Origin of the sequence: Flavobacterium sp. (assembly GCF_031409475.1) — a bacterium.
GTDB lineage: Bacteria > Bacteroidota > Bacteroidia > Flavobacteriales > Flavobacteriaceae > Flavobacterium.
In genome coordinates, this window is the sequence record NZ_JANNXH010000057.1 from 1 (window position 1) to 57,671 (window position 57,671).

At 33.4% G+C, this 57,671-nt stretch carries 37 protein-coding genes and 1 pseudogene (1 of these 38 running past the window's edge); 21 read left to right on the forward strand and 17 right to left on the reverse strand.

The features are described 5' to 3' along the window. The 4 genes and pseudogenes from RMO53_RS10150 to RMO53_RS10165 form a co-directional block, all read right to left on the reverse strand. Nucleotides 1–1,454, reverse strand: a pseudogene (locus tag RMO53_RS10150) (aminopeptidase); the annotation flags it as partial. A 112-nt stretch (nucleotides 1,455–1,566) separates the two neighbouring features. Beyond that, complete coding sequence (locus RMO53_RS10155) at nucleotides 1,567–2,295, reverse strand: TIGR00730 family Rossman fold protein (protein ID WP_310380230.1); 729 nt, start codon at nucleotides 2,293–2,295, stop codon at nucleotides 1,567–1,569. Between the two features lie 68 nt (nucleotides 2,296–2,363). Further along, the gene (gene uvrA / locus RMO53_RS10160; RefSeq protein WP_310380232.1) at nucleotides 2,364–5,195 is read right to left on the reverse strand and encodes an excinuclease ABC subunit UvrA; all 2,832 of its coding nucleotides are present in this window, start codon (nucleotides 5,193–5,195) and stop codon (nucleotides 2,364–2,366) included. Nucleotides 5,196–5,322: 127 nt separating this feature from the next. After that, complete coding sequence (locus RMO53_RS10165) at nucleotides 5,323–6,276, reverse strand: Fic family protein (protein WP_310380233.1); 954 nt, start codon at nucleotides 6,274–6,276, stop codon at nucleotides 5,323–5,325. 267 nt (nucleotides 6,277–6,543) lie between these two features. On the opposite strand from RMO53_RS10165, the gene RMO53_RS10170 reads away from it, so the two are divergent. After that, on the forward strand, nucleotides 6,544–6,837 hold the full coding sequence (locus RMO53_RS10170; RefSeq protein WP_310380235.1) for a hypothetical protein: 294 nt from the start codon (nucleotides 6,544–6,546) through the stop codon (nucleotides 6,835–6,837). Between the two features lie 232 nt (nucleotides 6,838–7,069). On the opposite strand, the gene RMO53_RS10175 is transcribed toward RMO53_RS10170, so the two are convergent. After that, on the reverse strand, nucleotides 7,070–7,462 hold the full coding sequence (locus RMO53_RS10175) for a rhodanese-like domain-containing protein (RefSeq protein WP_310380237.1): 393 nt from the start codon (nucleotides 7,460–7,462) through the stop codon (nucleotides 7,070–7,072). Between the two features lie 145 nt (nucleotides 7,463–7,607). Between RMO53_RS10175 and RMO53_RS10180 the strand changes: the two genes are divergently transcribed. From RMO53_RS10180 to RMO53_RS10190, 3 genes are all read left to right on the forward strand, one after another. Beyond that, a complete protein-coding gene (locus tag RMO53_RS10180; RefSeq protein WP_310380240.1) occupies nucleotides 7,608–8,507 on the forward strand; it encodes a LysR family transcriptional regulator in 900 nt (299 codons plus the stop codon). Then, nucleotides 8,495–8,944, forward strand: a complete 450-nt coding sequence (locus tag RMO53_RS10185) for a GNAT family N-acetyltransferase (protein ID WP_310380242.1) — start codon at nucleotides 8,495–8,497, stop codon at nucleotides 8,942–8,944. The genes RMO53_RS10180 and RMO53_RS10185 overlap by 13 nt, the downstream gene beginning before the upstream one ends. A 174-nt stretch (nucleotides 8,945–9,118) precedes the next feature. Beyond that, complete coding sequence (locus RMO53_RS10190) at nucleotides 9,119–9,487, forward strand: glyoxalase (RefSeq protein WP_310380244.1); 369 nt, start codon at nucleotides 9,119–9,121, stop codon at nucleotides 9,485–9,487. A 217-nt stretch (nucleotides 9,488–9,704) separates the two neighbouring features. Here RMO53_RS10190 and RMO53_RS10195 read toward each other — a convergent pair whose 3' ends face one another. Further along, nucleotides 9,705–10,241: a hypothetical protein gene (locus RMO53_RS10195; protein WP_310380246.1), complete on the reverse strand. Its 537-nt coding sequence runs from the start codon at nucleotides 10,239–10,241 to the stop codon at nucleotides 9,705–9,707. 153 nt (nucleotides 10,242–10,394) lie between these two features. Between RMO53_RS10195 and RMO53_RS10200 the strand changes: the two genes are divergently transcribed. Then, nucleotides 10,395–11,672, forward strand: coding sequence for a Xaa-Pro peptidase family protein (locus tag RMO53_RS10200; protein WP_310380248.1), 1,278 nt, complete (start codon nucleotides 10,395–10,397; stop codon nucleotides 11,670–11,672). Nucleotides 11,673–11,913: 241 nt separating this feature from the next. Here the strand turns inward: RMO53_RS10200 and RMO53_RS10205 are convergent, their stop codons facing one another. The 4 genes from RMO53_RS10205 to RMO53_RS10220 form a co-directional block, all read right to left on the reverse strand. Next, nucleotides 11,914–14,994 carry a VPS10 domain-containing protein gene (locus RMO53_RS10205; RefSeq protein WP_310380250.1) on the reverse strand — a complete coding sequence of 1,027 codons (3,081 nt, stop codon included), beginning with the start codon at nucleotides 14,992–14,994 and terminating at the stop codon, nucleotides 11,914–11,916. Between the two features lie 57 nt (nucleotides 14,995–15,051). Further along, nucleotides 15,052–15,786, reverse strand: coding sequence for an outer membrane lipoprotein-sorting protein (locus tag RMO53_RS10210; protein ID WP_310380252.1), 735 nt, complete (start codon nucleotides 15,784–15,786; stop codon nucleotides 15,052–15,054). A gap of 76 nt (nucleotides 15,787–15,862) precedes the next feature. Beyond that, entirely contained in the window at nucleotides 15,863–18,706 is a 2,844-nt protein-coding gene (gene uvrA, locus RMO53_RS10215; protein WP_310380254.1) for an excinuclease ABC subunit UvrA, read from the reverse strand. 162 nt (nucleotides 18,707–18,868) lie between these two features. Further along, nucleotides 18,869–23,632: a glycosyl hydrolase gene (locus tag RMO53_RS10220; protein WP_310380256.1), complete on the reverse strand. Its 4,764-nt coding sequence runs from the start codon at nucleotides 23,630–23,632 to the stop codon at nucleotides 18,869–18,871. A 357-nt stretch (nucleotides 23,633–23,989) separates the two neighbouring features. Between RMO53_RS10220 and RMO53_RS10225 the strand changes: the two genes are divergently transcribed. From RMO53_RS10225 to RMO53_RS10280, 12 genes are all read left to right on the forward strand, one after another. Beyond that, nucleotides 23,990–26,794 carry a triple tyrosine motif-containing protein gene (locus RMO53_RS10225; RefSeq protein WP_310380258.1) on the forward strand — a complete coding sequence of 935 codons (2,805 nt, stop codon included), beginning with the start codon at nucleotides 23,990–23,992 and terminating at the stop codon, nucleotides 26,792–26,794. A gap of 288 nt (nucleotides 26,795–27,082) precedes the next feature. Further along, the gene (locus tag RMO53_RS10230) at nucleotides 27,083–30,199 is read left to right on the forward strand and encodes a glycosidase (protein WP_310380260.1); all 3,117 of its coding nucleotides are present in this window, start codon (nucleotides 27,083–27,085) and stop codon (nucleotides 30,197–30,199) included. Nucleotides 30,200–30,218: 19 nt separating this feature from the next. Then, nucleotides 30,219–31,625, forward strand: coding sequence for a glycosyl hydrolase family 16 (locus tag RMO53_RS10235; protein WP_310380262.1), 1,407 nt, complete (start codon nucleotides 30,219–30,221; stop codon nucleotides 31,623–31,625). A gap of 88 nt (nucleotides 31,626–31,713) precedes the next feature. Then, on the forward strand, nucleotides 31,714–32,541 hold the full coding sequence (locus tag RMO53_RS10240) for a glycoside hydrolase family 16 protein (protein ID WP_310380264.1): 828 nt from the start codon (nucleotides 31,714–31,716) through the stop codon (nucleotides 32,539–32,541). 230 nt (nucleotides 32,542–32,771) lie between these two features. Further along, a complete protein-coding gene (locus RMO53_RS10245; protein WP_310380266.1) occupies nucleotides 32,772–33,977 on the forward strand; it encodes a glycosyl hydrolase family 17 protein in 1,206 nt (401 codons plus the stop codon). A 139-nt stretch (nucleotides 33,978–34,116) separates the two neighbouring features. Continuing rightward, nucleotides 34,117–36,468: an MFS transporter gene (locus RMO53_RS10250; protein ID WP_310380268.1), complete on the forward strand. Its 2,352-nt coding sequence runs from the start codon at nucleotides 34,117–34,119 to the stop codon at nucleotides 36,466–36,468. Nucleotides 36,469–36,480: 12 nt separating this feature from the next. Beyond that, nucleotides 36,481–37,404, forward strand: coding sequence for a glycosyl hydrolase family 17 protein (locus tag RMO53_RS10255; RefSeq protein ID WP_310380270.1), 924 nt, complete (start codon nucleotides 36,481–36,483; stop codon nucleotides 37,402–37,404). Beyond that, nucleotides 37,404–38,336 (forward strand): glycosyl hydrolase family 17 protein, encoded by a 933-nt coding sequence (locus tag RMO53_RS10260; RefSeq protein WP_310380272.1) that lies wholly within the window; start codon nucleotides 37,404–37,406, stop codon nucleotides 38,334–38,336. The genes RMO53_RS10255 and RMO53_RS10260 overlap by 1 nt, the downstream gene beginning before the upstream one ends. A gap of 78 nt (nucleotides 38,337–38,414) precedes the next feature. Further along, on the forward strand, nucleotides 38,415–40,115 hold the full coding sequence (locus tag RMO53_RS10265) for a family 16 glycosylhydrolase (RefSeq protein ID WP_310380276.1): 1,701 nt from the start codon (nucleotides 38,415–38,417) through the stop codon (nucleotides 40,113–40,115). Between the two features lie 64 nt (nucleotides 40,116–40,179). After that, complete coding sequence (locus tag RMO53_RS10270) at nucleotides 40,180–41,742, forward strand: sugar porter family MFS transporter (protein ID WP_310380278.1); 1,563 nt, start codon at nucleotides 40,180–40,182, stop codon at nucleotides 41,740–41,742. 64 nt (nucleotides 41,743–41,806) lie between these two features. Continuing rightward, nucleotides 41,807–45,262, forward strand: a complete 3,456-nt coding sequence (locus RMO53_RS10275; protein ID WP_310380280.1) for a hypothetical protein — start codon at nucleotides 41,807–41,809, stop codon at nucleotides 45,260–45,262. A 299-nt stretch (nucleotides 45,263–45,561) separates the two neighbouring features. Next, entirely contained in the window at nucleotides 45,562–46,146 is a 585-nt protein-coding gene (locus RMO53_RS10280; protein ID WP_310380281.1) for a sigma-70 family RNA polymerase sigma factor, read from the forward strand. A gap of 216 nt (nucleotides 46,147–46,362) precedes the next feature. Here RMO53_RS10280 and nth read toward each other — a convergent pair whose 3' ends face one another. After that, the gene (nth, locus tag RMO53_RS10285; RefSeq protein WP_310380283.1) at nucleotides 46,363–47,022 is read right to left on the reverse strand and encodes an endonuclease III; all 660 of its coding nucleotides are present in this window, start codon (nucleotides 47,020–47,022) and stop codon (nucleotides 46,363–46,365) included. Between the two features lie 144 nt (nucleotides 47,023–47,166). Between nth and bcp the strand changes: the two genes are divergently transcribed. Further along, nucleotides 47,167–47,619 (forward strand): thioredoxin-dependent thiol peroxidase, encoded by a 453-nt coding sequence (gene bcp, locus RMO53_RS10290; RefSeq protein WP_310380286.1) that lies wholly within the window; start codon nucleotides 47,167–47,169, stop codon nucleotides 47,617–47,619. Nucleotides 47,620–47,682: 63 nt separating this feature from the next. Here the strand turns inward: bcp and RMO53_RS10295 are convergent, their stop codons facing one another. After that, nucleotides 47,683–49,143, reverse strand: coding sequence for a TonB-dependent receptor (locus tag RMO53_RS10295; protein ID WP_310380288.1), 1,461 nt, complete (start codon nucleotides 49,141–49,143; stop codon nucleotides 47,683–47,685). Between the two features lie 97 nt (nucleotides 49,144–49,240). Here RMO53_RS10295 and RMO53_RS10300 point away from each other — a divergent pair, with 97 nt between their 5' ends. Together RMO53_RS10300 and RMO53_RS10305 are read left to right on the forward strand one after the other, a co-directional pair. Beyond that, nucleotides 49,241–50,005, forward strand: coding sequence for an MBL fold metallo-hydrolase (locus RMO53_RS10300; RefSeq protein WP_310380290.1), 765 nt, complete (start codon nucleotides 49,241–49,243; stop codon nucleotides 50,003–50,005). 12 nt (nucleotides 50,006–50,017) lie between these two features. Next, nucleotides 50,018–50,518, forward strand: coding sequence for a hypothetical protein (locus RMO53_RS10305; RefSeq protein ID WP_310380291.1), 501 nt, complete (start codon nucleotides 50,018–50,020; stop codon nucleotides 50,516–50,518). A gap of 14 nt (nucleotides 50,519–50,532) precedes the next feature. On the opposite strand, the gene RMO53_RS10310 is transcribed toward RMO53_RS10305, so the two are convergent. From RMO53_RS10310 to RMO53_RS10325, 4 genes are all read right to left on the reverse strand, one after another. After that, nucleotides 50,533–51,180: an alpha/beta hydrolase-fold protein gene (locus RMO53_RS10310; RefSeq protein WP_310380294.1), complete on the reverse strand. Its 648-nt coding sequence runs from the start codon at nucleotides 51,178–51,180 to the stop codon at nucleotides 50,533–50,535. 307 nt (nucleotides 51,181–51,487) lie between these two features. Further along, on the reverse strand, nucleotides 51,488–51,817 hold the full coding sequence (locus RMO53_RS10315; RefSeq protein WP_310380296.1) for a hypothetical protein: 330 nt from the start codon (nucleotides 51,815–51,817) through the stop codon (nucleotides 51,488–51,490). Between the two features lie 110 nt (nucleotides 51,818–51,927). Continuing rightward, a complete protein-coding gene (locus RMO53_RS10320) occupies nucleotides 51,928–53,181 on the reverse strand; it encodes a dihydroorotase (protein ID WP_310380298.1) in 1,254 nt (417 codons plus the stop codon). Between the two features lie 30 nt (nucleotides 53,182–53,211). Then, on the reverse strand, nucleotides 53,212–55,140 hold the full coding sequence (locus RMO53_RS10325; RefSeq protein WP_310380300.1) for a BatA and WFA domain-containing protein: 1,929 nt from the start codon (nucleotides 55,138–55,140) through the stop codon (nucleotides 53,212–53,214). Nucleotides 55,141–55,278: 138 nt separating this feature from the next. Here RMO53_RS10325 and RMO53_RS10330 point away from each other — a divergent pair, with 138 nt between their 5' ends. Continuing rightward, nucleotides 55,279–56,391 carry a lactonase family protein gene (locus RMO53_RS10330; RefSeq protein WP_310380302.1) on the forward strand — a complete coding sequence of 371 codons (1,113 nt, stop codon included), beginning with the start codon at nucleotides 55,279–55,281 and terminating at the stop codon, nucleotides 56,389–56,391. 72 nt (nucleotides 56,392–56,463) lie between these two features. On the opposite strand, the gene RMO53_RS10335 is transcribed toward RMO53_RS10330, so the two are convergent. After that, a protein-coding gene (locus tag RMO53_RS10335) for a DEAD/DEAH box helicase (RefSeq protein ID WP_310380304.1) crosses the window boundary here: on the reverse strand, nucleotides 56,464–57,671 show its 3' portion. It continues 142 nt past the right edge of the window; only the last 1,208 of its 1,350 coding nucleotides appear in the window; its start codon lies beyond the right edge, outside the window; the stop codon is at nucleotides 56,464–56,466.

A 57,671-nucleotide genomic window follows, 5' to 3' on the forward strand; every position in this document is an offset into this window, starting at 1 on the left:
CAATTAATATCTGTATTACTATTTGATTTTAGTATGATTTCAAAATCTATTCTAGAAACTTGCTTGACCTGATTTTGAATATAAAATTGTTTAATACTATTAGATACGGCATTATTTTGAACGTAATAATCCAGAAATCGTAAACTTAAACCAGATTTATACTTACTGGCTATTTGTTCATTGAATTTGATTAAAGTATTCTTTGAATCTCCAAGTGGCTGATCCAAATTTCTTCGCGCCATTAACATATAAAAATAACTGTATTGCTCATTAAAATTTACTTGGGTTAAATTGTACCCTTTTAATATTTTGAGTTTAGAAATTGAACCGAGCATTTTACTTTCTGGGTGATTCTCTTCGATATATTGCATCATTGCATATACTTGAATTCCATCATAAATCCAATTGTCCTTTCTTGGGTCTAAGTGTAAACTCGATTTTAAATAATTGTTTAAATAGGTTTTTAAAAACTTTACTTCATACATAAATTCATCCGTAAAAGGACTTATAAATGAAGGCAATTGATTCAAACCATAAAACGGGTTTTTGTCATAATCAGCCTGTGAAACCGTAATTTTATCGTGTGGATATTCGCCAATTAAATCCTTAGTGAAATTAGCGACACGATCAACAATGATAGCTTTTTGGATGTCGTCTAACTTGTTGTGATTTAAATTTGTGAGGACTTCGATTGAACTATTTTTAAAGCTACTAAAACTATTTTTGGGTTCAATAAAAAGACTAAAATCGGTTCTATTTTTTCCAGTTAATTTGTAGCTCGAATGAGTAGTATTCAAAACATTTTTTTCAATATTTAAATCAGTTGTTAACACACTATTATTTGGAATTTTTATAGTTATATCAAAGTCCGAAATTGCATTTGCAATATCATCTAAATTGTTATTATTGTATTTGATAAAATTAGAATCTTCATAACGTGCAGGAGTTAAAAACCAATTTTTTAAGTTCATACCGCCACTCGCAGCAAAACCATATTTTGTAAATTTATCACTTGGAACCTTTGCAATATAAGTAAGATTCAAAATAATTTTCTGATTTGGTGCTAACTTTTCGAATAATTTGACTACAATATAATCAGGGTTTTTTAGAGTTCTTTCCCATGTAAAAAATAGTTTATCTTCGCTAATGACTGATAAATTAGTTGTACTTCCCCGTTCTTTTTCAGTTGCGAGATGAAAACCTCTATAAAATTCATCCGAAAACCGGTTGGCTAACGGAGTAATTTTGCTTGAATAAGCATTGTTCCAATCATTCAAAACGAGCTCAGAAAGAGTGTCCTTTGATTGATTATAAAAGGTAATTTGTTGTTGTATATTCAGTGTTTTTTTATCCGTATTGAGCGCTACAATCATTTGAGAATGATGTTGTCCGTATTGTTTTTCACCTGAGAATAAAACAAGAATAAATAAGAGTATTGTATGGAATGATTTCAACGATAGGTTTCAAAAAAGTTAAAAAAATAAATGTACTTAAAATCAGTTATATAAAACCATAATTTGAAGTTAAAAATTAAATAAAAAAGCTGTTTTTTAGACAGCTTGAATATTAAAAGTTAGGGCTTAAATCATATTTTTTATAGAATTTATCCAAAACATCCACTACTTCATCTTCCGTATCAACGATTTTGAATAAGTCTAAATCTTTTGCACTAACGGTTTGTTCTTGTTCGACCAAAACGGTTTTTATCCATTCGATTAGACCAGCCCAAAAACTAGAACCAACTAATATTATTGGAAATTTTCCAATTTTTTTGGTCTGAATCAATGTGATGGCTTCGAACAATTCGTCCATAGTCCCAAAACCTCCAGGCATCACAACAAAACCCTGTGAGTACTTGACAAACATTACTTTACGAACAAAAAAGTAATCGAAATTTAAATTTTTATCTCTGTCAATATACGGATTGTAATGTTGTTCAAAAGGCAATTCTATATTCAATCCCACCGAAGTTCCACCACCAAGATGTGCCCCTTTATTTCCAGCTTCCATAATTCCAGGTCCGCCACCAGTTATGACTCCATAACCGGCTTTGCTTAACTTGTAAGCAATTTTTTCAGCAAGTAAATAATATTTTTCTGTAGGTTTTGTCCGTGCAGACCCAAAAATGGATACACACGGACCAATGCGTCCCATGTTTTCATAACCGTTTACAAACTCGGACATAATTTTAAAAATCGCCCAACTGTCATTGGTTCGTATCTCATTCCAAGTTTTTTGTTTGAGTTTATCTTGGATCACTTTGTCCTCGTCGTTATCAAAATCTTCTAATCTCATTTTTTATGTTTTTTAGAGCTTCCAGCCTCTAAAAGGCTGGAAGCTTTGAATTAATCCTTACATACAAGCTAAAGTAACTCTTTCTTCAAAAACTGCGCAGTATAACTCTTTTTATTTTTGGCAACTTCTTCGGGTGTTCCTTTCGCAACAACTTCTCCGCCACCTTTTCCACCTTCAGGACCAATGTCGATGATGTAATCCGCCAGTTTTATTACATCCATATTATGTTCAATAATCAAAATCGTATTCCCTTTATTTACCAGTTTATTGATCACTTCCATCAACACGCGAATGTCTTCAAAATGCAAACCAGTTGTGGGTTCATCCAAGATATAAAACGTATTTCCAGTATCTTTTTTACTTAATTCTCCCGCCAGTTTGATGCGTTGCGCTTCGCCACCAGAAAGGGTTGTGCTTTGCTGACCGAGCGTGATATAACCCAAGCCCACATCTTGTAAAGTTTTGACTTTTCTATAAATCTTCGGAATCATCTCAAAGAAAGGAACGGCTTCATCAATAGTCATATTCAACACATCCGAAATGGATTTTCCTTTAAATCGAATTTCTAATGTTTCTCTGTTGAATCGCTTGCCTTGACAGGTTTCACATTCTACATAAACATCGGGCAAGAAATTCATTTCAATCGTTCTCACGCCAGAACCTTCGCAGGTTTCACATCGTCCGCCTTTTACATTAAAACTAAAACGTCCTGCTTTATAACCTCGAATCATACTTTCGGAAGTCATCGTAAACAGATTTCTAATTTCGGTAAAAACTTCGGTATAAGTAGCAGGATTCGAGCGTGGCGTTCTCCCAATCGGGCTTTGGTCAATGTCAATTACTTTGTCAATGTGTTCTAAACCTTCTATTTTTTTGTACGGTTGTGGTTTTTTGACACCATTAAAATAATAGGCGTTCAAAATAGGGTAGAGGGTTTCATTTATCAAAGTCGATTTCCCGCTTCCAGAAACTCCCGTAACACAAATCATTTTGCCCAGCGGCAATTCTATCGAAATATTTTTCAGATTATTTCCTGTTGCTCCTGTTAGTTTAAGAAAATTCCCATTTCCTTCTCGGCGTTTTGCTGGAACTTCGATTTTCATTGTACCGTTCAAATATTGAGCTGTAATCGTTTCTGAAGCCAACGTTTCTTGTGGCGTTCCAATGCTGATGATTTCGCCACCATATTTTCCTGCTTTTGGACCAATATCAATCACATAATCAGCGCGTTCAATCATGTCTTTATCGTGTTCGACCACAATTACGGAGTTGCCAATATCACGCAATTGCTCCAAGGAATGAATTAATTTATCATTGTCTCTTTGGTGTAAACCAATACTCGGTTCGTCCAGAATATACAAAACTCCCACCAGCTGCGAGCCAATTTGAGTTGCCAATCTAATGCGTTGTGCTTCGCCGCCCGAAAGCGATTTCGAACTTCGGCTTAACGCCAAATAATCTAACCCTACATTCATCAAAAAGTTCAATCGGTCTTTGATTTCCTTAATAACTTCGGTGGCAATCGTTTTTTGTTTGCTAGACAAATGTTTGTCTAATTCCAGAAACCAAGCCGTGACATCCGAAATATCCATAGCGCATAATTCGGTAATGTTTTTTTCGTTGATTTTATAGAATTGCGCTTCTTTTTTCAATCGTGAACCTTCGCAAACGGGACAGTTAATTTCGTCCATGAACTCTTTTGCCCAGCGCTTTATCGTTGCAGAACCACTTTCGTCGTGTTGGTTTTTGATAAAATGTGCAATGCCTTCAAATTCAATTTTGTACTCTTTGGTAACGCCCAAAACTTTCGATTCGACCGAGAATTTTTCTTTGCCACCATTCAAAATCATTTCTATTGCTTCTTCGGAAATATTTGAAATAGGATCCGTTAATTTGAAAATGTATTTTTCGCCAATGATTTCCAGTTGTTTGAACATCCAACTGCTTTTGTATTCGCCCAAAGGAGCAAAACCACCTTTGTTTATGGATATTTTTGGATTCGGAATAATTTTTTTGATATTAATTTCGTTTACCGTTCCCAAACCTTTGCAATGGTCACAAGCGCCTTTTGGAGAGTTGAACGAAAATAAATTGGGTTCTGGATTTTGGTAGGAAATCCCTGTTGTAGGACACATTAAATTCCGACTAAAAAACCGAATTTCATTTGAGTCTTGCTCTAAAATCATCAACACATTTTCGCCCTGATGCATAGCGATGTTGATACTTTCGGATAATCTTTTTTGAGTTTCTTCGGTTTCTTCAACTGCAATTCGATCAATTACAATCTCAATATCGTGTGTTTTGTATCGGTCGAGTTTCATTCCCGTAGTAATGTCTTTGATATCGCCATTAATGCGAACTTTCAAGAAACCCTGTTTAGCAATTTGTTGAAATAATTCGGCATAATGTCCTTTTCTAGCTCTAATAATTGGAGCGAGAATATTGATACGCTTTCCTGCAAAATCCTGAATAATCAAATTCTTGATTTGCTCATCGTCATAAGAAACCATTTTTTCGCCTGTGTTGTAACTGTACGCATCAGCGGCACGAGCAAAAAGCAAACGCAAGAAATCATAAATCTCGGTAATGGTGCCAACAGTCGAGCGTGGACTTTTGCTGGTAGTTTTTTGTTCAATGGCGATAACTGGTGAAAGGCCATCAATTTTATCAACATCTGGACGTTCTAGTCCGCCTAAAAATTGTCGCGCATAAGCCGAAAATGTTTCTACATAACGGCGTTGTCCTTCGGCATAAATCGTGTCGAAAGCCAAGGATGATTTCCCAGAACCCGAAAGCCCAGTAATGACTACCAATTTTTCTCTAGGAATGGTAACATCTATATTTTTTAGATTGTGTACTCGCGCACCTTGAACTTCAATTGTATTGTTTGTATCTAGCATATTTTTTTAAAAATTCTGTCCCGAAGTTTCGGGAGTGGAAGCAAAGTTACGGTTTTGGTTTGTTCTTTCGATGCAACAGTTTGGAAGTTTATGTTAAAAGTAGACATAAAAAAACGCTAACTCAAAGCTAACGTTTTCTTTTTCGGGTGAGGATATAATCCTCGATTGCTTCTTTGGTAGTGAACCAATTTCGACCTTCTTTATAGGCGTCAATTTTGCCAGTTCGAGCCAGTAAACTAACATATTCTTGACCGTAAGGAGAACTTGGTTCGCTAACAATGTTCGAAATTTTTTGAAAATCAGTATCGTTGTCTGGCATCGCATTCAAGTAAATATTTAAGCTGCGTTCCAAAGCCTGACACATCAACAACATAAGTTTTTGATACTTGCCATTGTTTGCTTGATGGAGTGCTTCGTAATATTTACTCCTATCATTTTTGAGAATAATAGCCGGCGGAAAACCACAACGCATCAACAATAAATTCATACACAACCGAACCGTACGACCATTACCATCAAAAAAAGGATGTATCCAAACCAGTTTATGATGAAAGATTGCCGCCAATTCAATGTCGTTCAATTCTAAAGGATTGGTGTTGACAAAATCAATCAATTCATCTAGTAAATCCGAAATTTTATTGGCGTTTGGCGGAACAAAATTAGCGCCCGAAATGCGAACACCACCGTTTCTGATTCGTCCTGCAAAATCCTCTTCGATAGAGCGTAAAACCAGACTGTGAATTGAAAGAATATCAATACTGCGCAACACATAATCATCGCTTACAATACGGTACAAATAGTCTATTGCTTTATCGTGATTGTGTGTTTCAAAATGTTCTCGAAGCGATTTTCCTTTGATGGTAATTCCTTCTTGAAGCACCATTTGAGTTTCTCGTAAGCTCAAAGTATTGCCTTCAATACTATTAGAATTGTAGGTCCATTCTATCGATAAGCTTTCTCTGATTTTGTTCAAAGCGATGTTAGGTAAAGGTCTGCTGGCCTGCAAATCATGCTTTTTTTGGTGCAATCGTTCAAAGGTTGATTGAAATTCTGCTCGATATCCTAAATCTATTTTCCACATAACTGCACAAAGATACAATTAATATCGGATAAATTAAATATTTATACTATCCGATAGTAGAATTATTTTTATTGTGATTGATTTGTAGTAGATTTTGTATATATTAGCTAAATAAACGCCAATGCCTTTATGGTTGAAAGCCACCCAAATTTCAGCGAATTGTTGACATTTTATGGCTGGTATAAATGAGTTACCAGCAATATTACCACCAAACCGGAGAATAAATATTTTCCGAAAAACTATCCACTTAAAAAAAGAATTTAACAAATGGAACTAAAAGATTTTATATCGGAGACAATTAAACAAATTACAGACGGGATTTTAGAAGGAAGTTCATATGTAAGAGAAAAAAGTAATTCGTCAGAAGGAATTAAAAATCAATACACAAAGATTGATTTTGATATTGCAATTACCACAAATCAGGAAAATAAAGATGATTTAGGAGGAAAAGTTTCTGTTGTACAAGTTTTTAGTGCAGGAGCTTCAACATCGAAATCAGCTTCAACTTCAAGTCAAAACAGAATTAAATTTGAAGTGTTAGCGCATATAAAAACAAATTAACTTAAATCTTTACAGAAATACTGCTGGTAACAGCGGTTTCTCGAAATTGCGAATTTTGTGGTAAGTTCGCGTTTGCGTTTCGCAAGAATTTTTATCTTTAGTGGAAAATAAACGGTTACGAAGTTCGCAACCTTGCCAAGCGGCGGAACGTTAGCCGTCATTGTAACGCAACCGGGGAGAATTCAAAAAAATAAGGGAACAACATTAAAAATTGATGTTGTTCCCAAATATTTTAACAGGCGCATTCAATTTCTTGTCCAGTTTTTCCTTTTAAACCTTCGGTTGCATATCCATCAAACTTCCACCATTCAATTCCACCAATTAATTCTTTAACTTTGAAACCTAATTCCGTCATATTTAGAGCACCTTTTGTAGAAGCATTACAACCAATTCCATCGCAATATGTTACATACAAAATATTTTTATCTAAATGTTTCGTACTTTCTTCATTCATTTCTCGATGAGGAATATTGATTGCATTTGGAATATGTTCGGCTTCAAACCCAAAAGATTTTCTTGCGTCAAGTGCAATGATATTTTCTTCATTATTAAGTGCATCAAATAAGTCCGAAGGATCCATTTCAAATGCTAATTTGTTTTCGTAATATTTAATTTGTTCTTCCATTTTATTTTTGTTAAATTATTAATATTGGCAAAACTATAACAACATTTTTATTCCTGAAAACGAAAAGAATTCATCTAAATCATTAAATTTTTTCATATCAAATCAAAGTTTAAATGTTGTTTCTTTGCTAAATAAATATTGACAAATGGAAATAAGACATTTAAGATTAATTAAAGCAATTGTTGAGGAAGGAACTATAACAAAGGCAATCGATAAACTACATTTAACCCAATCTGCCTTGAGCCATCAATTGAAAGAAGCAGAATCTCAATTAGGAACTTCTATTTTTTCGAGAACAAACAAAAAAATGGTTTTGACAAAAGCAGGGGAAAAACTATACAATTTAGCCAATGATATTCTCAAAAAACTTTCAGAAGCCGAACTTGAGATAAAACAGATGGTTTTTGGAGAATTTGGAGAAATAAGAATTAGTACAGAATGCTATTCAAGCTATCATTGGTTGCCATCTGTTTTAAAACAGTTTCAAATTTTATATCCAAATGTAAATTTAAAAATAGTAACAGAAGCCACACATTACCCACTACAAAAACTACTTGACAATGTTTTAGATATTGCTATTGTAAGTGACCAAATTAAGAATGAGAAAATAAAGTATTTAGAACTTTTTCAGGATGAAATGGTAATGGTAGTTTCTGAAAATCATTCGTGGGTAAACAAAAAATTTGTGGTTGCAAAGGATTTTGAAAACGAGCATTTATTAATTCATTCACTTCCTTTAGAAACAGTTACTATACATCAATTAGTTTTAGAACCTGCGAAAATAAAGCCCTTAAAAATAACTGCTTTACCATTAACTGAAGCATCCATAGAAATGGTAAAAGCAGATATGGGAATTATGTCTATGGCAAAATGGGCGTTACAACCTTATTTAAAGAGCACAAAAATAAAACCCATAAAAATTGGCAGAAATGGATTAAAGAGAAATCATTTCATTGCAATTTTAAACAACAAAACATATCCAGAGTATTTTCATCAATTCATCACTTTTTTACAAACTGAAATCAATCAACAATGGAATTTATAATACGAAAATGCGAGATTAATGATTTGCCAATTTTAGTAGAGTTATGCGAAAAACACGCAGAATTTGAACAAGCAAATTATAACCCAAACGGAAAGCAGGAACTTCTTAAAAGTGCCATATTTTCAAGTAATCCAAAACTATATTGTTTAATTGTTGAAATAAATAAAAAAATAGGTGGCTTCGCCACCTATACTTATGATTTTTCAACTTGGGATGCGAAAGATTTTATGTATATGGATTGTCTTTTTATTGAAGAAAATTTTCGAGGTTATAAAATTGGAGAGAAAATTATAGAAAACTTAAAAGAGATTGCTGAAAGTGAAAATTGCATAAATATCCAGTGGCAAACACCAACTTTTAATGAACGAGCCGTAAAATTTTACAATCGAATTGGTGGTGTCGGAAAAAATAAAGTTAGATTTGCTATTGATTTATAAAGATTGTGATACTAAATAAAACAACGAACGGCTAACAGCAGTTTGGCAATATGGCGGGTTTTGGTCTTAATTTGAAGTTAATTTTGTATTTGCAAAGTAAGCCTTAAACGAAAGTTTACAGCTTTCTTAATCTGTCATATCGTCAATCTCAGAAACTTTAAAAAACCTTAAACAATGCAACACAAACCAAAATCAATTCGACCATTTATAGGGGCAAAAAATTATGAAATATCGCTTAATTTTTATCGGGATTTAGGATTCCAAGAAAGTATTTTATCGGCTGATATGAGTTATTTTGATAGCCATGGTTTTGGTTTTTATTTGCAAAACGCCTATGTTGAGGATTGGGTTAACAACACTATGGTTTTTATGGAAGTGGCTGATGTGAACCGTTTTTGGGATGAATTAGTAACATTAGAACTGACTTCAAAATATGAAACCGTAAAAATAGTTCCAGTACGAAATCTAGATTGGGGAAAAGAATGTTTTGTTCACGATCCATCAGGAATCTTATGGCATTTTGGAGAATTCAATACAAAATAATTTTACAATAGAACATTTTATAGCTAATTCAGTCAGGGCAAACGCAGCAGTTATTTTTTTGCCACGAATTAACACTAATTCTAGTGATTATAAAATAAAATTTGACGAATTTTATCTGCCTTTGGCAGATTAGTGGAATATTATAGCTGACGGATTTGTGCTAATTCGTGCAATTCGTGGCTAATTTTTTATTTTTGAAACTGTCGCGTTTGCCCTGCTAATTCAGTTTTAATGGATGTTTTTTGTAATATTCCGCCTCAATTTTGTTAATTTCCTCAGTAAGACCTCTATTGATTAATTGTTTTACTCCAGATGGATAATTGCCATTCGCAGCATCGTGAATTTCATAATACAATGTAGTTTGATTTTGTTCATGAAATAAGACAACGGCATATCCTATGAATTCTTTTGATTTATCTGTTTTTATAAACCGATACGCAATTACTTTGTCCTCCTTTAAATAATTAACTTCATTTAGTTTTTTTAGAAACTTTTTACTTACGTAATCAATTGTTTTTAATCGGTGTAATTGGTTCAGTTCGGGTGCATTTTTCCATGCTTCTTTCGAAGATTTTACAGATTGTTCTAAATCTGTAATTACATTAAAATAATTAGATTCTTGTAATACATCGACACTTTTTAGGGTAAGATTGTCAGCTTTTGCGGCACTGTTTATTATTTCTTTGTTATCAATAGTGTGAGTACACGATATTGAAATTAGTGTGATTAAACTTGTTATTATTTTTTTTATCATCGTTTTGTTTTCTAATGCAAAGATAGGGATAAGGATTGAGAATAGGTTAGTTATCGCTCGCAGTTGATTTATAATAATTTAAAGTTTGTTTTGTACATTTGATATTTAGAGTTTATCATTAAGTTCAATTATTTCATTTATAAAAATGTTTTTATGACCATAAAAAGAAGAGATTTTATCAGTCTCACCGCATTGGCAGCAGCAGGAGTGGTTTCGAGTTTTAAATCGTATCCATCAGTTGCGATAGCACAAACTGTTGATTCAAACAATATTCTAAAATCCATGACAGCGGATGTTGTACCCATTTCAGTATCAGAAAGAGAGACCAGAATTGCCAGAGCACAACGCTTACTTAAGGAACAAAAAATGGATGCATTAGTACTCGATTGCGGAACTTCACTGGAGTATTTTACTGGAATTAAATGGTGGCCAAGCGAACGAACACTAGTCGCTGTAATTCCTGCTAAAGGCGAAGTAGCTTATGTTTGCCCTGCTTTCGAGGAAGACCGATTTCGAGAACAGTTGAGCATTGGAAAAAAGGTATTTACTTGGCAGGAAGACGAAAGTCCATATAAATTAATTGCAAATGTTTTTAAAAATACGGGAATCATTTCTGGTACAATTGCTATTGAAGAAAAACTGCGTTTTTTTATTGTAGATGGTATTCAGAAAGAAGCACCGCATTTAAACTTTGTAAGTGGTGATCCAGTAACGATACCTTGCCGTATCATAAAATCTCCTGTTGAAATAGAATTGATGCAGAAAGCAAATGATATTACTCTAGCAGCGATAAAAAGTAGTGTGGATAAATTAAAAGAAGGTATGTCGCAAGATGATCTTTCAAATTTGATTATGGCTGCACAAACTGAATTAGGCGGAAATGCTGATTTTGCTTTGTGCTTATTTGGGTTATCATCTGCTTTTCCGCATGGTTCGAAAAAGCCACAGCTACTAAAAAAAGGAGATGTTGTATTAATGGATTGTGGTTGCTCCGTTCATGGTTATAGTTCAGATATTACACGCACAATAGTTTTTGGCGCTGAACCTACTAAACGACAAGTAGCAATATGGAATCTTGAGAAACAAGCTCAAGCTGCTGGTTTTGCTGCCGCAAAAAATGGAGCGACTTGTGAATCAGTTGATGCTGCTTCCCGAAAAGTAATAACTGATGCAGGTTTTGGTCCAGAATATAAATTACCTGGACTTCCGCACCGCACAGGACATGGAATTGGCATGGATGGTCATGAATGGGGAAATATAGTAAAAGGCAACAAAAAAATATTAGAACCCGGAATGTGTTTCAGTATTGAACCTACTATTTCTATCATTGGAGAATTTGGTATACGCTTCGAGGATTGTGTTTACATGACCCAAGACGGTCCAAAATGGTTTTCGCAACCCAGTAAATCTATTCAGGAACCATTTGGTTAGTTTGATCTAAAATATTAAAACAAAAAAAACGTCAAGCATAGCTTGACGTTTTGTACTATTTTAACTTTGCATTTACCAACAAAAAAATAGTTAGTAATTTGTCATTCTGACGCAGGAAGAATCTTATCTTATTACTTAATTTTGTTCAGATTCTTCCTGCGTCAGAATGACAAAGTTATTCTAGTAATTCCTACGCTTCGGGACTAAAATAAAACGGTATTTGTTACCATTTACTCATAGATTATTCTGCTACATATTCATTGAAAGTTTTTAGTACGAAAGAAACATTTTGCTCTTTGGCTTGTTTTAAATAGGAAGCTTCGTTTTTAGATTTCAACGTTTTAAATTCATTTAATGCTCCATCAAAACTTATTTTTATAGCTTCCATGCTTTCTAATTGTGATGCAGAAGGCGCAGTAAAATTTGCTGCAATATCAAAGTATAATTCGCCTAGTTTTTCTCTTAATTGTTTTTCAGCTGTGCCCACATAATTATCACCGGTAGTAATTACCATTTTGGCTTTTTGGTTTTCGAAAGCAGTTTTAATTTTAGTACCTTCTTTAGTATAGCCTTTGTTTTTTTCGATAAGTTGCGTTAGTAATTTTACAGTTTCATCTATTTCATAAACGGTATAAGCTAACTGTTCGTTCAAATTGAATAAAGCACGAGCCGTTTGATTTTGTTGTAATCTGTCGGCTGCTGAAATAGCACTTTTTGGATCATTTACAACTTTGAAATCATGTTTGTAAACTTCCTTACCTTTAGTAATTACTACTTTAAAATTTCCTTCTTGAACTCGTGGCGAGATAAATCCAGCTCTGTTCAAAATTTTCCCACTAGCTGTTTTTGGAGTTTTAGTATTGTAATCCCAATTCACCACATTAATTCCTTTTTGTTTACCAAGAGGTAAGGATATAATTTTATTTCCTTTATCATCTTGAATTTCCAAGTCCATTTTACCAAGCGTATGACGCTTTTTTAGGTAATAAATAATTTGCGCGCTCGAAGATGGATTGTTTCCTATGAACTCTAATTCACCTGATGTTGATCCAAAACTAGATTGCTCTTCGATTACGGCAGGCTTTAAATCAAAGAAATGTAAATCTTTGGTCAGAACCTCCTGAGTTATTTGGCGCAATGGGCTAATGTCGTCTAATATAATGATTCCACGACCGTGAGTTGCTAATACTAAATCGTTTGTTTTTTTACTCAACGCTATAAAATGTACTGCAACATTAGGCATGTTATTCGTGAAATGAGACCAATTACTTCCAGCGTCGATAGTGATAAACAAACCTTTTTCGGTTCCTAAAAACAATAAGTTTTCATTGGTGTAATCTTCTTGTATATTGCGTACAAAACCATCTACATCAGCGGTAATTATTGATTTCCAAGTTTTGCCAAAATCGATTGTTTTGTAGGTGTATGGTGTGTAATCATTTTTGGCATGACCTTCAAAAACGGCATAAGCAGTTCCTTCTCCAAAAACGCTAGCTTCAATGTGGTAACACCAAGTATTTTTGGGTAAACCAATGATATTAGCTACTACATTTGTCCATGTTTTTCCGCCGTCTTTGGTAACTTGAACATTACCATCATCTGTTCCTGCCCAGATTACTTTTTCGTTTACTGGCGATTCAGCAATAGTGAAAATAGTACAATGTTTTTCGGCACCCGAATTGTCAACTGAAAGTCCACCTGATTTTTCAGTATTGTATTTTAAAGGATCATTTGTAGTCAAATCTGGAGAGATTTTAACCCATGTTCTTCCCATGTCTTCGGATTTATAAACAAATTGGCTTGCCATATAAAAACGGTCGGGTTGCTTATTGCTAGTTTCCATTGGTGCATTCCAGTTGAAACGCAATTTTGGATCTCCTTTTACGGCAAGTGGTTGAATTGTAATCAATTCTTGCGTATCTAGATTATAACGCCAAACTGCTTCTGCACCTTGCGCTTCGCTATAAATTATGTTTTTTGTTGCATGTTTTACAACTCTAAAACCATCGCCTTGACCCACACGTGTCCAGTCTCTAGACTCAATTCCGCCAGGACTTTTTGATGGTCCATACCATGAACCATTGTCTTGTAATCCGCCATAAACATTGTACGGTTCTTTATCGTCAATGCTTACATGATAAAATTGAGAAACAGGAATGTTACTTACCATTTCCATAGAATTTCCTCCATCCCAACTTCTGTAAACTCCACCATCGGTTCCACAAAACATTCGGTTGCTGTCAGAATTATCAAAAGTTATATCATGAATATCTGCGTGCATATTTCCTAAATTCTTGAAGGTTTTTCCGCCATCACGACTTATTGAGCCAGTCAAACCACCTTTAACTACGATATCTGGGTTTTTTGGGTCAACAGTAATTCTCGAAAAATAGAATGGTCTCACAACCAAACCAAAATCGCTATTAAGGTGTTTCCAATTTGCTCCTGCATCGTCTGAACGGTATAATCCATTGAGCTCTGCTTTTTCAGTTTCTAATACGGAATATAAAATATTTGAATTCGAAGGAGCAATAGCTACTGCAATTCGACCTAATTTTCCGGCAGGAAAACCGTTTTGAATTTTGTTCCAAGTTTTTCCAGCATCTGTTGATTTGTATAATGCAGATTGCGTTCCACCAGAACTAAAAGACCATGGAGTTCTTCTAAATTCCCAAAAACTAGCATACATTATATTTGGGTTATTTTTATCCAAAATAAGATCAGAACAACCCGTTTTAACATCTACATAAAACATTTTTTGCCAAGTAGTTCCACCGTCAGTGGTTTTGTAAATCCCTCTTTCGTCGCTGTCTCCCCATAAAGCTCCAAGTACTCCAACCCAAACGATATCACTATTTTTAGGGTCAACTATAATGGAAGAAATACGATCTGATTTTGGCAATCCCATATTTTTCCAGTTTTGACCTCCATCTGTAGATTTGTATATTCCATCACCCATCGAAACACTATTTCTGGTCCATGTTTCTCCTGTTCCAACCCAAATATTTTGATCTGGTTTAGATGGGTCAATTGCAATACAACCAATAGATTGTATGTGATCGTCAAATACTGGGGTAAATGATGCGCCACCATTACTACTTTTCCAAACACCACCACCAGCTGTGGCTGCAAACATTATTTTGTTGTTTGTTGGGTGCATTTCAAGATCAGTAATACGACCACTCATCAATGCTGGGCCAATGTGTCTTGCCTGAATATCCCCAAAAAGTTCTTTTCCTTTTAAGACTATTTTATCTTGTGCTAAAGTGTAGGATGTAGTTGCTATAGCAATTGCAACTATTAATAAGTTGGTTTTTTTCATAAGTTATGGTATAAAAAATCCCTAACAATAGTGCTAGGGATTATGTTGTTATATTTATTATTCTGCTTTAAATTCAAAGGAACTGGCTTCTACAACTGGGTTTAAAGTTATTTTTTTTACTTTGATTGGTGTACCGAACATAAGCATTGAATGCGGGAAATAGATCCCTTCAACTTCTTGATAATCACTCATTGTTGAAATTGATTTTTGCCCTTTTTGTGGTCCTTGTTTAATTTCGGTTTCAGTTAAAATTGGTAATGAATTTTCAGTATCAAAATAATAGTAAGTTACATCTTCAACTTTTATTCCATCAACAGAAATTGGTTTTTTTGTAAATTTTACTTTAAAACACTCTGTACCTTCTTTGGTTTCTTTTCCAATATATTCAGCTGAATATCCTTTAGCTTTATAATCTAACATTGCATCCGGGAAATCTTCATTACTCAAAATTGCATTAGCAGTGGTTTCTGTATCTGCTTTTTCAGCTTTCATGGAATTAAAATTAGTACTCCAAACTGTAACACCATTAGATGCTAATTGTGTAATTTCCTTTCCTTGTATATTAAATTTCATAGACATTTTACCACCGGCTAACTGGACTATTTCCATAGGTATTTCCATACCTTGATTTAAAGTCATTTCCATTTTAACCCCTTTAAGAGCTTTTAGTTTTTCGGCTCCACCAATAGTTGTGATGTAATTCGAAATAATTTCATCTGCAGTTTGAGCAAAAACCGAAGTGGTCGCTACAGAAAATAACAAGATTGCAAAGGATAATTTTAATGTTTTCATAGTTTTTTAGTTTTAATTATTTTTATAAGTATACAAAGGATTAAAAATGTTACAAAAATCTTTGTAAATAACGAAATTAAATATTTTTTTTCAGTTTCTCTCTCAAATACTTCGCTGTAACCGATTTTTTGTTTTTAATAATTTCTTCGGGAGTTCCTTCTGCGAGTAATAGTCCACCGTTTTCGCCTCCTTCTGGACCTAAATCAATAATCCAGTCGGCACATTTTATTAAATCTAAATTGTGTTCAATTACTAATATCGAATGTCCTTTATCGATTAAGGCTTCAAACGAAGCTAAAAGTTTTTTAATGTCGTGAAAATGCAATCCTGTTGTGGGTTCGTCAAAAACGAAAAGTGCTTTTTCTTTCGTAGCACCTTTTACTAAAAACGAAGCCAGTTTGATCCGTTGCGCTTCTCCGCCAGAAAGCGTAGAGGAAGACTGCCCTAATTGGACATAACCCAAACCAACATCTTGCAAAGGTTGTATTTTTTGAATTATTTTGGTTTGTTTGTTATCAGCAAAAAACGCAATCGAATCATCAACTGTCATCGTTAGAATATCGTGAATGTTCTTGCCGTCAAAAGTAACATCTAAGACTTCTTTCTTGAATCGTTTGCCGTTGCAAGTTTCACAATGCAATTGCACATCGGCCATAAAAACCATTTCGACATTGATAGTTCCATCACCTTTGCAAGTTTCACAACGTCCGCCATCTACATTAAATGAAAAATGTTTGGCTTGATAACCGCGAATTTTCGATAGTTTTTCTTTGGCAAACAATTCTCGAATATCGTCATAAGCTTTGATATAAGTCACGGGATTAGAACGCGAACTTCTTCCAATCGGGTTTTGATCCACGTATTCAATATGTTGGATTTTGTGATAATAGCCACGCATTTCAGAGAATTGTCCCGCTTTTTCGCCAACGCCATCGAGCTTTTTCTGTATTGCAGGAAACAGAATTTTTTTGACCAACGTGCTTTTTCCACTTCCAGAAACACCCGTAATCACAGTCAAACATTCCAAAGGAAATTTGACGTCTATATTTTGCAAATTATTTTCTCTTGCACCGAGAATTTCAATATAATTGCTCCATTTTCTGCGAATGCGAGGTGTTTTGATTTCGAGTTCTCCGTTGAGGTATTTGGCTGTTAAAGAAGTCGATTTCAAGATTTCGCTAAAAGTTCCTTGTGCGACTAATTCGCCTCCAAAAGTTCCTGCTTCTGGACCAATATCTATAATCATATCGGCAGCTTTCATAATATCTTCATCGTGTTCGACTACGATAACGGTGTTGCCCAAATCACGTAACGATTGCAAAACTTTGATTAAACGTTCGGTATCTTTTGGGTGTAAACCAATGCTGGGTTCGTCTAAAATATACATCGAACCCACCAAACTACTTCCCAAGGAAGTCGCCAAGTTGATGCGTTGTGATTCACCACCAGAAAGTGTCGCAGAATTTCTATTTAAAGTCAAATAATCTAAACCCACTTCTGTTAAAAACGAAAGACGGTTGTTGATTTCCAATAACAATCGTTTGGCAATTTGCTTTTCATACACATCCAAATCGATTTTTTCGAAAAAAGTAACCAAGTGTTTTATTGGCAAATCAACTAAATCCGAAACGGTTTTTGAATTTATTTTCACATAAGAAGCTTCAATTCGCAAACGTTTTCCTTTACAGGAATGACATTTGGTTTTGCCACGATAACGCGAAAGCATTACCCGATTTTGGATTTTATAATTTTTTTCTTCTAGTTCCTTAAAAAAAGCAGTCAAGCCTTGAAAATACTTATTTCCTGTCCAAACCAGCTCTTTTTGAGCTTCCGTTAGTTCGAAAAAAGGTTTGTGAATAGGGAAATCAAACTTGTAAGCAGTGTTGACTAATTCGTCCCGAAACCAACCCATACTTTCGCCGCGCCAAGGGAAAATCGCATTTTCATACACTGATAAAGAAGTGTTGGGAATAACCAATTCTTCGTCAATCCCAATGATATTACCGTAGCCTTCACAAATCGGGCAAGCACCATACGGATTGTTGAAACTAAACAAATGAACATTAGGTTCCAAGAAAGTGATGCCATCCAATTCGAAATTATTGCTGAATGTATAGCGTTTGTCCGTGTTTAATTCCTGCAAATGACAAATTCCTTTTCCTTCATAAAAAGCAGTTTGCACCGCATCAGCGAGGCGATTGTAGAATTCCTCTTCTCCCGAAGTTTCTGGATTGACCACGATTCGATCAATAATAATTAATACGTCTTTATTGTCTAACGAATGTTGGTTTGTCCCTTCAATCGCTCCCGAAACTTCGAGAGAGAAGTCGTCTAAACGAACAGTTTCATTATTAACTAATATTCTGGAAAAACCTTGATTGAGCAAAGCTTTCAATTTATCTTCTAAAGCTCTACCGTTTTCTAAATGAATAGGAGCAAGGAGCAACCATTTACTGTCTATCTCAAGTTTTTTTACAGTTGTAATAACATCCGTAACCGTATTTTTTTTGACTTCTCGTCCCGAAATTGGGGAGAAAGTTCTTCCTACTCGAGCAAACAATAATTTTATATAATCATAAATTTCAGTCGAAGTTCCTACTGTAGAACGCGCATTAGTCGTGTTTACTTTTTGCTCGATGGCAATGGCAGGTGCAATTCCTTTGATGTATTCCACCTTTGGTTTATCTAATCTACCCAAAAATTGTCGTGCATACGAAGATAAACTTTCTACATATCGTCGTTGTCCTTCGGCGTACAAAGTGTCGAAAGCCAAACTTGATTTCCCCGAACCCGAAAGTCCTGTTATGACCACTAATTTGTTTCTGGGAATCGCAACATCCACATTTTTGAGGTTGTGAACTTGTGCTCCTTTGATGATTATATTTTTCTTTGGATCGAGTGTAGAAAGGTCAATTGGCATACAAAAATTGGATTTTCACAAAAGTAATCATTTTTGAAATGAGAACAGGTGTTGAACGAATCACAAATTTTCTATAATAAGACTGTTTTTTGCAATTCGAACTGAGCATGCCTGTATTTCATCTCAATGCGAGATGTAATTTTTTTTTGAAAATAATAAAATCTATTCCTTAATTATTTTTTGATTTTGAACTCCATTAGAGTTTTCAACTTTTAAAAAATAGACACCCTTTTTAAGAGAGCTCATATCTAAACTATAATTTGTAGGCACGAAGTATTCCATCAATTTACGACCTAATATATCGGTTAGCGTAATTCTATTTTCGGGGTCAGTCAATTCCAAAATCAAATTGTTTTGCACTGGATTAGGATAGAAAACATTTTTAAATTTATGATCTGGTTTCACTCCCAAAGCACAATTGTTTCCTACTAAATAAGAATAATATTTTGTTACTGATAATCCACCTGCAAAAGCAAATTTAACAGCATAGTTAATAGTTGAACCAACAGTTTGCCCAATTAAAGTTTTTGTAAAAATCTTTCCTGAAACTTTTGTCATGGGTGTTTCTGAAAATGGTGTTTGATTCCGTAGATAAGCAATTACATCTGACTTATTATCCATTAATTCAAAAGTGATTTTAACATCAGTTCCAATGGTCTGGAAAGTATAATTATAACCTAAACTAAAGGAACCTTCCGAGGCTTCAGTAGTCGAACCACTGCAACCTGTATTTGTAGTCGTTGTAGTAGTTGCGTTGAGTAGAATTGGATTATTGGAAGAAAGATTTCCAGCCAAATCTCTTACTGTAATACTGAAATTGTAATTTGTATTTGGTGTTAAACCGTTTATTATAAATGATTTTTCGACTCCAGAATTGCCTGATGTTGAAGCTGAATTTGATCCATAAGAAATAGTATAAACCACTGTTCCTGAATTTTCTACTGCGTTAAGCAATAATTCGACTGAAGTGCCCGTAATGTTGCCAATACTTGCTGTGAAATTTGTAGGTGCTTGACTATCGTTTAAGTTTCCACAATTTGTCCCCACAACATAGCTTATGTATTTTGTGACTGATAAACCTCCATTATAAGCAAATTTACAAGCATAATTAATAGTTGTTCCAAAAGTTTGTCCGCTTACAGTTGCTTTAAAAATATTTCCTGAAATGTTATTCATTGCAGTTTCGCCAAAAGGAGTTTGTTTCCATAAATAAGCAATTACTCCTGCTTTGTCTGTATCTAAAAGTTCAAATGTTATATACACGTTCGTACCAACCGTTTCAAATGTTGATTTGTAACCTAAAGTGAACGAACCTTGCGATGCAACAGCAGACGATTCGACACAAGCCATTAAAGTTGCAATAGTAACATTTACATTTTGTGAAATAGTTTCAGCTTCAAGATTGTCTGTAGCTTTTGAAGTTAAAACATACGATCCAGCTAGAGGATTCCATGTTGCATTGTATGGAAATGTTTCATCAGTACTGATTAATATGTTGTTTTGATAGAAATCTATTTTTTGAATCGTTCCGTCAAAATCGCTTGCATTTGCAGTAATAGTAACTGGTTTTCCTTCGGTAAATGTGGCATTATTTGAAGGGGTTATTATCGAAACAGTTGGTGTAGCATTTGCCGTATTGGTCACCAAAATTATTAATTCATCATCATCAAATCGTAAATCACTATTGGTAACGGTCAATTTTAAGCTATAAATACCTTCAGCCAAGCCAGAAATTGTAGGATTAGAAACAGTTGTGTTTGAAAATAGAACAACAGTTGGACCATAGTTTTGCGTCCATTTGTAAGTCAATATTTTCCCAGCAGATTCAGTACTAGCTGACCCATCAAGCACAGCATTTGTTAGGGGTAAGAGTACTTTTAATTTACTTCCTGAAATAGCGGTTGGGTAACTTTGTGTCAAATCGCCAGTCCTAGCAAAAGTCATTTTGGCTAGATTAAATTCACCAGAAGAGAAAGTTAAACGTAATATATGTTGACCTGGAGTTAATGCAATACCTGGAATAGTTTTTGTTGCCCAAATATTCCAAGATGTGGTTGAAGGCACAGTAATATTAGGTGAAATTATTTGTCCATCAAGCTCTAAACGAAATGGTCCACCACCAGAATTATTGCCAGACGCATAACGGAAAGCAAAGGAATATAATCCTGATTGTGAAACATTTACAGTGTATTCTAACCATTCATTCGTTGCAAGCCAACCCACAGTTTCGCCCTCTAAAGCATTAGTTTTTGAATCTACATATTCGTTCAAACGGTAGTCGCCAGAGTTTGCAGTAGTGGTATCAAAATACGCTATGTTTTGTCCTTTTCCACCTTCAAAGCTATCAAATTTCCCTGCTTCTATTGTTCCAGGTATTGACCAAGGACTGCCATCAAACGGTAATTGATTTCCAACCTGAACATTTACGCTATTGGTAACATTAAATTTAATAGTATTTTCGTAAATTTTTGCATAAAAAGTGTGCATTCCTAGACCCAAGTTTGTTGCATCCCAAGTAAAAGGTTCGGTGGTATCGATTCCAAGCGAAGTAGTTCCATCCATAAATTCTACTTTGATTGGATTTCCACCTGAAACAACAACATCTAATTTTACACTTCCGTTTATAGATGCTTCGTGGAAAGAAGATGTAATTACCCCAGATATTTTAGAATCTAAACTGCTGACCATTTTTCGAGCAGGAACTTCTAATTGATATCCTGTAGAAAAAGTAACTGTTATTGGGGCATTCGAATAATTTTGCGCTACATAATTAATTTGACCATTTTGTGTGAAGGCTGCAGCAGTAGGGCAATTTGCAGTAATAGTAGGACTTACTCGTCCCAAAGCATTCATTGCATGCAACCAATGGTAAGTTTGTGCATCTGAAATTCCAAATTTTATTTCTCTATTCGGATAGGAATTATACAATCCAATGGCTTTTGGCGGGTCAATAAAAGCGAGATATTCCCACATTAAATCGTGCCATAAATTAGGGTTTACTTGATTACTTAGAATACCAGTATTGGCCTCTATTTCGTTCCATAGTTTTGTAACATAAGCAGTATTTTGACCTAAATAAAGTGAACCTCCTTGAATTGGGTATAGTTCAATTCCATAAGAAGCAGCAATATCTCCAGTCCAAAAGGTGCCATTATCGATACTGTTTGACCAAACACGGGATACAAGACTGAAATTTTGTGAAGGTGGAAAATTTCGATCACTGGTGTCCATATAGTATTCTTCGATTGCTGTTTGTTCAGTCGTATAAAGGTAAATTCCTAAATCCCGAATAGTTTTGTCAGCTGATGCTTCTCCCCATTGTATCAATGCAGCATTAAAAAGCATGCTTTCTGAACTGGATTCCATATTATTTCCTTGTGGATTATTAGCAAAACCATCTACCCACGAATGCCCAGAATAAGGATTGAAATTTCTCAAATAGGGAAACATGGAATCGTTGCGGTCATAAGCGGCTGCATCACGAACTAACAAATTCACCATTCCGCCATATTGAGCTGCCCAACCAGGAGTAAATTGTTCTACAAATGCTGCCGCCTGAATGAAATAGGCCCAATGAAACTGTTTGTCATTTAGACCACTATCTTGCCCATATCCTGCAGGATATCCTATTGCCGAACTCCATGTAGCATTGTAATAAAATAGAAAAGCTATCTCGCCATTTTCGGCTTTAAACCAGTTTTCAAGTCGGGTTTTAATGGTCGTTAACATCTTGTCACGAGCTGTAAAATTCCCCATTTCATTTGCAATACGTGCGGTTTGCATTAATTGATTGAAAACTTGGCCTTCATTATAGGAATCCGTCCAGGTTGCCATCGAACTGTTTTCGAGAGATTCAATTTTTTCGGTTAGAGCTGTTGGGGTAAAACCATTACTATAATTATCAACATAAGGAAGAGTAGGAAGTATACCATGAAAAGTATTTTCGACACTAAAACTATTGCCCGCCATTGTTTTCATTTCGCCTCTTATGATTGCATAACTGTATTTATCTGGAACTGGTGAGCCTGAAGCCAAATGTGCCCATTGATGCGGAAGTAAACCGAGCAACATTTTGGTTTCGGTTCCTTCTTTTACATCTGTTATGACATTAAAATCAGTATGCAAAACCGAAGTTGTTTCGTTGTAAGTGTATGTTGCGGTTGTTTTTGTAGGAAAAACGTAAGCATATTTTTTATATTCATTTGCAACAGTAGTTACATTCGATGCTGTAAGTGGAATAAAGGCCATTGACCAATAATTTTTGCCATTCAAAGTTGAAGTGTAAACAGCTCCGTTTTGTGTCCAAGTGCTTCCTTGAGGAGCATAAACTGTAAAATCGGCTCCATTTTTTACATTTGTAGCAAGTAACATTTCGTTTGAAATAACAACTGTTCCAGAGTTTATAGTGATTTGAGCTACGTCTGTAGATTTTTTTGTAAAATATAAAAATGGCATTCCAACTCCTGAGGTGGCTTGAAAATTATGAGTTCCATCATTCCAATCCATAGTTACAGTCCAATCCGAATAATCAGAAACTTTGGTGTTCGGAGCATTCATTCCGGTTATACCTACTATAAATGGTAACAAATCATCAATCACACCAGTGGGAATATAACTTACCACCAAACCAGTGTTTGTAGTTTTCATTGTGAATGGATAATTAAAAAGGTTTGAAGCGGCACCATTTTTAATCAAAGTAGACCACCAGTCACTGGTAGGAACCGGTTTTCCTATGGCATTACCACTCAAATAAGGAGTTCCTGATGGATAGGAATTTCTACCAGCTGCATCTGTTCCTGGAAAAGTTGTTGTATAACTTCCGCCTCCAAGATTTACAAACTGTGCATTTGAGATAGTTGCATATAAAATTGATATTAAAAAAATTAAGATAGGTGTAGTGCTAAATCTATTTATTTTTCTTTTCATGGTCTAATTTCCTAATTTATGTTTTGTCAAATTTATAAATAAAATTCGCTGCTGCATCGATTGAAAATGATATAAAAACTATACCTGATCTATTTTTGTAAGATCTATTTTAAAAAAGGTTTTATTTAAATTTGATGTTGTGCTTTAGATTAATTTGCATTTATATTTTAGTTTTAATAACCAATCATTTTCATATTATTGTCTGGGTTAAACAAATCATAAAATTTTATTGTTTATCATTCAGTATAAAACGATTAAAATATTTTTTTTAAATTCTATTGATTAGAATAGTACTAATTCAATAAAAATCTGTATTTTTAAATTTAGATTTACCAATTAATTAACATTAGAAATAAATTGAAAACAAAACTATTTTTTACACTCTTTTTGATAAGTACTTTTTTTTATTCACAAGAGTTGCCACCTATTTCAAAATACGATTCCAATACTTATGGTGCTGGAAATCAAAATTGGATGATATCACAGGATAAAAATAATTTCATTTTTTTTGCAAATAATGAAGGATTATTAGAATTTAATGGTTCGAGTTGGACTTTATATCCTTCGCCTAATGAAACCATAATTCGTTCTGTAAAAGTTATAGATAATAAAATCTATACTGGTTGCTATATGGAATTTGGTTACTGGAAAAGAAGAGGTGATGGGCAACTTAAATACACGTCATTAAGCAAGACTTTGAAAAACAAGCTTTTAGACGATGAACAATTTTGGAATATATTAAATTATGATCAATGGGTTATTTTTCAATCATTAGATAGGATTTATATTTATGATACTAATACAAATCAATTTAAAATATTAGCCCCAAAAAGCAAAATTACTAAATCTTACATTACTGCAAACGCAATTTATTTTCAAACGGTTAATGGCGGATTATTTGAAATAGAAAGCGGAACCAGTAGCCTAGTTTCTGATAATCCTATTTTGAGAAGCAATCGAATTATTAATGTTTTCAATATTGAGGAAGGGCTTTTGATTCAGACAGAATTTAATGGTTTTTATAAGCTCTCAAATGGTGTTTTGACTAAATTTTTAACTCAGGCTGATTCCGCATTATCTACAAATAGAGTTTATAGTAGTCAGATGCTTATTGAAGGAAGTATTGCAATAGGGACTGTATCTGATGGTGTTTTTATTATATCAAAAAATGGAGAAATCAAATACCATATTACCCAAGTTGCAGGATTGAGTAACAATACTGCTTTGTCTTTGCATGAGGATAGTGATAAAAATCTTTGGATTGGATTAGATAATGGTATAAACTGTATCAATATGCAATCGCCAGTCAAGAGTTTTGTTGATGAATCTGGCAATTTTGGAACCGTTTATGCATCTAAACTATTTAAGAATATATTATACATTGGTACCAATCAAGGGTTGTTTTACAAAACCTACTTGAGTAATGAGAAATTTAAATTTATTAGTGGAACCAAAGGTCAAGTTTGGTCTTTATTTGAACATGATAATACACTTTTTTGCGGACATGATTCAGGTACTTTTATCGTTGAAAATTCCATTGCCAAAAACATCTCTCCAATAACAGGAACTTGGAAATTCGAAACTGTTCCTGGACAAAACGGATTACTGCTGCAAGGAACTTATCATGGAATTTCGGTATTGGCTAAAATAAACAATCAATGGATTTTTAGAAACAAAGTAACTGGGTTTAAGTATTCGTCAAAATATTTCGAAATTACAAATGCTCTAGAGGTATATGTAAGTCATGAGTATAAAGGCGTTTTTAGATTACAACTAGACAATAAATTGCTTAAAACAACAGCTCCTTTTACCACTTTTTCGAAGCCTACAAAAGGGAAAAATGCTAGTCTTGTCAAGTTCAATAATAGCATTTATTATGCATATAAAGAAGGGATTTTTAAATTGAACAATTCAACTAAAAAATTTGAAAAAGACAACATATTAAGTTCAGTTCTAGAGAAATCAGAATATACGTCGGGTAAATTAATAAAGGATAACTCTAATAAAGTTTGGTTTTTTTCAAAAAACTACATTCATTATTTTTCTAAAAGCAAGCTAAGCAATCAACTCAAACATAACGTTATTCCTATTCCGGCATCATTATCTAATACAATGCTGGGTTATGAAAATATTTCGCAAATGGCTAATTCCAATTATCTTATAGGTACTAGTGATGGCTACTTTATTTTGGACATAAGCGATTTAAGCATTAAAAACTATACCGTAACTATCACATCAATTGCTACAAATAAATTAAATGAAAGCTCTGTAAATAGTTTGATTCAAAAAGAAGGGAATTATAGATATAATGAAAACAATATTACTTTTAGCTATTCTGTTCCTGAATACAATAAATATATTAACGCAGAATATCAGTATGCTTTAATCGGATTTCAAGAGGATTGGAGTGAATGGAGTTCAAAGCCTACAGTGAATTTTAAAAATTTAAATGCAGGAAAATATGTTTTTAAAGTAAAATCTAAATTTGCAAATTCGAATCTCGATAATATTGCCACCTATTCGTTTACCATACTTAAACCATTTTATAAAACCAACTTGGCAATTTTTATTTATATAATTATGTTGTTAATTATGATACATTTTATAAATAAAGCGTATCAAAATTATTATCAAAAGCAGCGAGAAAAATTAATCGAAGAAAATAATATGTTGCTAGAGATAAAAGAACTCGAATTAGAGCAACAATTTATGAAACTAGAAAACGAACAACTTGCACATGATGTCGATGAGAAAAACAGAGAGTTAGCGGTTTCTAATATGAGTTTAAACAGCAAAAATGAATTATTGGCTTTTATAAAAGACGATCTAAAAAATACTTCGACCACAGATAATCCTAAAATTAAATCAGTTATTAGAACCATAAATAAAAACATAACCGAAGATGATTCATGGAATGTTTTTAAAGCAGCATTTGATAATGCTGATAAAGATTTCTTGAAAAAAGTAAAACTGCAACACCCACTTTTAACTCCCAATGATTTGAGACTTTGTGCCTACTTGAGACTCAATCTTTCATCAAAAGAAGTTGCTCCATTATTAAATATATCGGTGCGCAGTGTAGAAATAAAAAGATACCGATTGCGTAAAAAAATGGATTTACCACACGAACAAGGACTAGTTGAATACATCCTATCTGTATAGTTAAAGTATTTTAATCCACAATCACCTATACATTACCACAACATGAATATTCTTTATTAAGGTTGTATCACTTTATGCAATATATTTAATTCCTAATTCCGCACTAAATCCGTCATTTTTTTTTATAATCTAAAAATTAATTCACTTTTTTTTGCATTGTATGTTTTTTGTAGTGGTTCGTTTTGTGATATTATTAGTTGTTTCTGATAATTTTAACCTTCTGAAATACAAAATTAAACACAACCCGTATTTATAATTTTATTTAACATTAACTCAACCATTTTTATTATGAAAAAAATTATTGTTTTATTAATCTTTTGGAGTTCTTCATTGACTTTACATGCGCAAGCAGATGTAGTGAAAATAGACAAGAGTAACGCTGGAATGAAACTCAATGTAAATGGTCAAGACCTCCTTATTAATGGTATGAACTGGGATTATTTTCCTATTGGAACAAATTACAGTTACAGCTTGTGGACACAACCAGATAGTGTAATACAACAAGCCTTAGATGATGAAATGTCATTGTTGAAAAATATGGGTGTAAATGCAATAAGAGTTTACACCGGAATGCCAAAAAAATGGATAGAATTTGTCTACACTAAATACGGTATTTATACGATGTTAAATCATTCATTTGGACGATATGGTTTAACAATTGACGGATCTTGGGTTCCAACTACTGAATATGATGATGCGAAAACTCAAAGTTTACTTTTGAAAGAAGTCAAGGACATGGCTGCAGAATATAAAGATACTAAAGGGTTGCTTTTGTTCTTACTGGGAAATGAAAATAACTATGGTTTATTTTGGGATGGTGCGGAAACTGAAAACATCCCCGTTAAAGATAGAAAGTCTACAAAACGTGCTGAATATATGTATTCATTATTTAATCAAGCTGTTGTAGCTATGAAGTCAATTGATTCTTCTCACCCAGTGGCAATATGTAATGGTGATTTATTATTTTTAGATATTATTGCTCAAGAGTGTAAAGATGTTGATATTTTGGGAGTTAATGTTTATCGTGGAAATTCATTTGGTGATTTATACGATAGAGTAAAAAAGGAATACGGTAAACCCGTTTTATTCACAGAATTCGGTTCAGATGCTTTTAATGCAGTTTCTAATTCCGAAGATCAAAACGGTCAAGCAGCCATTCTCAAAGCTAACTGGAAAGAAATATATGAAAATGCAGCTGGAATGGGAAAAGCAGGTAATTCACTTGGAGGATTTACTTTTCAATTTAGCGATGGATGGTGGAAATTTGGACAAACAAAAAATCTAGATATTCATGATTCTAATGCTTCTTGGTCCAATGGAGGATATGCTTTTGACTTTGCAAAAGGGGAAAACAATATGAATGAAGAGTGGTTTGGAATTTGTGCAAAAGGACCAACAAATGCAGCAGGAAATTATCAGTTATTTCCTAGATCTGCTTATTATATTTTAAAAGAAGTACATCAGTTTAATCCCTATTCAAATGGAGCTTCTTTGTCAAGTCTTGCGAGTCATGTTGACGGTGTGCAACTTATGGATGCAACCCTCAGAGCAAGAAGTGATAAAGCTGCCTTAAACAGTCAGATGGGCGGAAAAATAAAATTCTCTAGATTATCAGCTGAACTAACTACTTTTAATACTGGGGGTGAACTCATAACAACCCCAAGTACAGCTGCGGCAAATAGCACTTCAAGACCTAACCAACTTGGTTTTGATCACATGGAATCCTACTTTATTGGAGTAGAAGGGAATCCAACTTCAAACATGACAGCCAATGTAGAATTCAATATTTTAGGTAATGTAGCGCTTAATCCAATTGATGAAATATTTTTTGAAAATAGAGGAGCACCAGTTGTTGTAAATGGTAATGGAAGTAATTTAACTATAGGCGATAACAATAGAGTTCAAGTATATAGAGCAAGTTATAAATGGGATGAAAAATTATTTAGTTTAAATGGTTTTTATAGAACCGGTCACTATCATTGGGGTTACGAAGGCGATTTCTTTGGTTTGTATCCTGAGGCTAATTACGGTCCTAATCTTGATATTTATGCTGGCGTTGCTCCAGTAGGTATTGAAATCGAAGGAAAGAAGGTATTTAGTGGTTTTAAATTGGCTTTTGGACCACAACTATGGTGGGGAGCAAATCCAGCAGTATTATTAAAATATACTAAAAAAATCTATAATTTTGATGTAACGGGAGTTTTTCATGAAGATTTAGAACAACAAGGTCTTGCCAGTACTTCTATTGCTTTTCCTCAACCAAAAACAAGAAAATTAACTCTGCATGTAAACAGAAAAGTTGGCAAATTCAGTTTTGATTTAGGAGGTATTTGGGCTGGACAACCACTTAATGGAAGAGATTATCAAGTTATGAGAGGCAATCAAGCTTATCTAAATCAAATAGAATCTAAAGATAACTTTGGTGCAAAAACCAAAATCACTTACACTGGTGGAAAATTCAATTGGTACGGACAAGCTGCAGCTCAAGGATTAGTAGCTAATGGTGGTGCCGATCTAACACAAACTTTTACAGGTTGGAGATTAAAAGAAAGCGGAAGTGGCAATCAATTTAATTTTTTAACAGGAGCAACTTATAATGTAGGTAAATTACAAATTGCACCTAACTTTTTATGGCAAGAACCTCTTGAAGGACCAGTTACAACTGATGCCATAGGTGGCAGACCAAGAAACATTGTAGACGATCCCTTTATAGTAAGAGGAAATAGAAAACAATTATCAGGAGAGTTATTGTTAACTTATGATCAAACTCCAGGAACTTGGATGTACGATTGGGATAATGATAAATCGGAAGATGCTAAGTTTGCAATAAGCGCAGGTTTTGTTTTCCGTCATTTTTCTACTACTCAAGATGCAGCTATAGGTTTCTTAGCAAATAGAACTGCTTTTGCATTTCCAGGTGCTGCTCCTGCTAAAGACTTATGGGAAACAAATGTAAGAATTGTATCGAAATTAAGTACAGATTTGGGTTTTATAGCTAGCGTTTACGGTGGTCCATCACAAGGTAATGGAAGTAATCCAAGAACAATTAAACGATTTGGTTCGGATTTAAGATTGCTGTACAAAAAAATGAAATTGAATTCGTCTCTGAAAATAAACGATTGGGGTGCTTATGATTATCATAGAGATTTCAATTTAACTTTTCCAATGCAATTTATGACAGATATCTCTTTCGGAATAGGAAAGCAAGATTGGTTTATTCTTCCTGGAACTAGAATTGGTTTTAGAGGAACATGGCGTTCACTAGATCAGTATTCTAATAGATACAATCCAACCCAAATAGTAGACGTAACAGGAAATATAGTTCCAGATCCTACAGCCGTAGGTTTCCCTAATGGACAAGAATGGGAAATTAGAACCTATCTTCAAATAAATATTGGTAATTAATTATATTAAATAAAAAAAAATGAAAACACACTTAATTTTTAAATCAAAAAAAACAGGTTTTGTCCTTTTGGGTTTACTACTCATTTTAGGCTGTCAAAATGACGATTCCGATTTACAAGACGTAAAAGCGTCAAAAGATCCAAATGTATTTATAGATACATTCAGTGGTGGATTAAATTTTGCCGCCTTTAGCGGTACAGATATATTTGCTTTTCAAGTAGATAATGAAGTAACTTATAATAATACCAATGCATCGATGCGTTTTGATGTGCCCAATGCAAATGATCCTGCTGGTGCTTATGCTGGAGGTGCATTTTTCACAGGTGTTGGTAGAGATCTTTCGAGCTATAATGCCTTAACTTTTTGGGCAAAAAGTTCTGTAGCTGCAACTGTAGGCGTAATAGGTTTTGGAATCGACTTAGGAGCAAATAAATATCCAGCATCCTTAAATAATTTAAAATTGAGCACCGTTTGGAAAAAATATATTATTCCAATACCAGATGCGTCAAAATTAAAAACTGAAAAAGGATTGTTTTATATCTCTGCAGGGCCAGAAAACGGTAATGGATTTAGTTTTTGGGTTGATGAAGTAAAGTTTGAAACTTTAGGAACATTAGCCTATGCTCAGCCAGCAATAAATAATGGTTTAAATACAACAGTAACATCATTCAATGGGGTTTCTTTGAATGTTGCCGGTTTAACAACAACATACAACTTATTAAACGGAACGAATCAAATAGTTACTACATCACCTAATTATTTCAGTTTTGCATCATCAAATGTAGCTGTAGCAACAGTTGACGCACAAGGACTTGTGAGTACAGTAGGAGCAGGAACAGCTATTATTACAGGTTCGATAGGTGGAGTACTCGCAAAAGGGAATATTACAATTCAATCTTTAGGAAATTTTACAGCAGCTCCTGCACAACCCGTAAGACCAGCAGCAAATGTTATATCTATTTTTAGTAATGCGTATGCAAATGCGCCTGTACAATTTTATAACGGGTATTGGGAACCTTATCAAACCACTAAATCTGCTGATTTTATTTCAAATGGCGATGCGGTTTTAAACTACACTAATTTTAATTTTGTAGGAATACAGTTTGGTCAGCCTACAGTTAATGCTACAACTTTGACGCATTTACATTTTGATTTATATATTCCTGGAACAGTAGCTCCTGGTGCAAATTTTAAAATCAGAGTAGTAGATTTTGGAGCAAACGGAGCTGATGGTGGCGGTGATGATTCTAGTCATACATTAACTTACACAAGCCCAATTTTAGTTTCTCAAAATTGGATCAGTCTAAATATTCCTTTTACTAGCTTTTCTGGTTTAACTAGTAGAGCTCGTCTTGGACAAATAATTTTAGAGGGTTCTAATATTCCTAATTTTTATGCAGATAATATCTATTTCTATAAAAATTAGATTTTCAACAAAATAGAAATAATTTATTTAATAAATATTTAATTCCAAAATTAATCCAATTGTGGATTTAAATTTAAAACAGTTACAAATGAAAAAAATAGCTTTATACAAAATAACATTAGTGTCAATTATAGTCCTATCATTTATTGGTTGTGATTCTCATGATGGACAAAAAGTGGACTTAAAATACAATACACTGGTTTGGGAAGATAATTTTGATGGCGTTGCAGGAACGCTTCCAGATGCAACAAAATGGGTTTATGATCTTGGAACAGGTAATAATGGATGGGGAAATCTAGAGTTGCAATATTATACTAACAGACCAGAGAATATTTCTAAAGACGGAAATGGTAATTTAGTAATCACAGCAATCAAAGAAAGTTTTCAAGGTTCTGGTTACACCTCTGCAAGAATTAAAACAAAAGGGAAATTAGATCAAAAATACGGTCGTTTTGAAGCACGTATCAAAACACCTTACGGTCAAGGATTATGGCCTGCTTTCTGGATGCTTGGAAGCGATATAGATACCGTAACATGGCCGTTGTGTGGCGAAATTGACATTATGGAATTGCGAGGTCAAAAACCCAGTACTATGAGTAGTGCCTTACATGGTCCGGGTTATTCAGGTGCAAATCCCATTTTATATAATTATACTTTAATCGATAATCGTTTTGATACCTCTTTTCACATTTTTGCTGTAGAATGGGATGAAAATAAAATAGATTTTTTTGTTGATAATTACTTGTTCAAGAGAATTACTAAAGCCGAAGTTGAAACCAAAGGACCATGGGTTTATGACAATCCATTCTTTTTAATTTTAAATGTAGCTGTAGGTGGAAGTTTTGGAGGAAATCCCAACAGTACAACATCTTTTCCTCAAAAAATGACAATTGATTATGTAAAAGTATATCAATAAGGCATTAACTTAGAGAGTTATAAAAACATAGTTTTTAAAATTATTTGTACGGACAACCTACAATTTGTCCGTACTTTTTTTGAGAATTAGAAATTAAATTTTTTAGGGTATCGAAAAATATTTGAACAAAAAACAGAGATTAATAAATATTAAATTTTGAATTAATGTTTAAAATAATAAGCTTAAACCTTTTAGTATTAGTAACCTTTTTATCTTGTGGTAACAAATTCATGAATTCAAATATATCAAATGATAGTACAGCTAAAGAAATATTAGGGAATCCAAACTATTTAGCAATATCCTATGGTGGTTATCGTGAAAACACAAGAGATATTGTACCTACTGTAGCCGAAATTAAGGAAGATATGAAAATAGTCTCGGCTATGGGAATAAAAATTTTGCGTACTTATAATGTGCATTTACTAGAGGTAAATAATTTATTGCAAGCAATTACTGAACTAAAAAAAGAAACTCCAAATTTTGAAATGTATGTCATGCTCGGTGCTTGGATTGATTGCAAAAATGCTTGGACAGACAAAGCTCCCGATCATGATATTGAAAGCCAAGCAAATGAAATAGAAATAGCAAAAGCTGTAATTTTAGCCAATAAATACCCAGATATTGTAAAAATTATTGCAGTGGGAAATGAAGCTATGGTAAAATGGGCAGCAAGTTATTATGTACAACCTAGCGTAATTTTAAAATGGGTAAATCATTTACAAGATTTAAAAAAATCAGGCAAATTACCTTCCGATTTGTGGATAACAAGTTCTGACGACTTTTCATCTTGGGGTGGAGGTGATGCTAGTTATCATACTCCAGATTTGGAAAATTTAATAAAAGCGGTAGACTACATATCAATGCATACTTATCCCATGCATAATACCTATTATAATCCAGCTTTTTGGGTAGTTCCGGATAATGAAGTAAATTTTTCAGATTTGCATAAAATTGATGCAGGTATGCTACGTGCTAGAGAATTTGCAGTGTCTCAATACGATAGTGTAGCAAATTATATGAAAAGTTTGGGAGTTCAAAAACCCATTCATATAGGTGAAACGGGTTGGGCAAGTATTTCGGATGGTCATTATGGTCCAAAGGTTTCAAGAGCTGCTGACGAATATAAAGAAGGAACTTATTATAAATTGATGCGTGAATGGTCGAATAAAAATAAAATCTCGTGTTTTTATTTTGAGGCATTTGATGAGCAATGGAAGGATTCTCAAAATAAATTAGGTTCAGAAAATCATTTTGGATTAATAAATTTAAATGGAGAAGCAAAATATGCATTATGGGATAATGTAGATGCAAATGATTTTAAAGGACTAACAAGAAATGGAAAACCCATAATCAAATCATTCAAGGGTAATAAAAATGAATTGATGAAAACCGTTTTAGTAATTCCAAGAGAAAATGAAATGGTAGGTCATCATTAGCAATAATCATCAAAATAACAGAAATATATTTTAGAAAATTAATTAAACAACAACCAAAAACCATTTCCATTTATGCCGCAAAATTGCAAACAGTGGATATTAAATAATTAACTATAAACTAACCAAAAACCAATAAATCATGATAAATAATAATTCAAACCCAAAAGGAATGGTTCCAATGAGTCAAAAAATCGCTTTTGGATTAGGAATGTTAGCCAACCAAATGTTTCCAGCTATGATTGGAATTTTTACAGTTGTATTAGTAGAAAAACTTGGATTTAGTGGATTGCTACTTGGATTAACCTACTTTATTCCAAAGTTTTATGATGCTTTATTTGATCTTATAATGGGATATGTAAGTGATAATACAAAATCAAAATGGGGCAGAAGGAGACAATATGTATTAGTAGGTGCTATTATTTTAGGAATTTCATTTGCATTAATGTGGCAATTGTATGTTGAAAATGGTGTTACTTACAATTTTTGGTACTTTTTACTTATTTCTTTGATTTTTTATTCGGGTCTTACCATATTTAGCATTCCTTACGTTGCGATGGGCTACGAAATGAGTGATGATTTTCACGAGCGAACCAATATTATGGCTACTTCTCAGCTTATTGGTCAATTAGCTTGGGTAGTTGCACCTTGGTTTTGGGTATTAATGGCTGATCAATCATTGTTTTCTTCTAGTGATGTAGCGGTTAGAACTTTGTCCGTGTATGTGGCTATTGGCTGCTCCATTTTAGCGGCTATTCCTGCATTTTTTATTCCCAGTAAATCTACCCTAAACGAAAACTATAGCCCAATTGATTTTAAAGGAATACTAGGTAGTTTTGGAGAAATTAAAGAAGGATTAAAAGCTTCAATAGAAATCAAGCCTTTCAGAAAAATTTGTATTGCAACATTCTTAATTTTTAATGCTTTTCAAACAACAGCTGGATTTTCTTATTTCATTATCAAATATTACTTGTTCAAAGGAAATGAAGATGGGTTTGGATTATGGCCCACATTATTTGGATGTGTAGGAGCTATTATTACCACAATTGTGGTAATTCCTATTGTTGCAAGAATGTCTAAAGTAGTGGGAAAAAAGAAAGCATTTTTACTTTCTCAAGGCATTTCAATAGTAGGTTACATTTTGCTTTTTTTACTTTTTGTTCCTGGAAAACCTTATTTGTTTCTCTTTGCGCTCCCTTTCTTTTCATTTGGTATAGGTAGTCTGTTTACCTTAATGATGTCAATGACATCTGATGTGATTGATATAGATGAATTAAATACTGGCAAAAGAAGAGAAGGCAGTTTAGGTGCTATTTATTGGTGGATGGTAAAATTTGGAACTGCAGTGGCAGGATTATTAAGTGGTTTAATTCTATCTTTGGTTAGTTTTCAATCCAATGCAAGTTCACAAACAGATGAAAGCATGTTCTGGTTACGGATTTTCTTTGTTGGAATTCCAATTCTGGGTACTTTAACCGCTATTTGGGTAATGAAAGATTATGATATTGATGAAGCGAAAGCATTAGAAGTAAGAGATCTTATCGACAAAAGAAAGCGCCAAGGTAAAAAACAATCCTCGGCCTATCTTTCTGGAAAATTACTTTCTTTAGAAAAAAGTGGAAGTACTTTAAATTCCATAATTGGTAATGATTTAAGTTCAAAAAGCGAATCTGAAATCAGCACTCAATTTTCAGAGATTTTAAATAATGGGTTACACGGTTTATGTTTTAGCCCTTATGTCGAAGGACAAGATGCAGGCGATATATTATCAGAAAATCAAATTCGAAGACGACTCGATATAATTACTCCACATGCTAAATGGATACGTTCATTCTCTTGTACCGAAGGAAATGAATTGATACCAGAAATTGCTCGCCAAAAAGGATTAAAAACTTTAGTTGGAGCATGGATAAGCGATGATAGAGAAAGAAATGAAAATGAAATTCAATCCCTTATAACTTTGGCAAAAGCCGGTTTAGTTGACATTGCAGCCATAGGTAATGAAGTGTTGCATCGTGAAGAAATTTCTGAACATGAATTATTACAATATATTAAAAGAGTGAGAGAAGCATTGCCGGAATCTATTCCTGTGGGATATGTTGATGCCTACTATCAATATTTAGATCGACCTGCATTAGTCGAAGCTTGCGATGTTATTTTAGCAAATTGTTATCCTTTCTGGGAAGGTGCGGATAATGCCTATGCGCTAACTTATTTAGATCGAATGTTTGATTTTACACAAAAAATAGGCAATAACAAAAAAGTAATAATTACCGAAACAGGTTGGCCAAGTAAAGGAGATAATGTTCAAGCAGCAGCACCTTCTAAATTAAATGCTATGAAATATTTTATTTCTGTTCAAGAATGGGCAAAAAATAAAAATATTGAAGTATTCTACTTTTCATCTTTTGACGAATCTTGGAAAGCAAAACAAGAAGGCGAAGTTGGTGCAGGATGGGGTATTTGGGATAAAAATGAAAAATTAAAATTTTAAACAAAAGAAACCATGTCATTTAGAAAAGAACATACACTACCACATTCAGGATTTGATTATAGTAAAGAGTCAGTGCATACAAACGGGTTAGATTTTACAACCAAAACCCCAGAGGAATTATTAAAAATTTCAAATGAAGTTTTAAACAGCGGAATGCACGGACTTTGTTTTAGTCTATACGAAGACGGGCAAAAGCCCGGCGATATTATTACCGAAGAACAAGTGCGACGAAGAATGAAAATTATTGCTCCATATACTAAATGGGTACGCTCATTTTCATGTACTGAAGGCAACGAATTTATTCCCTTAATCGCAAAAGAGTATGGCATCAAAACATTAGTCGGAGCATGGCTTGGAGATGATCCAGAAATAAATGAAAGAGAAATTGAAGGATTGATAAAACTTTCTAATGAAGGTTTAGTAGATATAGCAGCTGTAGGAAACGAAGTAATGTATCGCAAAGATTTAACCGAAGACGAACTTTTAGAATTTATCGAAAGAGTAAGAAACGCAATTCCAAATACAATTCCTGTAGGTTATGTTGATGCCTATTATGAATTTACTATAAAACCAAGAATAACCCAAGCTTGTGATCTAATTTTAACTAACTGTTATCCGTATTGGGAAGGGTGCAATTTGGAGTATTCTCTAGCACACATGAAAAGTATGTACCATCAGGCATTGCATGCCGGGAATGGTAAAAAAGTAATCATCACCGAAACGGGTTGGCCAAGTCAAGGTGAAAGTTTTAAAGATGCACACCCATCCAAAGAAAATGCCCTAAAATATTTTATAAATACACAACTTTGGTCACAGCAAGAAGATATCGATATCTTCTATTTTTCCTCTTTTGATGAATCTTGGAAAGTTGGTGCCGAAGGTGAAGTTGGAGCTTATTGGGGTATTTGGGATAAGAATGAAAAATTAAAAATATAATGAACAGCTTTAAAGCATTAAACTTATCTCCAGGACACGCCATTTGTTATTCTGGTTTTCGTGACGGTCAACAACCAGGAGGAATTGTACCTTCGTATGAACAAATAAAAGAAGATTTGCTTTTACTCGAAAACAATTGGAGCTATCTCCGCTTGTACGATTGCGATCCTCATGCAGAACTAGTTCTTAAAGTAATTGAGCAAGAAAAATTGCCCTTTCAAGTTATGCTTGGAGCATATATTATAGCTGAGATGAATAATTTTGGTTGCCCTTGGGGAGGCAAAATTTATACAGAACAAGAGCTAAACGAAAACGGTATTCAAAATTTAAATCAAATAAGAAAACTTATTGGATTAGCAAATAAGTATCCAAAAATAATTTGTACACTTTCTGCGGGTAATGAAGCTTGCGTAGATTGGACGGATCATTATGTATCAGTTTCTAGTGTAATCGCGTATGTAAAGTTGATTAAAAAACAGGCAAAACAACCCGTAACTTTTTGCGAAAACTATGTTCCTTGGTTAAGTAAACTCAAACCATTAGTAGACGAGGTTGATTTTATTTCGATTCACACTTATCCCGTTTGGGAATATAAAAATATTCATGAAGCCTTAAATTATACCAAAGAAAATTACTTTGCAGTTGCCAACATGTATCCTAATAAACCAGTCATAATCACCGAAGCTGGTTGGGTAACTAACTCAAATGGTAGAGGTATTGAATCACATAATGTGAGCGAAGAAAATCAAGAAATTTATTATAATGATTTAGTCAATTGGACCGATAATGATGGGATTTTAACTTTTGTATTCGAAGCATTTGACGAATCGTGGAAAGGATCCAATGAACCTTTGGAACCAGAAAAACACTGGGGACTTTTTAAAATAGATAGAACTCCAAAATTAGTTATGGAGCGTCAAATGATTTTATAAAAATGCATTTCTGTTAAATTTTACTTTTAAATTAATCACAACTATTACACTAGTTTTAATAGAATACAAATATATTTCATGAAAAAAAATACATTACTTCAAATACTGTTTTCCTTTTTTTTAGTTTGTCAATTTACTTTTGCACAAGTCGATGTAGTTTACAATGATTTAGTTTGGTCCGATGAGTTCAATACTAATGGTGCTGTTAATTCAACGAATTGGTTTCATCAAACGCAATTACCAGCAGGAGGAAATTGGTTTAACAACGAAGTACAACATTATACCAACCAATTAACAAACTCCTTTGTAGATGCAGGTTTATTAAATTTAGTTGCAAAAAAGGAAAATTTTACGGATCAAGCAGTAACCAAAGAGTATACTGCACCCAGATTAAACTCGAAGTTTGCTTTTAAATATGGTCGAGTAGATGTTCGTGCAAAACTTCCAAAAGATGCAGGAACATGGCCTGCAATATGGATGTTAGCCAAAAATGTGAATGAAGATGGAGGCTTTTTTGATGCGCTTTACGGAACTGTAAATTGGCCAGCTTGTGGCGAAATTGATATTATGGAGCACGGAATTACTCGCTCTCAACCGGATAATTATATTCAAAGTGCCTTACATACTCCTTCTTCTTTTGGAAATACAACAAATATTGGTGGTGTTGTGGTAGGTAATGATATATCAAATAATTATCATATTTATTCTATGAATTGGTCGCCAAACCAAATTTCATTTCTACTCGACGGTGTTGTTTATTATACCTACAATCCCACCGTAAAAGACACCAATACTTGGCCATTTAACACAGAACAATATATTTTATTAAACATTGCAATGGGTGGTATTGCAGGACCAATTGGAACTAATTTTACACAAACCTCGATGGTAATCGATTATGTAAGAGTATTTCAAAATACTACAGTCGACACTCAAGCGCCAACAAACTTTACAGCTGTTGTGGGAGCTATAACAGGATCATCTATTGAATTGTTGTTGAATGGTACTGATAATTCTGGCAATGTGTCCTATAATGTTGATTATGGAACGGGAACGAGTGCTGCATTCAGTCCTTCAGGAGTACAAAAATCCTTAATTATCTCAAATTTATCACCCGTTACAAATTATACTTTTAATGTTACAGCAGCAGATGCTTCCGGAAACCCTGCTTTGAACAACGCTATCGTTCTTAACGCAACAACTTTAGCAAAACTGGAATGTTCCGGAACTGATACTCAGGCTCAGGAAGGATCTTTCTCATTGGGTTATAAATATGCTTTTGAGACCATTGGAACGAGTGTTAAAATTACTTTCGAATTGTTAGACATCAAAGCTGGTTTAATTGCTTTATTACGTAAACAATCCAATTTATCCGAAACACAAATGACGCCAGTTTCAGGGCAAATTTTCACACAAACGATTACAGGACAAACTCTAAATTCTACTATTAATTACGCTGTTAAGTTTGCTTATGCCAATGGATTGTCTGTTACTAAATATTTTTCTTATGTAGTTGGCAGTAGTTGTTCATTAGGATTAGAAACTTCCTCTGAATTGAAACAACACTATTATCCTAATCCTGTAGAAAACAAGTTAAATTTGCAGTTGTTAGACGACCAAAACCAGATTATTTTGACTGATTTATTAGGACGAAAATTAGTTGAATTAACAGTAAAATCCTCTTATATATTAGACATGAGTGATTTTAAATCCGGAATATATTTTTTAAATGTAAAAAATTCATACGGAATACAAAACGTAAAAATTATTAAAAAATAGTACTTGCTCAAAACGAAATACAATTAAATTAAAAAATAACTTTTTATCAATTTTCTAAATAGCAATGCAAACTAAAAAAAGTTCAGTTACACTTATCGCTCTAGTAGTTGCTATGGGAGGTTTTTTAATGGGTTTTGATGCCTCTGTTATTTCTGGAGTTATTAAATTTATTGAACCTGAATTTCAACTTTCAAAAATTGAATTGGGTTGGGCAGTAGCTTCATTATCTTTGTCCGCAACAGTAGCCATGATGTTTGCAGGACCTATTAGTGATAAACATGGTCGGATTATAGTTTTAAAATATTCGGCTTTATTGTATGCTTTTTCAGCAATTTTATCAGCTGTTGCACCCACTTTTTTTATTTTAGTATTGGCTCGAATGTTAGCGGGAATTGGAGTGGGAATTTCACTTATAATTGCTCCAATGTACATTGCCGAAATAGCTCCAGCAGCCAAACGAGGAAAAATGGTTTCTTTCAATCAATTGAATATTGTAATAGGGCTTTCAGTTGCTTTTTTTACAAATTATCTCATTGTGTCTTTAGCTGGTTCAGATGCAGCTTGGGTTGATATTTTAAAAATCAGAGAATACAATTGGCGATGGATGTTGGGTATTGAATTTGTACCCGCGATATTCTATTATATCTTTTTATTTTTTGTTCCTCAAAGCCCAAGATGGTTAATTATGAAAGGAAGGCATGATGAAGCATTTGATGTAATGGAAACAATTGGAGACGAAGTTAGTGCCGAAAAAATGGTTAAAGAAATCAAGGAAAGCATTAAACTAGATTCCGCGCCAAAAGAAAAAATATCCCTCAATGAGTTGTTTGCTCCATCAATGAAATTGGTAATGACTATAGGAATAGGTATCGCTATATTACAACAAATTGTTGGAATTAATTGTGTTTTTTTCTATGCTCCAATGATTTTTGAACAATCCGGAATTGGTACTGATGCGTCTTTTATTCAAGCTATTTTAGTTGGAATTATCAATGTAGTATTTACCATTGTTGCGATGGTTTTAATTGATAAGTTAGGAAGAAAACCTTTATTGGTTATTGGTGTAAGTGGTATTGCACTCAGTATGTTAGTTTTGGCCTATAGTTTTAATGCAGCAACATATACCTTAACTGACGAATCAATTGTTAAGTTGCCAACAGAATTAAATAATGGACAACTCAATACTTTAATTGATAAAACCTTTGAATCCGATACCGAATTTAAAAATGCATTAACCCAAATTTTGAGCCCATCAGTTGCCAATAAATATGAATCAGAGTTAATAACAGCTTCAATTACCATGAATTCAACAGTAATCCTTTTTTGTATTTTAGGTTTTGTAGCTTCATTTGCAATTTCTCTTGGACCAGTAATGTGGGTGTTATTTTCTGAACTTTTTCCTAATAGAATTCGAGGTGTAGCTATTTCGTTTGTGGGGTTTATAAATTCTGCGGTGAGCTTCTTGGTTCAATTGGTTTTCCCATGGGAATTAGCAACATTAGGAACCACATTGACTTTTCTGATATTTGGACTTTTTGCTTTTTTTGGACTTCTTTTAATTATAAAATTATTGCCTGAAACAAAAGGAAAATCATTAGAAGAATTGGAAACCCTTTTAGTAAAATAAAATTGTTTAAAATTATAAATAACTACACAAAAATATAGTACACAACACATTAATACCTATTATTATGAAAAATGAAATTCTACTTGGAAATTGTAAATTAGACAACGAAAATAATACTATTACAGGTGAATTTGTAGATTTTGATGGTGAATCATTTTACAAAATAGCATACTACGACAAGATGGATCCTTTCTTCATGACTATCGTCAGTAATTCAGACCATTGGTTGTTTATCTCCAGCAATGGTGCATTATCTGCAGGCAGAAAAAATCCAGACAACGCTTTATTCCCTTATTATACGGTAGATAAAATCCAAGATTTATCTGAATATTCTGGTAGTAAAACAGTTTTACTAGTTCAAAAAGAGAATCAAACTTTTCTATGGGAACCCTTTTCGGATAATTATTCCGGGATTTATAAAATACAACGTAACATTTACAAAAGTATTTATGGAAATAAAATTTTGTTTGAAGAAATAAACGAAGATTTAGGTTTTACTTTTTCGTATAAATGGATGAACAGTGAAAAATTTGGATTTATAAAAAAATCAACTCTAACAAATCATCTCAATACGAATGCTAAAGTTTCAATTCTAGATGGTATTCAAAATATTTTGCCAGCAGGAATTGACAGTGCTTTACAATTATCCTACAGCAATTTAGTTGATGCTTACAAAAAATGCGAATTGGTTACCAACACAAATATTGGATTATACATGTTGAGTTCTGTAATTGTAGACAAAGCAGAACCAAGTGAAGCATTGATTTCAAATGTGGTTTGGTCCGATGGATTAGAGAATGCTAAAATATTATTATCATCAAATCAAATAAAAAACTTTAAAAAAGGGCTACCAGTCGAAGAAGAGAATGATAAACGAGCCACACGTGGTGCCTATTTTATAAACGCTGAAATTGAACTTGCATCCAATCAAAAAAAAGAATGGCATATTGTAGCTGATATTAATAAAAATGCAGGGTATGTTGCTACTTTAAAACATTTTATACACGATAACAAAGATAGAGTTCAACAGCTTCAAAATGATGTGAACGAATGTACCAGAGATTTAGTCAAAATACTCGCTTCTGCTGATGGTTTGCAACTCACACAAGATAAATTGGGTGTGAATCGCCATTTATCAAATGTGTTGTTCAATGTAATGCGTGGTGGTATTTTTGACGATAATTATACTATTGGTAAAAAAGATTTGCTAGAATTTATTCAAGGTGCAAATAGTACGGTCTATAAAAACAATCTTACTTTTCTTCAAAATCTTAATGAGATTGAAGATTATGCTGCTTTACTAAAAAAAGTAGCAAGTCATAAAAACGACCAATTAATTCGTTTAATATATGAATACTTACCCTTAGCATTTAGTAGAAGACACGGAGATCCATCTCGTCCGTGGAATCAATTCGCTATTGAAATGAAAAAAGAAGACGGATCCAAAAACCTGAATTATCAAGGAAACTGGAGAGACATATTTCAAAACTGGGAAGCGCTAGGATTATCCTATCCATCCTATATCGAAGGAATGATTTGCAAGTTTTTAAACGCATCAACTGCAGATGGTTATAATCCATATCGCATCACAAGAGACGGAATCGATTGGGAATCACCTGATCCACATGATCCTTGGGCAAACATTGGCTATTGGGGCGATCACCAAATTATATATTTGCAAAAATTTTTAGAAATATCCAAAAAATATCATCCCGGTGCTTTAAGCAATATGCTAACATCCACCATTTTTGCTTATGCAAATGTTCCATACAGGATTAAACCTTATGCTGATTTAGTAAAGAATCCTTTTGATACCATTGAGTTTGATTTTGAAGCAGAGAAAATAGCGTTAAATCGAGTTAAAACTTTAGGTAGCGATGGTAAACTTATTTTGGACGCTAGCGGAAATGTGCTGCATGTAAATTTTACCGAAAAATTATTAGCCATGTTGCTGGCTAAACTCTCTAATTTTATTCCCGAAGCAGGAATTTGGCTAAACACTCAAAGACCAGAATGGAATGATGCAAATAATGCTTTAGTTGGAAACGGTGTTTCGATGGTAACATTATACCACATCCGTCGATTACAGTCTTTCTGTCTTGAATTATTTAAAGAAACAGCAACAGAGTCAATTGAAATTTCAGAGGAAATAGCAGTGTTTTTTAATTCTGTTTATAAAATTTTCGAACAATACGAAGATTTATTGAGCAATGATATTTCAGATTCTAACAGACGATTAATAGCAGATGTTTTAGGTTACACCGGAAGCGATTACCGTGAAAAAATTTATGGAAAAGGATTCTCAGGGACTAAAAAAACGATTAAAGTTTCAGATCTTATTGGCTTTTTTGAATTAACAATCAAACATTTTGACCATTCGATTAGAAAAAATAAGCGCGAGGATAATTTATATCATTCTTATAATCTAATTTCATTTAAAGAAAACAGCGTGTCTATTCGTCATCTTTATGAAATGTTAGAAGGCCAAGTTGCCATTTTAAGTGCTTGTGTTTTGAACGCTGAAGAAGTAAATGATGTTCTGGATGCTTTAAAGTGGAGTGCTATGTTCCGTAGGGATCAATACAGTTATATGCTATATCCAGACCGACAACTTCCTCGTTTTACGGAGAAAAATAATATACCAGCAAATTTAGTTGAAAACAGTAAATTACTTACACAACTTATTTCAGAAAATAATAGCGATATAATCTACAAAGACGTTGATGGAGTGTATCATTTTAATAGTAATTTTAGAAACGCAGCTGATTTAAATTTAGGCATGCAAGGTCTAAAAATTCATCAAGATTTGATTCAAAAAGAGAGACAACAAATTCTCGATGTATTTGAAGAAGTATTTGATCATCAATCATTCACAGGTCGTTCAGGAACATTCTACGGTTTTGAAGGATTAGGTTGTATTTACTGGCACATGGTTTCTAAATTATTATTAGCCATCAACGAAAACTATTTCTTGGCATTACAAAACACAACTGACCAAGTACAACTAGGCAGATTAGTTCAGCATTATTATGATGTAAGAGCTGGAATAGGATTTAATAAATCACCAGAATTATTTGGTGCTTTCCCAACTGATGCTTATTCGCACACACCAGGAAACAGTGGAGCAAAACAGCCCGGAATGACAGGTCAAGTTAAAGAAGATATCATTTCTCGTTTTGGGGAATTGGGAGTTATTGTTGAACACGGAAAAATTGTTTTTAACCCGGGATTATTACGAAACTCAGAGTTTCTATCCTCTCCAAATAAATTTGACTATGTTACAATTCAAAATCGAGAAGAAACTATTAGTTTAAACGCAAATGAATTAGTATTTACTTTTTGTCAAGTACCATTCGTATATCATATTTCTAACAAAAATGAAATTAAAATAACCACTACAAACGGAACAACAACTGTATCAGACGGACTTTCAATAAGCGAACAACATAGTAAATCTATTTTTGAAAGAACAAATAGTATTAAACAGGTCGATGTTTATCTCACACCTCGATTAGTATAAAATTTAAATTATAATTAAATAAAAAAACTAGAAAAGAAGCAAAGGATCTATTTTACCGCCATTATGTTTACTATCCCCAGCTTCTTTTCGTATGTTTTTATTTGTATTTAATAGTACACAAATCCGCTTTATTAACAAATTTTAACATTTAAAAGCAACTTTTCTTGCTTTTTACTTGTTTCTTAAAATAATTTTTTGTTAAATTTGAGGACTTAATAATCATAAAAAAATTAGCCTATACAATAAATTTACTTTTTAGAAAATTGCTCCAAATTTTATAAACATCTAAAAGTATAATTATGGCTAATTTACAACTACCTGACTCACTATTGGTTCACAATTATATTGCTGGCGACGAGAACGCTTTGACAATATTAATCAATAGACATCAATCTAAAATCTTCGGTTTTATATACTCTAAATTGACAGATAGAGATATTTCGAATGATATTTTTCAAGACACTTTTATTAAAGTTATTAAAACTTTAAAATCAAATTCCTACAACGAAGAAGGTAAATTTTTACCTTGGGTTATGCGAATTGCACACAATTTAATTATTGATCATTACAGAAAAAACAAAAAAATGCCGATGTTTAGAGAAACAGAAGAGTTTTCAATTTTTTCAATTATGTCTGATAATTCTCCCACTATAGAAAATAAAATTATTCAAAATCAAGTAGAAACAGATTTAAGAAAACTCATCGAAGAACTTCCAGCTGATCAAAAAGAAGTTTTGATAATGCGAATGTATCAAGACATGAGTTTCAAAGAAATTTCAGAGTCTACAGGAGTTAGCATCAATACCGCTCTAGGAAGAATGCGTTACGCACTTATGAACATGAGAAAAATAATCGACAAGCATCAAATTATTTTAACAAATTAATACTATAAAGTAATGTTTTGCGTTGTAATAGAAACAAAAACAAATTTTATTACTTTATGGCAAAAATTTACTCTAAAAAAAAATTAGTTAACATTACAATGAAACCCAAAAAAGAAACCGTTTCTTTTTTATTAAATTACTCAAAAGCGTTGAGCATAATAAAAGTAAATAATATAAGTTTCGAAATTATAGCTAATTAAGAAAACATCCCGGTATTCATCGGGATGTTTTTTTTGGGCTAGTTTTCAAAACCGTTTTTCTTCCTACGGTTTTAGTGATAATATCTTTCTCTAAATCCCAACCTCGAGCAGGCGAATATTCCCTTCCGTACCAGATCATTTGTAAGTGTAAATCATTCCAGATTGCCTCCGGAAAAATTCGTTTTGCATCCTTTTCAGTCTGAACCACATTTTTTCCATTAGATAAATTCCATCGAAACATTAATCTATGAATGTGTGTATCTACCGGAAATGCAGGTACGCCAAAAGCTTGAGACATAACAACACTTGCCGTTTTGTGTCCCACTGCGGGTAATTCTTCCAGATATTCAAAACTTTGCGGCACTTCGCCACCGTGTTTATCAATCAAAATATGGGATAAACCATGAATTCCTTTCGATTTCATTGGCGATAAACCACAAGGACGTATAATTTGCTTTATCTCATCGACACTCATTTTTATCATATCATACGGATTATCCGCTTTGGCAAACAACAAAGGCGTAATTTTATTCACTCGAACATCAGTGCATTGAGCCGAGAGTAAAACTGCTATCAAAAGTGTATACGAATCTTTGTGATCCAGCGGAATAGGAATCGTAGGATACAATTCTTTTAACGTATTTATAACAAATGTTACCCGTTCTTGTTTGGTCATTTTTTACTAAATTTGAATCGTAAAGAAAAGCAATTTCAATGGCATTGTCAATAGCAATTTTAATGTCAATACCAATGTCAAACTTTAATTCTAAAATCTGTACTCTATATTCTCTATACTGTACTCTAAAATCTAAAATAAAAAATGACAACATTAAAAAAAGGCGATAAAGCTCCGAGCTTTTCTGGAATTGACCAAGACGGAAACCCGCACAAACTAGAAGATTATAAAGGCAAAAAATTAGTAGTTTTCTTTTATCCAAAAGCAAACACGCCAGGTTGCACCGCCGAAGCCTGTGATTTAAGAGACAATTTTGAGCGTTTTCAAGCAAATAACTATGCACTTTTAGGTGTAAGTGCCGATGGTCAAAAGGCACAAGCCAAATTCAAAGAAAAATACGATTTTCCGTTCCCATTATTAGCAGACGAAGACAAATCTGTAATTCAAGCTTTCGGGGTTTGGGGACCAAAAAAGTTCATGGGAAAAGAATATGATGGTATTCACAGAACCACATTCGTAATTGACGAAAACGGAATTATCGAAACCGTAATTTCGGAAGTAAAAACAAAAGTTCACGCAGCACAAATTTTAGTATAAAAAAAAGTCAAGAAACTCGACTTGAAATATCTAGTTTCTTGACTTAATCAGGTATTACATGATTTACTTGGCGGACAACAAAACTTTATTAGGATCATATCCAAAAAGATGACTTTCTTTAATAATTTCGGCAATACCTTTGGGCAACATGGTTTCCCAACCCGGTTTTCCGTTGCTAATCATTTTGAGAACTTCACGAGAGAACACTTCTAGAATTTCTGGATCATAATCCTTTATATCAACCACTTTTCCATTGAATTTAAAAAATTTGTAAAGCTCTTTCATTCGAGGATGTACTTTTAAGGTTTCAGAAGTAATGACTTCTCCATTCTCGTCTATCATTGGATACAAAAACACTTTCATATCTCTATAAAATAATTTCCCAAAAGCTTCAAGAATTCCCCCACTTAAATGGCGGTAGTATTTTTCGTCAAAAATATCAACTAAATTATTGACACCCATTGCAAGTCCCATTCTGGCTTTGGTATAATTAGCAAAATACTCCACTACTTTGTAATATTCTTGAAAGTTCGAAATCATTACAGTTTGTCCAAGGGAACAAAGTAATTCTGCACGATCCATAAAATCTCTTTCGTCTATTTCGCCATCAGATCTTAAGTTGGACAAAGTGATTTCAAAAACAACCAGTGTGTTTTCTTTATCTACCTTATTTTCATCAAGAAACATCTCTAATGATTTCTCGTACATGTCCATATTTACTTTGGTCACAGGACGAAAACTTCCTCTAAGGGCAAGAATATTTTTTTTATACAATAGTGCAGCGGGCAATATATTTTTACCTTCTGGATCAAACATAACGGCATCGGTCATTCCGTTTTTTACAAGTTGTAAACTCATTAAACGGTTGTCTACATCTGCAAATCGAGGTCCAGAAAAATTGATAGTGTCTATTTCTAATTGATCTTTGTCTAGATGATCGTATAAATAGCGCAATAATTTTTTAGGGTCATTGTATTTATAATAGGCACCATATATTAAATTTACTCCCAGTATTCCTAGCGTTTCTTGTTGCAATCGAACATCAGTTTCTTTAAAACGAATGTGAATTATGATTTCGTTATATTCTTCTTCAGGTTCTATTTGATAACGAACACCAACCCAACCGTGTCCTTTATATTGCTTAGCAAAGTCAATAGTTGCAACAGTATTTGCATAACTAAAAAACATTTTATTTGGATGTTTTTTTCGACTTAATCGTTTTTCAATTAGTTCATTTTCAAAGGTTAGCATTTTTTTAAGACGACTTTCGGTAACATATCGACCGTCTTCTTCAACACCATAAATGGCATCACTAAAATCTTTGTCGTAAGCAGACATCGCTTTTGCAATAGTTCCAGATGAACCACCAGATCTAAAAAAATGTCTTACAGTTTCTTGTCCAGCACCAATTTCTGCAAAAGTTCCGTAAATATTGTCATTCAAATTGATACGAAGTGCCTTGTCTTTGGTTGAAGGAATTTGTGCGATGACTTTGTCACCTTTTAATTTAATTTCGGTATCCATTTTTTATATAAATAGTGCTTATTTATTACAAAGTTAATTAAATTGGTTTCTAAAGAAAGAGAATTAATCCTATTTTTGTAAATAAAAATAATAAACATTGAAAGTATATTTTTTAGGCACTGGAACCTCACAAGGAATACCTGTAATTGGGAGCAACCATTTAGTAAATAAAAGCACCGATTCGAGAGACAAACGGTTGCGAGTTTCGGTTTGGATTTCGTGGGAAAATCACTCTTTTGTAATTGATTGCGGGCCAGATTTTAGACAACAAATGCTTACGTCAAATTGCCAAAAAGTGGATGGAGTTTTATTTACTCATGAACATTCTGATCACACTGCTGGCATTGATGATATTAGGCCGTTTAATTTTAAACAAGGCGAGATTCCTATATTTGCCCATCAAAGAGTTATTGAAAACCTAAAAAAACGTTTTGAATACGTTTTTGAAACCGTTAATAAATATCCTGGTGCTCCAGCTGTCAAGATAGTTGAGGTTGTCAATAATCAGTCGTTTGCAATTGGAAATAAAACTGCAATTCCCATTAATGTTATGCATGGAAACCTTCAGGTTTTTGGTTATAGAATTGATGATTTTGCTTATTTGACAGATGTAAAAACAATCGAAGAAAGTGAAATTATAAAATTAAAAAATCTAAAAGTACTCGTTGTAAATGCTTTACGCGAAGCACCGCATCATTCTCATTTTAATTTGCAGGAAGCATTAGATTTTATAACTTTGATACAGCCCGAAAAGGTGTATCTTACTCATATTAGTCATGTTTTAGGTTTTCATTCGGAAGTACAACAAAAGCTTCCAGAAAACGTTTTTTTGGCGTATGACAATTTAGAAATCACACTATAATTAAACTATAAAATGAAAAAATCATTATTGCTTTATCTCTTTATTCTCAGCATGCTTTTTACTGTTTTTACGTATATGTTTTTGAGCAAGGAAGTAAAATTCGAACAAGATAAATTCAAAAAAGTTACTACAAAATTAAGAGATAGTTTGAATTTAGTTAAAACTAAACTGGTTGATGCCAATTATTTTTCATTGGAAAAAAACGAAAATGCTCAAGATTATTTTAATCCAGAAACGGCAACAAAGACCATTCAAATCGAAAAATTAATTCCAGTGGTTACCGAAAAATTATTGGATTTTAATTCCTACCCAAAAGGGAATCCATACGTTGGTCAAGACCAAATTGGAGCGAATAAATTTGTAATCAACAAAGTAAAAATCTTAAACCATCGTTGGATTATTGCAGATTTTAGTGATGGTGAATATTGGGGCGAAGTGTTATTGAAGTATTTTGTAAACGATGATGAAAGCATCACTTTCGAAGTGAATCAGTCTTTGCTGTATCAAAAATAACTCAATACAAAACACTAATTTTCTACCAGCCAATTCTTGAAATCATAAAAATTTTGTGGTGAAACGCCATGACCTATTGGGTATTCTTTATAGGTAATTGCAATGCCAAGATTCTCTAAAATTGCGGGTGTTTTTCTTGCCCAGTCAACAGGAATTACTTGATCTACAGTTCCGTGAGATGCAAATATTTTGAGTTTTGTCAAATTGTTTTTCAGGTAATCTTTAGTAGCAATTTCTAAATTCAAATAGCCACTCATAGCTACTACTTTGTCAATTTTTTCAGGATACGAAAGTGCTACTGCATAACCCAAAATTGCACCTTGACTAAAACCAATTAAAGAAACTTTTGAAGCATCAATAGGATAATTAGCAACCAATTCATCTATAAAAGTTGAAATTAAATCTCTAGATTCTCTAGCTTGCTCGTGATCCGAAAATTTATTTTGATCGGCATCAAAATTTATCGCATACCATGCATAACTCCCGAATTGCATGTTGTACGGTGCTCGAGCCGAAATGATATAATAATTGTCAGGCAATTCAGTCGCAAACGAAAATAAATCGTCTTCGTAGCTACCATAACCGTGAAGTAAAAGTAAAAGTGGGTTTTTGTCAAGAATAACTTTGGGCTCTTGTATTTTATATTCTAAAGATAAATTCATTTTAAAGTAATCAGAGTTTGGTTTTAAAATATTCAGTATCGAATCTTGAAATTTATTTATAAGTTTTACTTGCTTTAATAAAAACGGTTCTCGATACATTTTTTGTTCCGTTTTATTGCAAAAAAAACACTCGAACTGACGTTTTAAATAATTACACCCAACAGGTTAAATCAAGAAAAACCTTAAAAAACGTTAATTTGGTTAACCACAAAAGGGATATAGTTTCATAAAAGCCAAACTTAAATGACCTTAAATTCCTTATATGGTTTAAATTTTATTATTGATTTGTAAATTTTTCAGTGTGCTTTTACGAAATACTTTTCAGCCATTTTTGGAAATAAATTCCCAATAACGGTATGGGTTTTGTCTCGCCTTTTATGGCACTAAAAATTCCATAAGACCACAAAACAGAGACAAAAATCCACATGGGAGCAGAAATCATCAAGCTGTCAAAATTGCTTATGATTAATCCCAATGATATAAAAGTGAGTGTTATTCCTAATCCTTGACGAATATGAAAACTGGCAAATTCATTCTTGTCTTCCGAGTTCATAGACATCGCTATAAATACTCCAATTCCTAATATGTAACTTGTAATTGCGGCTGTTTTTCCAGCTTCGATGGTGTTGTTTTCCATTTTTATTTAACCACAAAGGTCACTAAGTTTTTTTCACGAAGTTCACAAAGTGTTTTTTATTTAATATTAGTGTTCTTTGTGCCCTCTTTGTGCACCTTGTGTTTAAATTTTTAGCCTAAAACTAACTTCCCTTGATTATAAATTCCATACACTTTTCCTTTCATTTCTACTCCCAGAAAAGCGGAGTTTTTTGATTTGGATAAAATGTTTTCTTTTGTAAAAACATTTTTACCTTCGGGACTAAAAAGCGTAAAACTTGCTTTTTGTCCTGCTTCGATTGGGTTTGTTTGTACTCCAAAAGTAGCTTTTCCTGCGGTTAATTTTTCGATGATAATTTCCATTGGTAACACGGTCATCAAAGTACCAAAAGCGCTTTCTAGCCCGATGGTTCCATTTTTGGCTCCATCAAATTCCATTTTTTTATGTTCTATATCAATCGGATTATGGTCTGATGTAATCATGTCAATTGTTCCTTCGAGAACTCCTTCAATCAAGGCTTTTCTATCGGTTTCGGTTCGCAAAGGTGGAGCAACTTTAAATCGTGTATCAAAACCATCGAGTTTTTCATCGGTCAAAACCAAATGGTGTATTGCAACACTACAAGTAACCTGCAATCTTTTGGATTTTGCTTCTCTAATTAATTGCACTGATTTTGCAGTAGAAATAGTTGGAATGTGTAATTTTCCACCAGTATATTCTAGTAGAAATAAGTTTCTAGAGATTTGCAATTCTTCGGCTAGATTTGGAATTCCTTTGAGTCCCAAACGCGTCGAAACAATACCTTCATTAGCAACACCATTACCTTTTATTTTTTCGTCTTGGGAGAAAGCAATCACTAATCCATCAAAATCCTGAACGTATTGCAAAGCTATTTTTAGTAAATTAGCATTGTCTAAACTTTTGTTATAATCTCCAAAAGCTAATGCACCCGCATTTTTCATATCAAACAATTCTGCCATGTCTTTTCCTTCACTTTGCTTGGTCAAAGCAGCAATCGGGAAAAGCTCCGTAGCACAACCAAAAGCTTTATTTTTCACAAAATTCACTTGAGATTGATTGTCAATAATCGGGTAGGAGTTGGGTTGGAGCGCGATGGCGGTAAAACCACTTTTGGCAGCAACTGTTAGTCCGTTTGCAATGGTTTCTCGGTCTTCAAAACCGGGTTCGCCAAGCGAAACACTCGAGTCAAACCAACCTTGTGAAAGGTGTAAGTTATCGAGTTTCACTTCGGTTGCATTTTCAGAATTTTGAAGTGAAGTTCCTATTTTTTTAATGATTCCATCAATAATTAAAATATCTACAATATTGTTGTGAAATGCACTTTTCGGGTCGATAATTTTTGCGTCTCGGATGATTGTGTTCATAATAATTATTTAATTATTTGAATTTCGTTTTTACTTTACGAATCGTATAATTGCCATTTCGGTTACCAGAAAAAGCAATGCAAATATAACAAACCATTTCCAAATTTGATTATCAGTCCTATCAGTTTGTAAAGTATCGAAAACAGTAGCAATTGAATCCAAAATTTTATAGTTCGAAAGTATATTTTCATTGGCTTGAACTAAATTACTTTCAGTTCGATTGTAGTTAAAACTTAAGTTTTCTACCCATTCTGTCTTGTTATAAATACTAAAATTTCCTGCTTGTTCGGGATAATCGTTGAATGTCATTTTGACTTTTGTACTCAAAATTTGCTGAATTGGAATAAAATCTTCAGCTGTATTTTTTACATTTAAAATAGCGTCTTTAGATAATAAAACATTTACAAAATAGGGATTGGTGGTGCCAATTGTAAAGGCATTGACGCCTGTATTTTGGTTTTGTAAAGCCATTTTATAAAAAACAGGAACAATCAAAGGCGATTGCTGAAAATTTGAATTTTCGCCATTTATTGGTGCCGAAAAAACAAAAACAGACCCAACCGTATTTTGCAACGAAGTTAAAAAAGCATACTGGTCTTCAAATGACAATATCGCTGAACTCTCACTTGTGATGGCGAAAGATTTGTTGGTTTTTGGATATTGAAAATTCGTAATTTTGTTTTCGAAAACACCACTAAATAAAGGATGATCGAAATTGATTTTGGTAATTCGTTTTTCTTTGTTTTCTAGTGATTTGAATTGGATGTTTCCAAAAGTGTTCAAAAAAGTATTAATTGTTTCAATCGAGCTCAAAGCTGAAGGGATTACAATTAAATTACCACCTTTGGCAACAAATGATTTCAAAGTAGTTTGCAATGCTTGTGGGATTTCGTTCAATTCATTCAGGACAATGGCATCTTGTTTTTCTAAACTATTGTAGTCTAATGACTGTAATGCAAAATTACTGTAATTGAACTCATCGTTAGTAAATATACGAGATAAAAAGTTATTTTTTTCTGCTTCGCCAATGCTCAAAATGTTGTTTTTTTTATCCTTCGAAATACTGAAAAATAAAATATTGTCATAAGCTAATCCTGGGTCAACAATTGAAACGTAGCCATGAAACTCCTTTTTAGGAATTGTAAAAAGTACGTTTTTTTTGTTGTTATCAAACGCTACAATCGTCTTGGCAATGAGTTTATTTTGGTTGTATAACGCCATCGAAACAGGTTTAAAATTACTGCCATAACCAGTTAAAGCAATATTTATTTGATAAAAATCATCCAAAGTTTGTTGTATGAAAACACTATCAATCGAGATGTTATTTTTTTGTTCTGCTTTTGGGACTATAAAATAAGTAGAGGCTGTTTTGTCGCTATTTTCTAGTTGTTTTGGAGTTATACCAACCGCATCTGTAATGATAATAATATCTTTTTTAGCAACTGATTGACGTGCATTTATCTTGTTTAGCACTTGGTCTAATTCAAATGGTGCAGCGCTGTATTTTAGATTTTGCAATTCGGTTCGAATTGATTTTATATCAGTATTCCAATAGTTTTCGGAGTTTGTCAATAAGGAAAAAGTACTTTTTTCTGGAGTTGCTTCGAGTAATTCTTGCACCGCACGTTTGAGCAATTCGCCTTGTTTGCCTTTGGCTTGCATGCTAAAGGAATTGTCCAGAACGATATACATTTCGTTGTTAGCATTTTTGCTGTCTTTTGCATCAAAATAAGGCTGTGCAAAAGCGAAAATGATACACGTAAGCAATAATATTCGAGTGGCGAGAAGCAACCATTTCTTGATTTTCGAGCTCTTTCTGGTTTGAATGGAAAGTTCTTTTAGAAACCTAACATTAGTAAAATATTCCTTTTTGAATCTTCGCAATTGAAACAGGTGAACCAAAATTGGAACAATCAATAGGAATAGAAAGTATAAAATTTCGGGATGTTTGAAGTGCATTCTGATTTTAATTTGGGTCAAAAGTACAAATTTGTATACAGTTTTTGATGAAGTTGTTATAATTTTTCAAAGAGAGAAATAGAAGCCAATTATTGTAGAATTATTGTGTATTTTAGCTTTTCAATAAAAGGTATCATTATGAAAAAATCGTTCGCTTTTCTATTTATAATTTCAATTTTTACAACCGTGCAAGCACAAGAAAACAACATCAATTTAATAGTTGGAACCTACACTAATAGCTGTGACAGCAAAGGAATTTATGTATATAATTTTGATATAAATTCAGGGGATTTCAAATTAAAAAACATTTCAGAAAGCATTGTGAATCCAAGTTATTTGACACTTTCTAATGACAATACATTTATTTATGCGGTATATGAAAATGGCGATCAAAGTAGTGTTGGCTCGTTTGAATTTAATGCAAACAGCGGAAAATTAAGCCTTCTAAACAAGCAAAGTTCTCAAGGTGCTAATCCTTGTTACATCATTAACGATGATAAAAATGTGATTGTGGCTAATTATTCTGGTGGAAATATTTCGGTTTTTGGAAAAAAAAATGACGGAACTTTAACCGAAGCCAAACAAGTAATTCAGCATTTTGGTAAAAGCATTAATACACAAAGACAAGAAAGTCCTCATGTGCACATGGTTTATTTTTCGCCAGACAAAAAATTTGTTTTAGCAAATGATCTGGGGAATGATAAAGTTTATGTATACAGCTATAATGCAAGTGGCGAAAAGGATGTTCTGAAACTAAAAGGCACTATTTCAGTAACTGCAGGAAGTGGACCAAGACATTTGACGTTTAGTAAAAATGGTAAATTTGTATATGTTTTACAGGAATTAAATGGAGGATTAACGGTTTTTAGCTACGCTAAAGGAGTTTTAAAAAAGATTGATGAAACCACCATTTTAGCCAAAGATTATAAAGGAACTTTCAGCTCAGCCGACCTACATTTTTCGCCAGATGGAAAATTTTTATACGCATCGAATAGAGGCGAAGCCAATACGATTTCGATTTTTAAAGTATTAAAAAACGGAAAATTAGAGTCCAAAGGGCAAACGAGTTCTTTGGGGAAAGGACCACGAAATTTTGCAATTGATCCAACCGGAAATTTTTTATTAGTTGGGCATCACTATTCAAACACTATTGTGATTTTTAAAATTGATAAAACTACAGGAAGCCTAACGGATACTGGAAAAAAGATTGAGTTGTGCGCACCAGTTTGTTTGGTTTTTGGAAAAATTTAGCCTCAAGTAATCAGTATTCAGTTTTTTAGCAATAGTTCTAAGTTGAACACTAAAAAACTGAATACCGAACACTTATTTTTTATCCTTACGTTTCTTGGCCTGATTTTTCAACATATTTCTATTGACAGAACCGTGTGTTTTTTTCTTGGTTACACCTGGTCCACCAAGATTAACTTTTTTATTCTTTTTACTTTTTTCTTGAAAAGCACCTTCACCTTCTAGTTTTTGCTTTTTCATCAAAAATTTAATAGGCTGTCTGTCTTTTTCGGGTTCGATAAGTTTCAACGAAATTTCGACAGTCTCGGGAAAAACTTCGTAGGGTAATTCAAGATTCATTAACACTTCAATCTCCACTTTCGATTCTTCTTCACGAGGAGTAATTAAGCTGATAGCAGTTCCAGTTGCATCTGCACGACCCGTTCGCCCAATACGGTGCATATATAATTCAGGCATTTCGGGCATTTCGAAGTTGATTACATGGGTAATATTCGAAATATCTAAACCTCTTGCCATAATATCGGTAGTGATTAATCCACGAAGATTTCCTTCTTGGAAAGTAGCCATGGTACTCAAACGATAATTCTGTGATTTATTAGAGTGAATAACGCCAAATTGTCCTTCAAAATCTTCTTCGATTCGCTCGTGAACCATATCCGAAATCTTTTTGTTATTTACAAAAACTAACACGCGACTCATGTCCTCGTTGGTTTGTAGTAAGTGTTTTAAAAGATTTATTTTGGTATTAAAATTCGGAACTTGATAGGTAAATTGTTTGATATTCTCAAGTGGTGTTCCTGATGCCGAAAGGGTAACTTCTTGAGGATAATCAAAATAATCATTCAAAATAGCGTCAACCTCATCGGTCATCGTTGCCGAAAAAAGTATGTTTTGTCGTTTTTTTGGCATCATAGCCAAAATAGAAGTCAATTGAGTGCGGAAACCTAAATTTAGCATTTCGTCAAACTCATCAATGACTAATTTTTGCATTTCTTCAAAACGGATTACATTGTCCAATGTTAAATCCATAACTCGTCCTGGTGTTCCTACTAGAATATCGCAGCCTTTATATACAGTGGTTTTTTGAGTATTGATATTGACACCTCCAAAAATCCCTACGGTACGCACAGACATATATTGAGTCAATTTCTCTACCTCTTCTACCACTTGAACTACCAATTCTCGTGTAGGAACTAGTATTACAATTTTTGGAGTATGACCGGGTGTAAATTTGTATAATTTTAATAATGGTAAAAGGTAGGCAAATGTTTTACCTGTTCCTG

Bases quoted from the DNA above. Each gene is read 5' to 3' on its own strand.
- RMO53_RS10155 (WP_310380230.1), bottom strand. From the start codon at position 2,295: ATGAGATTAGAAGATTTTGATAACGACGAGGACAAAGTGATCCAAGAT.
- uvrA (WP_310380232.1), bottom strand. From the start codon at position 5,195: ATGCTAGATACAAACAATACAATTGAAGTTCAAGGTGCGCGAGTACAC.
- RMO53_RS10165 (WP_310380233.1), bottom strand. From the start codon at position 6,276: ATGTGGAAAATAGATTTAGGATATCGAGCAGAATTTCAATCAACCTTT.
- RMO53_RS10170 (WP_310380235.1), top strand. From the start codon at position 6,544: ATGGAACTAAAAGATTTTATATCGGAGACAATTAAACAAATTACAGAC.
- RMO53_RS10175 (WP_310380237.1), bottom strand. From the start codon at position 7,462: ATGGAAGAACAAATTAAATATTACGAAAACAAATTAGCATTTGAAATG.
- RMO53_RS10180 (WP_310380240.1), top strand. From the start codon at position 7,608: ATGGAAATAAGACATTTAAGATTAATTAAAGCAATTGTTGAGGAAGGA.
- RMO53_RS10185 (WP_310380242.1), top strand. From the start codon at position 8,495: ATGGAATTTATAATACGAAAATGCGAGATTAATGATTTGCCAATTTTA.
- RMO53_RS10190 (WP_310380244.1), top strand. From the start codon at position 9,119: ATGCAACACAAACCAAAATCAATTCGACCATTTATAGGGGCAAAAAAT.
- RMO53_RS10195 (WP_310380246.1), bottom strand. From the start codon at position 10,241: ATGATAAAAAAAATAATAACAAGTTTAATCACACTAATTTCAATATCG.
- RMO53_RS10200 (WP_310380248.1), top strand. From the start codon at position 10,395: ATGACCATAAAAAGAAGAGATTTTATCAGTCTCACCGCATTGGCAGCA.
- RMO53_RS10205 (WP_310380250.1), bottom strand. From the start codon at position 14,994: ATGAAAAAAACCAACTTATTAATAGTTGCAATTGCTATAGCAACTACA.
- RMO53_RS10210 (WP_310380252.1), bottom strand. From the start codon at position 15,786: ATGAAAACATTAAAATTATCCTTTGCAATCTTGTTATTTTCTGTAGCG.
- uvrA (WP_310380254.1), bottom strand. From the start codon at position 18,706: ATGCCAATTGACCTTTCTACACTCGATCCAAAGAAAAATATAATCATC.
- RMO53_RS10220 (WP_310380256.1), bottom strand. From the start codon at position 23,632: ATGAAAAGAAAAATAAATAGATTTAGCACTACACCTATCTTAATTTTT.
- RMO53_RS10230 (WP_310380260.1), top strand. From the start codon at position 27,083: ATGAAAAAAATTATTGTTTTATTAATCTTTTGGAGTTCTTCATTGACT.
- RMO53_RS10235 (WP_310380262.1), top strand. From the start codon at position 30,219: ATGAAAACACACTTAATTTTTAAATCAAAAAAAACAGGTTTTGTCCTT.
- RMO53_RS10240 (WP_310380264.1), top strand. From the start codon at position 31,714: ATGAAAAAAATAGCTTTATACAAAATAACATTAGTGTCAATTATAGTC.
- RMO53_RS10245 (WP_310380266.1), top strand. From the start codon at position 32,772: ATGAATTCAAATATATCAAATGATAGTACAGCTAAAGAAATATTAGGG.
- RMO53_RS10250 (WP_310380268.1), top strand. From the start codon at position 34,117: ATGATAAATAATAATTCAAACCCAAAAGGAATGGTTCCAATGAGTCAA.
- RMO53_RS10255 (WP_310380270.1), top strand. From the start codon at position 36,481: ATGTCATTTAGAAAAGAACATACACTACCACATTCAGGATTTGATTAT.
- RMO53_RS10260 (WP_310380272.1), top strand. From the start codon at position 37,404: ATGAACAGCTTTAAAGCATTAAACTTATCTCCAGGACACGCCATTTGT.
- RMO53_RS10265 (WP_310380276.1), top strand. From the start codon at position 38,415: ATGAAAAAAAATACATTACTTCAAATACTGTTTTCCTTTTTTTTAGTT.
- RMO53_RS10270 (WP_310380278.1), top strand. From the start codon at position 40,180: ATGCAAACTAAAAAAAGTTCAGTTACACTTATCGCTCTAGTAGTTGCT.
- RMO53_RS10275 (WP_310380280.1), top strand. From the start codon at position 41,807: ATGAAAAATGAAATTCTACTTGGAAATTGTAAATTAGACAACGAAAAT.
- RMO53_RS10280 (WP_310380281.1), top strand. From the start codon at position 45,562: ATGGCTAATTTACAACTACCTGACTCACTATTGGTTCACAATTATATT.
- nth (WP_310380283.1), bottom strand. From the start codon at position 47,022: ATGACCAAACAAGAACGGGTAACATTTGTTATAAATACGTTAAAAGAA.
- bcp (WP_310380286.1), top strand. From the start codon at position 47,167: ATGACAACATTAAAAAAAGGCGATAAAGCTCCGAGCTTTTCTGGAATT.
- RMO53_RS10295 (WP_310380288.1), bottom strand. From the start codon at position 49,143: ATGGATACCGAAATTAAATTAAAAGGTGACAAAGTCATCGCACAAATT.
- RMO53_RS10305 (WP_310380291.1), top strand. From the start codon at position 50,018: ATGAAAAAATCATTATTGCTTTATCTCTTTATTCTCAGCATGCTTTTT.
- RMO53_RS10310 (WP_310380294.1), bottom strand. From the start codon at position 51,180: ATGAATTTATCTTTAGAATATAAAATACAAGAGCCCAAAGTTATTCTT.
- RMO53_RS10315 (WP_310380296.1), bottom strand. From the start codon at position 51,817: ATGGAAAACAACACCATCGAAGCTGGAAAAACAGCCGCAATTACAAGT.
- RMO53_RS10320 (WP_310380298.1), bottom strand. From the start codon at position 53,181: ATGAACACAATCATCCGAGACGCAAAAATTATCGACCCGAAAAGTGCA.
- RMO53_RS10325 (WP_310380300.1), bottom strand. From the start codon at position 55,140: ATGCACTTCAAACATCCCGAAATTTTATACTTTCTATTCCTATTGATT.
- RMO53_RS10330 (WP_310380302.1), top strand. From the start codon at position 55,279: ATGAAAAAATCGTTCGCTTTTCTATTTATAATTTCAATTTTTACAACC.